Raw genomic sequence first — 57671 nt, 5'->3', positions numbered from 1 at the left:
CCGGTTTTCCTAAAGTAACAGGGTCGTTGCCTTGCCCGTGCCCCCCAAGTGTGTGCCGCTCCCGTGCATGCGGTGGTTTGCCCACCATCTCGCATACCTGCAACCGACCGGTTCATAGGAGACCGATTGGGCGAACCATCGGGCCCGCCGCCCCAGCGGTCGCGATCCGCGTGTTGATCTCGCATCATCCACCGCGCCCCATTTTTCTAACGTAGTGAGGTCGTTTTGAGTGCCAATCCATTTTCCGCCGAAGACCTGAAAAAACTCGAAGCTCAAGGGCGTTCGCTCGACGCCATCCACCAGCAGATCGCCATGTTTGAGCGCGGTATCCCTTTCCTCCAACTGGATCGTGCCTGTACCGTCCAAGACGGTATCGAGCGACTTGCCGAACGTGATCATGAACCGTACATCAAACATTTCGAAAAAGCTCAGGCCGCCGGGCGCGTCACCAAATTTGTGCCTGCCTCCGGTGCCGCCTCACGCATGTTCAAAGCGCTTCACGCCGCGGCCGCGACCCTTTCCGAGAAAGGCGAATGCGACGACGCTTTCCTGGCCAAATTTATCGAGGGTTTGGCGGACTTTGCCTTTTATGACGAACTGAAGCAACGCCTCGCCGACCGTGCTGTGGTTCTGGAACAGCCGCCCGCCGCGTCGCAACGCGGTGCGGTTCTGGCCGAACTCTTGGACGGCGACAAAATGGCTTACGCCTCCTTGCCCAAGGGGTTGTTGAGCTTCCATCGCTACGAAAGCGGTGTTCGTACCGCGGCCGAGGAACATTTCGTTGAAGCGCGTGCCTATGCCGCTGATTCGGATGGACGCGGTCGTTTGCATTTCACCGTATCGCCCGAACACAAAGCCGCCTTCGAAGCCTTGGTTGCTGAAAACCGCGAGACCTATGAAACCGAAGGTTTCTTCTTGGATATTAGCTACAGTTTCCAAAAGCCGGAAACCGACACCATCGCCGTGGATCCCGACAACAAGCCGTTCCGCGACAAAAACAACGAATTGTTGTTTCGCCCCGGCGGTCACGGCGCTTTGATTGAGAACCTCAACGATCTCGACGGCGACTTGATTTTCATTAAAAACATCGACAACGTGGTGCCGGACCGCCTCAAAGACACCACCGTTACCTACAAAAAACTGATCGCCGGTTACTTGCTCGAGATTCAGGAAGCCTTGTTTCAGTATTTGGTTGATTTGGACAACGGCCCGGTCGACGCCGCCAAACGCGCCCTGTTCACCCAATTTGCCGCCGAGAAGCTGGGCTGTCAGGTGCCTGATTCCGTGGGTAGCCTGGATGAGGAAGCAACCCGCGTTTATTTCCAGCGTTTGTTCAACCGGCCGTTACGTGTGTGCGGCATGGTGAAAAACGAAGGCGAGCCCGGCGGCGGTCCCTTCTGGGTCAGTGCCAAAGACGGCAGCCAGAGTGTGCAGATTGTGGAAAGTTCGCAGATCGACGCCGGCGATGCCACCCAAATGAAGATTCTCAAGGGCAGCACCCACTTCAACCCGGTTGACCTCGTGTGTGCGGTTCGTGATTATCGCGGCAACAAATTCGATCTCACCGAATTTGTGGATCCCGATGCATGTTTCATCTCCGACAAATCAAAAGACGGAAAACCGCTGAAAGCACTGGAGTTGCCAGGGCTTTGGAATGGTGCCATGGCGAATTGGAACACCGTTTTTGTGGAAGTTCCCTTGATTACCTTCAATCCCGTGAAAACCGTTAACGACCTTCTGCGAGAAACCCACCAACCCGCATAGAACCCAAACAGCGGGATCGCGCCCTTGGGCTGGTTTGATCCCGCTGTTTCCGGTCGATCCGCTGTTTGGTGGGGTCGGCCGGTTCGTCGGTTCGTTTGCCTTACTGAAAAGGGGTTCTCCCGCACGGCAGCCTTTGAACCCAAGACGGGCTGGGTTGTCCGCGCTACAATAGGCGGCCGGCCCCTTATGGGCCGATTCTTGGGTAGGATGGAGCCCCCGTGTTTCCTGTAACAACGCCCATGCCGCGGCAAGAAACCGCCGAGGCTTGGCTCAAACATATGAACAACGCCTTGGGGCATAGCCGTCCCCGCCGGTTCCCTTTTTTCCAGCGGCTCAACAATTATTTGGAGCCGCCTGCCTGGCTGAAGCTAAGGCCGCAAGATCCTTTGCATGGGATTTACCAGTTTCAAAAAGAACTGTATCGCGCCGGCGAATTGGTTTGGGGTTTTGTGCTTCAAGGCCATGAGGACCTGTTCGAGCCGGAGCGCGATAACCACGCGGCCCTGTTGCTCCACGGCGGGGTCGGGGCCTCCGTCGGCATCCATACCTTGGCCGAGTGCGCGAAACGGCTCGGCCGTTGGCTGGACCAAACCGGTCCCGGCAGCGACCACGGTGCGCTGCGGCGGGTGTTGCTCGATCCCCACGGCCGGGTGTTCAGCCGTCCCGTCCCGAACCTCACGAATGCCGGTGAGCCGGGTCCTCCTGTCTATTGTTCTTCATTGTTGGTACACCGCGAACACCTACCCATCGGTTGGTTGCCTTTTGCCTGGCTGCCTTTGTTGGTTTTGCCGCACCAACCCTACATCGCGGCCGTTTTGCCCTATTGGTACTGGCCCCAACCCTTTCAGGAACGCTGGCGCGAACGGGCGATGGACGGCCTTAAATTGGACCCTGTTTAAAAGCGAACCCGCTCGCGCCAACCTTGCCAGTTGCCTTTGGTGTCGGTGAACTTGCCCGCGATTTGACCGCCGCAATAACCGCACTTACCGCCGTCGTGGATTTTGTAGCGGCCGAGGCGGAACCAGTTGCGTTCAATCACCATTTCACCGCAGTGGGGACAGTAGGTGCTGCTCGCCTCGGCGTTGTGGACGTTGCCCACGTAGACGTAATGCAGCCCTTTCTCTTTGGCGATGGACCGTGCGCGCAACAAGGTTTCCGGCGGGGTGCGGCCCAGTTCGGTCATGCGGAAGTCCGGGTGGAACGCGGTGAAGTGGAGTGGGACCCCCGGGCCGAGCTGTTCGGCAATCCAATCGGTGAGTTGATGCAGCTCTTCGTCGCTGTCGTTTTGGCCGGGAATTAGCAGTGTGGTGATTTCGAACCATACCTCGGTTTCGTGTTTGAGGTATTTGAGGGTTTCCAGGACCGGTTCGATCGCACCGAAGCAAATCTTTTCATAAAAATGGGTGCTAAAGGCTTTGAGGTCGATATTGGCCGCATCCACGTGGCGGAAGAAATCGCCCCGCGCTTTTTGGGTGATGTAACCCGCGCTGACCACCACGGTTTTGACGCCCAACGCCCGACAGGCGAGTGCGGTATCCGCCGCGTATTCCGCAAAAATCACCGGATCGTTGTAGGTAAAGGCTACCGAACGACAGCCGCGTGTTTTGGCTGCCTCGGCAATGGCTTGGGGGGTGGCCGAATCGGCCAAACGGTCCATGGATCGCGATTTGCTGATGTCCCAGTTTTGACAGAATTTGCAGCCCAAATTACAGCCGGCCGTGCCAAATGAAAGGACCGAGGTACCGGGATAAAAATGGTTTAGGGGTTTCTTTTCAATGGGATCCGCGCAGAAGCCGCTGCTGCGCCCGTAGGTGGTGAGCACCAAACGCCCCCCTTGGTTTTGGCGCACGTAACAAAAGCCGCGTTGGCCCTCGCGCATGTGGCAAAATCGCGGGCACAGTTCACAGCGAATGCGGCCGTTGTCCGCCGTTTGCCAGTAACGGGCCGGGAATGGGGTTTCCACCGCCGCGTCATTCATGGGCCGGCTCGAAGAATTTTTCCACCTCGAAGCGACTTATTTCAATGGGTTCAGCCTCGCCGATGCCTGCCTTGCGTCGTGTGATCGACAGTTGCTGATCCACCGAATCAACCCCGTCCAAACCCGGCAACAAGACCCCGCGTCGGCGCCCGTTGCGAATGATCACACCATAGCGTTGTGGGTCCAGCTCGGAGAGTCCGTTTACGGGTTCGGGTTCTTTCAGCACGCTAACATCGAGCGTTAGCGAGGCTAGTTCGTTGAGGGAAACGGGGGGGAAGCGCGGATCGCGCGTGCCGGCCGCAATCGCGTTTTCGACAATTTCATCGTGTAAATCAAAGTAGCGCGGTTGAATCGTGCCGATGCAGCCGCGTAGATCGCCTTCACGGGTGTGTAAGCTGACAAAACACCCCGCGCGGGCGCCCGCGTTTTGGTCCGGTTCGTAGGTATCGCCGTCGCTGAGATAGGTGTGCAGTGCTTGGCGGGCGAGTTGGCAGTAATCAGTCATGGGCACCTCCGGCGACGGCCGCGTTGCCGCCGCAAAACTTCATGACCGTGTAGCCGACGCCGAAGGGGCCTTCATAACTGTAGAAGTGCGCGTTGTTCGTATCGAAGTCGGTTGCATGCCAAGCTATGGCACAGGACGCGACCACGTCTTGTTTGGCGTCGCGTTGGAGGGTCGGGCTGATGTCGAGGGCCGCTTGGTAATTGGTGGCGCGAACCGCGTCCACAAATCGTTCGTCGAATTCCGCGCCCGCCGGATCGTAACCGGCCGGGGCCGAGGGGATTAGGCAGTGGCTCATGTCGCCGCTGGCGATTAGCGCCGTGCGTTCGCCCGGTAAACAGGTTTTTTTTATCGCCTCGCCGATTTCTTCCAGTTGGGCGCCACCGCCAAAGGGCAAGCCGAGCACCACCGTGGGGCCTTCCCAGCCCGCTTCCTTCAGGAAATAAAGGGGGACCAAGGCGCCGTGGTCCAGGGGTTCCAGCGCAAGGTCGAAAATCTCGTGGTAATGCTCGCGAAACCGTTTGAGCCACGCCGTGTCGTTGTTGCAGTTGATTTGGGTTGCCGCGGCACCAAAGCGTGAGAAGTTCCCATCCAGACGGTTGTCCAGCCAGGAAGAGATCCCGAAGGACGGGCGCAGGGTGTGGGGAGAAATCACCACCACGCGTTGGGGATCGGCGGCCATACAATCGCGGCTCCATGCTTTCATGGCATCGACGGTTGCGGCGACCTGGCTGAGCCGCGTTTTGCCGACCGTTGGAACAATCACCGGTGGGTGAGGGGCTAAACCGGCCCATACAATCGTCATGAGTACCTCGCTGGTAGAAGCTGAGAGGGCGTGGTTGTTGCAAGTGCGATTGTCTTTTACTCTAGGGAATAAATCACCAAAAAGGAAGCGGCGATGCCGCTTTTACACGGTTCCCCAAGGGTTTCCCCTGGTTTAGCGGGCTGATTCCAATGTTTGGGGTTCGATTCGGAACCGCGGCAAGCTTTCCGGGTAGTTTTGTTGCACGAAGGTGATCAAGCTTTCGCGCACCAAACAGCGCAAATCCCAGGCCTGCGATGCATCCGCGGCGCTTACCAAAATACGCACCTCCATCGTGTGGGGGCCGCTGTTAACGACCTGCAATACCGCGGTTTCGCCGTCCCATAACGCCTCGTTTTCCAGTACGCGACTTAACGCGTCGCGCAGTGCCTCCAGTGGGACTGAATAATCGAGGTGAAGCATGACCGAACCGATGATTTCGGATGAGACGCGCGTCCAGTTTTGAAAGGGTTTCTCCAAAAAATGGGTCACCGGGAGGACCATGCGGCGCTTATCCCAAATTTGGACAACGACATAGGTAAGGGTGATTTCTTCGATGCGGCCCCACTCGCCTTCCACGATAACGACATCGTCAATGCGAATGGGTTGGGTGATCGCCATTTGAATGCCCGCGACCAAGGTCGCAATGGATTTTTGAGCCGCAATCCCGAGAATGATGCCCGCGACCCCGGCTGAGGCCAGCAAGGTTGTGCCTAATTGACGCACTTTTTCAAAGCTCATCAGTCCGACCCCGCAACCCAGAATCACCAGCAGGAGGATGAGGATTTTGCGCATTATGTTCACCTGGGTGTGAACGCGCCGTGCCGCCAGGTTGTTTTTTTCGGAGAGCGGGTGCTTTTGCAGAAGAAGGGCTTCGCCCATGATGATCAGGCGAATCGAAAGCCAAGTTACACTGTAGATCAGTGCCAGGTTAAGCAGGCGCAACCAAGGGTCCTGATAGGGGCTCGGCAGTTGCAAGCCGGGCGCGACGATATGGATCGCGGATAAGGGGAGAACCAGTTTAAAGGGGCCGCGAATTTCGTGCAGTCGGCCGGGCCAGGAGTTGGGTTCTTTCGCCGCCAAGTGGCGCAACAGTCGGCGGAGGAGTTGGTAGGCGACGAGCGCGATCACGGCGGCGAGGGCCAGCAGGCCCACGGTGTGGACAAGTGGATCGGGATGATGCCAAAGTGGTGTTGGGGAAATCATAGGGATAGTTTAAAAAAGGATTGGCCCTCACGCAAGTGACCCGGATCCATGGCTTCGGAAGCGAGCCAACCGGGCCTGTCTCAATCGCGGCGGCTGATCAGTACAATGGCCATGCCGATCAACAGCGCCGCGTGGATCCATAAGGTGGAATTGACCGCCAGCATCACGCTGCCGGACATCAGACAAAATCCACCAAAAATCGAGGCGCCCAGGCCTTTGAGCGGGTGGTGGGATTGTTGCGGCGTTACCTCTTCCAAAACTTTTAGCGATTGTGAAATGAGCATCGGGGTCTTGGCCAGCGCCTCCAGGATTTCGGGTGATTCACGCAAGCCTTTTTTGAGGAGGCTTAGCGGATGGAATTGGTTAAAAAACACCTTGGTGATTTCCTTCCGCGAGACCTCGGCCACGTTAAAACCCGGAACCAGCATGTTGCCCACGCCCTCGAACGTCACCAGCGCTTTGGTCATCAACACCATTTCCATTGGAAAGTACATGCGGTATTTCGCACCCATGGTCACCGAATTCATGATCAAGTGGCCGATGGAAAAGTCGTGGAAATTGGCGGATCGATGCCAGCGACGGGCGGCATCTTCCACCGCGCGTTGGAAATCGCGTGGTTGGCCGCCCGGTGCCGGCCGCGCCACCGTGGTAAGGTAGCGGGCCGCGCTTACCGCGTCCCCGATTACCAAACTGTAGTAGTAGTACATCATTTTCTGGCGCAGCCCGTCCTCGAAGCGACCAACCATGCCCAAGTCAATGAAACCACACTTGTTACCTGGCAAAATCATCAGATTGCCGGGGTGCAGGTCGGCGTGGAAAAAACCGTCCTGGTACAGCATGCGGACGATTGCCGCGGCGCCCCGGTGGACCAGGTGTTCCCGATCTTCCTTGGTTAGCGTCTTGGCCGCGTCCGAGTCCGGTTTCACCCCGTTAAAAAACTCCATGCACAGCACCGTTTCGCTGCTGTAGTCGCGGTAAATACGCGGGAACAGAATGTCGTCCATGTCGTTGAAGTTGGCCGCGAAAGTTTCGGCGTTGTCCGCCTCCAGGCGTAAATCGGCCTCGCGAAGCGTGTAATCCGTAAATTCTTGCAGGACCAAACGCGGTTGGAATTGGGGCAGAAGCAGCTGCAAAACCCGGCCCAGCAACGCGATCAACACCGCGTCTGTTTCCAAAGTCTTGCGTATGCCCGGTTTAACCACCTTAAGAATCACCTCCTCGCCGTCCAAAGTACGGGCGCGGTGGATTTGCGCGATGGAGGCTGAGCCCAGCGGCTCCGGTGAGATCCATGAGAACATTTCGTGGATCGGTCGGTTTAGCCCCTCGACAATCAGCTCTTGGTAGCGCTCAAAATTGACCACGGGTAGGCGATCCAACAAGTTCTTTAACTCACCGGTAATCGCCTTGGGCAGAATGTCCTCGCGAAGGCTGAGCACTTGGCCGAGTTTGATGTAGGTCGGGCCCAGCATTTCCAAACGGCGGCGTAATTGCACCGGAAAACGCAGGTTCAACAATTCCTTGTTGGAGAAATAGGTGGCGAAAAGCAGCAAAATGCGGAACATCGGGTAGGCCATGCCGCGACGTTGTGAGAGGGGACCGTGGTTGAGCCGCGCCGCCAGGGCGCCCAATGACAGGCCTAGCAAATGGCGCGAGGTGGTGACGAAACGGCGCAGCAAACCGGGAACCGCGCGTTCTTCGAACGGTTCGAATGAGACAGTCAGGCTGGATTGTCTGGTTTGCTCGGCAAGAGGTGCCGTTTGTTGGCCTTGCATCGGCCGTCCTTCGGAAGAGTGAATGGCGTCGGATCGCGCCAGAACGCCTGGTGCAGCGTTTTGGTCGTCTCGTTGAATGGTGGTCGGATCTGTACCCCGCGGTTGGCCACGCCCGCTATAGGCGGTTTAAACGCGTGGTGTGGATAGGGTTAATCGGGGTAGCGAGACCCGCAAAGAGAAAGGGGCTCCGCACCGCGACGGTGATCCAGAGCCCCATTATATAGGTTCAACCTAAAGGTGTTATGGCCAAATCGGCCGGCGCCCGCGGGTTAACCCGCCCCCAGGGTGGGGGCGCGGCCTGTTCCGGCGCCGGTTCGTTACCGGGTTTAGCGGTTGCGGCCGTAGGTTTCGTGACTGGATACCCAGTCCAAGGAAGAAATGGCCGAGCCCAGCGAGATTTCGCCGGCGAGCGTGACCGCCGCGATGATTTCGGCCAATTTCTTGACCTTACCGCGACCGAAACAGCCCATGCTGTCGAGACATTCTTTTTGGGTTGCCAGGCCGGTGCCGCCGCCGTAGGTGGCCACAATCAGCGAGGGGATGGTGATGGAGATGTAGAGATCTTTCTCCGGGGTCAACTCGTTGTAGATGATCGCGGCACTGGATTCTGCAACGTTGGCAACGTCCTGGCCGGTGGCGATAAACATGGCGGTGATGCCGTTGGGTGAGTGTGCGCCGTTGTTGTTGGCGCCGGACAGCATGGAGCCGACATTCGAGATGCAGGAATGGTAGTACAGACCCTCGGGATCAACGCGCATTTGCTGGATCAACACATCGCGTTTGATGACCGCCTCGGCGACAACCCGCTTACCACGGGTGCGCATGATGTTGACCTGCGAGTGCTTTTTGTCCGTGGCCAGGTTGGATTCCAGGTAGAACTTTTTGATGCCTTTGGCGTGGTCCAAAATCCAAGAACAGGCGGCGAAGGTTGCGCGACCAACCATGTTCTGACCGGCGGCGTCACCCGTTTCGTAGTTGAAGCGCAGGTAGGCAAAGCGACCTGCCAGGTAAGTGTCGATGTACAGAAGTTTGGCAACACGTGAGGTGGACTCGGCCGATTCGGTGATCGATTCCATGTTCTCGTCAACCCACACCTTAAACTCGCGGGAGGCGCGCGCGTCTTCGAAAATGAAAACCGGTGCGCGTTGCATGCAGTCGGCGACAACCGTGGTTTTCACACCGCCGGAAAGGTTGATGACCTTAATGCCGCGGTTGTAGGAAGCGACCAGGGTACCTTCCGTTGTGGCCAGCGGTACGATGAATTCCCCTTGTGCGTGTTCGCCGTTAATTTTGACCGGGCCTGCGAAACCGATAGGGATTTGGGCGACGCCGGTGAAGTTTTCGATGTTGCCGCGCAGATCCTCGGGGTTAAAGCTGTACTGGGACACGTGTTCCAGGTTGCAATCGCTGTAATCTTCAACGAACTTGCGGCGTTCGGCGATGGCCTTGGGCGCGTAGTCGTTTTCCTTGTCGTAAGGAACCGTGACGCGGTCGGTGGGGCGGTCGGCAATACTGTCCTCGACGGTGAAAGAAAGCGAACCGTAGGAAGAATCGAAGTTCAGGGAGATTTTGTGTTTGCCAGTCGTGAGTTTCATGCCGCCCATGCGTACATGCAGCACTTTGCCGATGGGGAAATCAATTGGGGTTTCGGGGGTGACCTTGGGGGCCATAATCCGAGTGGAGTCCTCGAGCTGGAGCGTGACCGTTTCAAGTTCGACGTCTTTGTCATCGATTTTGATGGAAATGAGGTTGTTCAAAACCGCATCGGCCAAGCGGTTTTTAATACTGAAACGACAACCCTCGGCGTCGTTTTTCAAAGAGGCGTAGGTATACATCCTCTTGAGGAGCATTGAGGGAATTTTCATGACGATACACTCCTGTCAAGTGACTTGCCGCTGCCTGCTACAGGCAAGAGGACAAGATGTTTTGGAAGGTTTGAAAATGGAAAGCTTGGAAAAAGAGCATAGCTCTATGAGGGCGGGATGTCAATTTAAGGTAGACCCGTGAGGACAGGGCTAAAGAAAAACCTACTCTAGCTCAAAAGAAGAGAAAAAACAGTTAAAAGATGAATGAGCGCTCAGAAAACGCGTTTTTACAGTGAAAGCTCAGGAATTAGGTGACTTAATTCGACGATTACTCACCTTTGTCACCGGCTTCGGGGTTGGAAACCGCGTCGCTCCCGTCGCTTTTTGGGGGCGGTCCCTGCGCACAAATGTCGGCCAAGCTTTGGTGCAGATCGCTGTTCGTGAGCGCCGCGTCGAGTTGGTTGTTCAGGGTTTTTACGGACGCATCAAAGGGGGGCGGCGCGCCGGCTAGGTTGGTGTTGTGAACACTGAGTAATGCCTTGGAGACCGCGTCGATTTGGATGTGTTGCGGGTGGCGTTTGAGAAGGTAGTGTTCGCCTGGCTCGCCGGTTGGTGCCAGTAAGTCGAGGTCGACCAGGTTGTCGGCCACACCGCGTAGAAAGGGCTGATCGAGGTTGGTGTTTTTAGCAAGGGTGTGGAGTGAAAGCGTTTCCTCTTCGCCGAGCAGGGCCTTACCCGCGTGGATGAGCATCGCCCAGGCGGCCATCAGATGGAGGCGCGGCCCGGTTGGGCTTTGGCGACGTTCCCGCACGAAATGAGCCTCGGTTTGGATCGCTTGAGAAACCAGGGCGCCGAGTAAAACAATCTGCCAGCTAATATAAAGCCAGGCTAGGAAAATTGGTACCGAGGCCAAGGTTCCGTATATGACGTTGTAGTTGGTGACGCCCGGCTGAACCCAAATGTAGACCCGCAGCCAGCTTTGCCACAAGAGCGCGCCGGCCAAGCCGCCGAGCACGCTTGCTTTGAATTGAACGCGGATGTTGGGCAGGCACTGGTAAAGGAAGGCAAAGGCGGCCCAGGTGAACAAGAAGGGGACGACGCGCAGCAGCCCTAAGGTAGCCAGGGTGTCGCCGAATTTGTACTGGGCCGTGACCGTGATGGCCGCGACCAACAGGATGGGCACCACCACGATCACGCTGATGTAATTGGTGATTTTGCGGCTCCAGGAGCGCTGTTCGCGTACCGCCCAAATTTGGTTGAAGGCGGTTTCGATACGGGACAGCATTTGGATCACCATGGTGAGCAAGACGAGGCCGCCGATGCCGCCGAGTTGGGCAAAATCGGTTTTGGTGACCAAGTCGATGAGGCGGTTGGTGAATTCCTGGAACTGTAGCGGCATATCGGCCAGGTAACCGTCGGCCTGTTGCAGCAGGGCCTTGCCGATGCCGAGTCCTTTCAAGACTGAAAGGCTCAGCGCCAAAAGCGGCACCAGCGACATCAGTGAGGTAAAGGTGAGCGCGGCCCCGAGCAGGTTGACTTGCTGCCCACGAAAGCCGTGTATCACAATGTAAAGGACCCGCAACCCACGCACGCCCTCCGCCTTGAGGAGGGGGAGCTTATTGGTTTCGATGCGCCACAGGGCGTCGTGCCAATAGGTTTCGAGGCGCAGCTTCCACAAAAGGATGTCGTCTGAGTTAACGGTCATAACCGGTAGCCTTGGTTAAAGGATGCCCGTTCATGATAACCGATCCCGGTTGAGGAACCCATGAATTGGTGTTTAGGAATGGGTGAACGGTAAATGGCGGGGTGTTGCCATTGACCCGGCGCATCCGTGTGCACGTGGAAACGCCGGATCAGGGGGCACTCTAGAAGGACCACTCCAACAGTGCACTGCCCCAGGTGTAACCCGCGCCAAAGGTGGCGAGCAGCAACAGGTCACCTTTTTTGAGACGACCGGTTTTGACCGCTTCGTCCATGCAACTGGGCAGGGTCGCCGAGGTGGTGTTGGCGCGGCGGTCGATGTTCAACATGATTTTTTCTTCCGGTAGGTTGAGCCGGTTGGCGGCGGCCTCAATAATACGAATGTTGGCTTGGTGCGGGATGAACAAGGCCAAATCGTCGTTGGTTTTGCCGTGTTTTTCCATCAAGGACACACTGACACCCGCCATTTCGCGAACCGCGGATTTGAACACCTCACGGCCGTTTTGGTGGACGTAATGCTCGCCGTTGGCCACCGTCTCGGCGCTGGCAGGTTTGCGACTGCCGCCCGCCGGCATGTACAGGTTCTCCGCGCCGGCGCCGTCGATGTGGAGTTCGGCGTCAATCCATCCGCCCGATTCAACTTCTTCCAGCAAGGCGACACCGGCCCCGTCGCCAAACAAAACGGCGGTGGTGCGGTCTTCCATGTTGATGATGCGCGACATGACGTCGACGCCCACGACCAGGCAGCGTTGCGAGCGGCCGGCGGCAACCAGGGCCTGGCCGGTGGAAAGCGCGTATAAAAAGCTGCTACATGCCGCGGAAAGGTCAAAACCCCAAGCATTTGTGGCACCTAACCCGGATTGGATACGGCAAGCGGTAGCGGGGAACATGTTGTCGGGTGTGACGGTGGCGACCAGAATGCAATCGATATCTTCCGGGGTCAGGCCGCGTTTCTCAAGAACCTCGCGGCAGGCGGGGATCGCCAGATCCGAGGCGCCTAAGCCCGGCTCCGCGTGGTGACGTTGGCTGATGCCCGTCCGTGAGCGGATCCATTCATCATTGGTATCCATTACTTTTGCAAGATCATCATTGGTGATGATGTTGGGCGGGAAATAACTTGCTACCGCGGTAATCCCAACCTTTTTACCCGTCATGCTGCTCTCCTGAATTTTTGGGGGTTTTTTAAAAACGTCGAGACCGATTGACGACGCGGTTTGGTCGGCCCAGTGATATGGGATGGTGGACGCGACCGTTTTTGGAACGCGTTCGATCTCGGCTTCAGCGTGCGTCGCGCGCCGCATTGCCAACCTGACTTTGTGTTGAAAGCCCGCTTGGCAATGCGAGGTGCGATGCCCGTGGAAAAATGCTTCCACCGCGGGACCACATGGTTTCTCCCGCCTGGCGGTACGTACCGGAATGTGCAGTTACCGCTCTAAATAAGCGCCCATCTTAACCGAAGCGGGCACCTCGGTATAGTTTTTCTTTTGGCTCTCTTGGGCGGGTTTCAGGGGGAATCCTTCGGCCTTTGGTAAACTTGAACCGGCGCTTGTTCGTCCGTCGGGAAATAAAAAACGACCTCGCCGGGTCGCGCGAATCCATACTCGGCGCGACTGACCGCTTCAATCTTGCGCGGATTGTTTTTCAGCGCCTGAATTTCCCGCTGGAGTCGGTGGTTTTCGGAGACCAAGCGACCGCGTTCTTCCGCCAAACGCTGATGCTCGTTTTTGACCTGCATGTTCATAAGCAGGCCGGAATCGCCGAACAAGGTGCTCGCCACGAAAGACAGGAACAGCAAAAGACTGAGCACCACGATGATGCGGCGCCGACGCATGCGTTTTTCGATGTAGCGAGAGGTAGAAGCGCTGATAGGACACCTTCCGTAAGCCGCGGTACGCCCGTGACGCCGTCGCCGGGTTTGTTTGATCGCCCTGCTGTCGGGCGTGATGCGGCTGCAAGCATTGTATTATAACCGGCTGCCGGCGCGGTGGGGCAAGCGCGGTTGGTGAGAAAAGAGGCAAAAGTGGTGAAACATGACGCTGTGATTAAAAGGTGGTGGTAAGTAAAGTTGGATGTGAAATTTTTCTATGTATGGATAAAAGCTAATTCGGGTTGTGTTTTGGTGTGTGTGAGTTGTGACGCGATCTTGCTAAATCACGCAAAGGGTATTTTTACGGATTGTTTGCTTTACGTGAAGGGGGCCTTTCCCAGATATTAATATAGAGAAATGTAACGGAAGCCGCCGCGAGCCGATCATTGTATTGCAGGACCTCAAACGGGTTATCTGTCGGAACGGCTTGGGTGCCGACGCAACAAACATCTCACTTTTGGTGGCTTCATCAAAAGAGCCTGGACGGGATCCGGCGTGCCCGCGCTGATCAACCTTTTTTAACCTAAGAAGCGCTGACGCGGTGATTTCAGCTAAACCTCTGGGCTGCAACGGCCTGTAAAAATGCTCAACGCACCCGGCGGGTGCGCGTCGTGCGCGACCCCGGCCCGCTTTTTTCAAACCATTTCGCTCCAGATCTTTAGCCAAAATCCTACGCTTCACGCCTCTTAGGTTTAACGCAATGAAGGGAGTCGCCTTTTTTGCCGGGCGCCAAACCGTCCTTTTTGGTTTGCTTACCAGGAGAAATCCTCATTGAACGCTCATCGGTCCACATCTTCCATTGACGCTTGCTCGCATTCTTTCGCGAATCCTGTGCTATTTTATGTGACTGGGTGCCTGCCCGCTCGCGGGTTGGTAATGGTTCTTTCATCAATCGATTCAAGCTTCAAAGGAGCCTTGCGATATGCTGGTTAAGCTACTCCTTTTAAGCGCTTTTGCATCCTTCCCCACGGCCTATGCCTTATTTCCGGCTCCTGAATCTGAAATCCCGCGTGTCGGGCAGGAAGGGGTCGAGAAGCCTGTTGTTACCCGTAAGGTTTATCCCAAATATCCCGAAGCCGCGCGCGGCCTTGGCATCCAAGGTTGGGTTACGCTCCAAGGGATTTTTCGTGCCGACGGGCGCATCGAAGGGCTCGAAGTGATCCGCACCCTCGGGCGCGGGCGTTATGGTTTCGAGGAGGCTGCAATTCGTGCTGTCAAACGGTGGAGATTCAAACCTGGCCAAGTTAATGGGAAACCGTCCGATGTGATTGTGACCCTGAGAATTAACTTTCGTCTTAAAGATACATAAATGAGTTGAATTTTTTCACTGAATAGAAAAGGCGGCCGCTCCAGCGTGCCGCCTTTTCTAGTTTGGCGTGGTTGGGAGCGCGCCCCGCGTCCACCATGGGCGGATTTTAACCGGGCTCGTCTTCCGTGATGCCCGTCGTAAACATACGCAGGCCCAAGTCGCGGGCCAGGGTGGCCAGTAAGGTTTTTCCCCGTTCACTGGTTCCGTGTTTGTCGATCAGGGGGGCGTATACCGCCACACCCATGCGCCCCGGCGCAACCGCCAGAATCGCACCGGAAACGCCGCTTTTGGCCGGGAGACCCACGTCGTAGGCAAACCAACCCGAGCCGTCGTGCAAACCGCAGGTGCTCATCACCGTAAGCACCGGCGGGACATGGCGCGGGTCCACAATTTGCCTGCCGGTGAACGGGTTGCGGCCCGCTGCCGCGAGGGTTGCCGCCATGCGGGCCAAGGTTGCCGTGTTGGTCCGAATGCTGTTTTGGAGGAAGTATAGCTCCAGGGTCGCTTCGATGTTGTCGATCAAGTCGAACTTTTTGAGAAGGCAGGCGATGGCGCGGTTGCGTTCGCCTGCCGTACGCTCCGCCGCGAGCGCGATCAGGTCGATATCGCATTCACCCCGACCGGCCATGGCGTTTAGGTTGTCGAGCAACCGTTGCAGCCGTTTGGCGGCGTCGTCGCAGGCCAGCATGTTGGCGATGCAGAGCGCACCCGCGTTGGCGAGTGGGTTGTAGGGCAAATTGGTTTTGGGGTCCAGTTGTACCGCATGAAAAGGGTTGCCGCTGGGTTCGACACCGATTTTTTGGTGGACCGCGGCCATGCCGAACCGATCCAAGGCGGTTAGGTAGGTGAACGGGGTGGCGGCAGCCTGTAGGAGGAAGGTTGTGTCTTGGGTGCCGAGGTGGACCTCGCGACCGTCAACGGTGCAAAGCGAAACCACCAATGCGTTGGGGTCGGCGGCCATTAAATCCGGGGTGAAATCGGAGATTTGACCGCGGCGGTTGCACAGGGCGAGGTTGGCGGCGCGTTTAAGGGCCCATTCTAGGGCGAGCGGGGCGGGACGGGGTTGGGTGACCGGTGCGGGTGGCGGCGCATGGTCGAAAACGTGGAAACGGCATTTTTGTGAAAGTGATTTTAACAATGACAAACCGCGTACGCTGTTGCCGTTTTCGTCCAGCCGCGGTGCATACACCGCGATGCCCATCTTGCCCGGCACGACCGCAAAGATGCCACCGCTGACGCCGCTTTTGGCGGGCACGCCCACATCAAACCAGAAACGACCTGAGTAGTCGTACAAACCGCAGGTGGCCTGGACCGTGAGCGTATCGCGTAGGTAGCGGCCCGGTAACACGCGACGACCCGTGAGCGGGTGCCGGCCGCCGTTGGCGAGGGTTGCCGCCATCACCGACAAATCGCGACAATTGAGTTGCAGGGAACAGGCTTTGAAATAGAAATCCAGGGCCGCCTCAACGCTGCCCCCGAGCATGCCGAAATGGTTCATCAGGTGGGCCAGCGCGCGGTTACCAAATGCCGTGTCCCGTTCATTGAGATAAACCCGCGTATTAAATTGAATCGGTGTGCGTCCTAAATAGCGCCCGAACAGATGATCGAGCCGTCGCACTTGGTCGCGCTCGGATCCTTGCGCGAACAGGCTTGCGATGGCAATGGCCCCCGCATTGATCATTGGATTGTGGGGGCGTTTGCTACCGGACTGCACATCGATGAGCGCGTCAAAGGGTTTTCCGGTCGGCTCCACCGCAACGTGCTGGTGGACCGTCTCAATACCGAAGGTGGCCAAGGCCTCGGCGTAAAGAAAGGGTTTGCTCATGGATTGGAGGGTAAACGGGTTGTCTTCGCCGACCCGAATAATTTCACCGGAAGTCGTGCAAATACAGGCGCTAAAGCGCTCTGGGTCAACTTCCGCGAGGGCCGGGATATAACCCGCGTTTTTGCCGTGTTTCAAAGGTTCGGCCTGGGCAAACGCCCATTCGAGATGTTCTTGGAGTTCCTGCAGCAAGGTCCAGCCTCCGCCTCAAAATCACCGCCGTGGGTGCTCCATCATATATGAAAGCGAGGCGGGCTGTCGCGGTTGGTTTAAAGCGCGGCCCCACCGCTTCGGCCTGAACCCGCCATTATCACAAGGCGTTCTGCTACCTAGCCTCATGCGAAAGGCGGGCTGGACCAAATCTTAAAAAACTTTTCGTCAAGTTGAAGAATCGCACAAATGGGTTTTTCCCAAACTGTTCCGCGCTTATCACCTTCGAGTCGGCGCCTACTTTTGCTAAACTTCCTGAATCGTTGTCCCGGCTTGAACGCGTAGATGTTGGAACCTCGCTTGTCCTCGCAGGGTTAACCCGCATTTCTCACAAGGATTCGTCACGAGAAGTTGAAAGCCTTATGCCTACGAAGATGGCGACCAAGCCACGGTGCAGGGGTCCGACCTTTCGGGGTAGCAGCTGAGGCGAAGGCGGCTCGACCAAGTAATGCGGATGGCCGCCCCGCGGAAGGCAGCCCCTCGTAATCGCATGGGTTGCCCCGTAGCAGCATTCCTTGTGAGAAATGCGGGTGAATCCCTCACGTCGGGAAACAGCGTTCTTGTTGTTTCACAAGATGTTGCGCTTTTGACATGCGACCTCGCCAAGAAACGCCGCCGCATGTGGTCCAAGGCGCGATGCTTGGTTGAACCGAACCTGGCCGGGAAAAGCATGCATTGTTTTGGTTGTGGGATAAAGCTGTTTTTACGCTTTGGCGGTTGAAACGGCCCGTTCCTCGATGGACTTTTTCTCATTTCAAAACAAGGTCCCGCTTGGTTCTCGCCCGATCTCTGTTAACCTTGTTTTGAGCATCACTCGGAATCAATCGCTTAGGTGTTGAATGGAACCCGAAAGTCGGATTACTCCCTTTCTTTACATCGCGTTTCTCTTTCTGGCGATCGCCTCTGTTATCGGCGTGCCCGTTGTGAATGAGATGCTGATCGGCTGGGCCGAGGCGGGTTCCTGGATGGCGAACAGCGTGGCCTATATCGGGGCCAGCGTGGGTTTGGTTCTCAACATTCTGGTGCTTTCCGCTTTTATCATTCTGCTGGATCGCACCATCGGCATCGGCCGCGGCTTTTTGTGGGGCCTGCGCATGTGTTGGCAGCACGTGCCGCGCGGCCTGCAGTTCGGCGTGGCGGTGGTTGGTGCCGTCGCCGTCTGTATTGACGTCAACCAGTTGATTCTTTACTTGCTTAGCGACGGGGACGCCGTCACCGCCGGTGAAGGTTACCTGGCGATTGCTTCCGCGATTTCCCGCTATACGTTCCAGACCGACGCCACGACCGCCAACGTCTTTTTTCTCGTGGTGCTGAGCATTGCCATCATGCTCGGTTATTACCGTGCCCCGGTGTGGCAACGAATTCGCTGCGCACCTTCGGCCGCGGAAAAAACCATTTCGGGAACCATGGCCGCCCAGGGCGACGCCCGTGCGCGAAAAAAAATCGCCAGGGCCGAGCAACTGGTTGAAGAAGGGCGCCTCGGCAAAGCCGCCAAAATTTTAGAGAGCTTGGGCGAAGAATACTGCTACCGCGCCGGCAAGTTGTATGTGCAGCGGGGACACCACGGCCGCGCCGCCGCTGCCTTTTTGCGCGGTGGTGATTATTACGCGCGCATCGGCAACTACTTACGCGCGGGCAACGCTTATTATTTTGGGAACCACTGGGAAAAGGCCGTTGAAGCTTTTTCACGAATGAAACCCTCCTCCGGCTTTCTCGAGGATCGCGAACGGGTGAGCCAATGGGGGCAGCGCTGGGGGGAATCGCTGTTTCACCTGGGTCGGTTTGAAGAATCAGCCGAGATTTACCTACGCTTTGAAATGTTCCAAAAAGCCGGGGAGTCCTTTGAAAAGGCCGGCATGGTCAAAGAAGCCGCCGCCGCTTTTGATCGAGCCGGCTCCTTTACCGGCACCACCAAGGTGTCTGAGGAACACGGCGAAACCCAAAAAGTATGGATCGAAAAAGCCAAGGCTGCCGGGCAGCAAGGCGAATGGGCGCAAGCCGGGGCCTATTATGAGAAACTCGGCGATTTCGAAGCGGCGGCACTTGCTTTTCTAAAAGGGAACTTGAAACGCAAGGCGGCCCACTGCTTTTTTACCAACCGAAGGTTTGACAAGGCTTTGGAACTGTTTCTGGAGGTCGGCGAGGAAGAAAAAGCACTGCAGTGCTATCAGGAACTCGGCCAATACCAGCGGGCCGCCATGCTGGCCGCCGAGCTGGGTTTGCAGGATCGCCAAGCCGAATTGTTCCGCAAGGGCGGCGACTACGTGCGCGCCGCCAGGGCTTATTTAATGATTGGCGAGTTGTCGCAGGCCATTGATTGTCTGCGTCTCGTGAACCGGCAGCGTGTGGATGAGATTCGTGAGTGTGTTCAAATTATTAGCATCCTCACTGAACAGAAACGGCTTGAAGACGCCTTGGAATGCGGCATGGCCATGATTCGCGGCCATGAAACCGAAAAAAACCTCTTGCCCATGGTGCATCGGGTTATTGATGTGTTGCTTCGCTTGGACGATGTGAAGCGGGCCGCCGAGCTGGCGTTCCGTTTGGCCGATCAAAATCCCAATGACGACAGCGCCGTCCAACTGGCCAAAAACATTGGACAGCGCGTGGGTATTACCTACCGCGTTAAAAATGCGTCCATTGCTTCTTCCCTGAGTCATTTGGTGGAAACCCCCATGTTGCCGGATCCGCGCATGAAGGCCGTGCCCCAAAACCGGCGCAATCCCGCGGCCCAGACCCCGCTTCCCGCGGTCGATCCTTTCCCCGTTCCGACCCCGGTCGCGCCGCCCGTCGTGCCCGTTCCTCAAGCTGTCGCGCCCCCGGGCCGAGCCAAGCGTGTGGCAAATCCGTTTTTGCCCGAGTCGGAGCAGGGAGAAGTCACGCTTACCTTGGATGACGAGTCCATTTACGATTTAACCCGCGACGGCCCCTTGCGGCGTTACCGCATCATAAAAGAGCTGGGTAAGGGCGGGATGGGCCGGGTTTACAAGGCACTGGACACCCGCTTGGACCGCAAGGTTGCCCTGAAGATGTTGCACCCGGAACTGAATCACGAACCCAAGGTTCTTTTGTTCTTTAAGCGTGAGGTGCGCTCGATTGCCTCGCTGAACCACCCCAACATCGTGCAGCTTTATGACGCGGGGATGGAGAAGGGCTGCTTTTACATGGTGATGGAGTACGTAAAAGGTGCCACGCTGGACAAGCTTGCTTTGCGCCAGCCCGATAATTTGCTCAAAAGCATGGTTGCCATCTGGCACCAAGCGTGTACCGGCCTTAAATATGCGCACGAGGCGGGTATTATCCACCGTGATATCAAACCGACCAACATTATGGTCAACAAATCGCGAACCGTGAAAATTCTTGATTTTGGCTTGGCCAAGCAGGTTTCCGACACCAACCAAACGCAACAGCTTTGGGGCACACCGACCTTTATGGCGCCGGAACTGTTTCTAGGTGATCGGGCGACCTTCCAAACCGATATTTATTCGATGGGCGCCACCTTCTATGTGTTGGCTACCGGCCGTGAACCCTTCGGGCAGGACAACGCCTCCGCCAAATTCGCCGGCAACGGTTTGCCCGAGCCGCCCCACAAACTGGAACCCAAAATTCCCGTTGCTTTGTCCAACACCATTCTGCGCTGTTTCTACCTCAACCCCAGGGATCGGTTTGAATCGGTTGATGCCTTGATCGCACAACTGCGGCAGATCGGTGGCAAGGGCCGTTAACCCGTACACAAGGTTTTCAGGTTCGTTCGCGTTGGGGGTGAAATTGCGAGGCCGGCCTCAGCTTAGTGGGCGTGTTTCCTGCCGATGAAGTTGAATTCGGCAACCAGCCCGGCAAAGAAGTTGCGCGCACCGCGGCGGACAAAGGAATACAGGTAAAGCGCCAGCAAACAGGGGAATGCCGCGATTTGGTACCAGGTCCAATGGGCGTGCTCGTGGCCCCCCGCCGTTGCGGTGAAATTTGGTAGCAACAGGTTGGCGGAATAGGCCGCGATGAGCGTAAACCCAAGCGTGAACAAACCGAATAACAGGGCGGTGCGGCGTCCGTGTAATTCCGACAAGACGCCGAAGGTGGTGATATTGGTCGCCGGGCCCGTGAGCAAAAACGCCAGGGCCGCCCCGGGTGAGACCCCGTTCAGCAGGAACACCGCGATAAGTGGCGTGGCGCCCGCGGCGCAAACGTAAATCGGCATCCCCAGTAACGCGAACAGGGGGATCTCCGCCCAGGTAGGGATCGACCGAAGCATGCCGGTCGACATTAGCGGGTCGGCCACGGCGGCGATGGTGAGACCGATGAGAATCCAGGGACCGGTGTTATCCACGAGATCGACCAAGCCTTCTCGCAACCCTTTGCGCATTTTCTCGGAGAAGGACGGTTTCGTTTTGTTGCCGGAGCAGCAACTTTTTTTCTCTTCCTGGACTTGTTTGTTTTGGGCCAAGCTTCCCACCGCGACCCCAACCAGTAGGGCGACCAGCGCCGCCGCGATCAGGCGGGCCAGCGTCATTTCAGCGCCCAGCAGGGGCAAGGACAGCAGTAATGCATCAAGGCCCAATTCCGGGGTGGCGATGAGGAATGCCATCGCCGCGGTGGGTGGGGCACCCTTGCGAATCAAGGTGTGGTAAAGCGGTACTACGCCGCAGGAACAAATTGGCAGCGGCAGGCCGACCATCATGCCGCGCATGGATTGGCCCACGCGCGACCCGCCCTTGAGCCAGTTGATGTAGCTGTCCGGCATGAAGCCCGCAATGATACCCGCGAGCACGTAGGCAATGAGGAGCGCGGGTGCGCTTTCACGGGCCAAATCCACGAAGGTGGTGCTCATTTGTACAAGCCATGGGTTCGTTTCTTCCGTGATGTGATGGGTAACCATATAAACGAGCAGGGCGAGACCGGCGAGGTTGCCGAAACCTTCGAACCAGAGATTGCGGCGTTGGGCCGTGGGACAACAGCTTTCTTCACCGTGGGGCTGATGGAAAACCACGTGCAATAGGCTGCCGGCGACAAAAGCTTGGAACCAGGCCATGCCTTGGGTTGACAAGGCGGCGACCACTTGGGGCGCCGCGAAAAAGCCGATTAAGGTGCCGACCGCAATCAGACCCAGCGCGGCCAGGGCCCAGGCCAAACCTTGTTTGGGGCGGACAAACCACCAGATGGTTAAGCCGATGGGAAACCGGTGCAGCAGCACACCGAGCGCCATGCTCCAGGCGCTGACGCCGTGGTCGTGACCACCGCCGTGATGGTGGTCCTCCGGCAGGGCCAGAATGGCGCCGTCGGTCACGGCGTGTATGGCTAAGCCTAGGAAACCTAGGGCCAGCGCGATGAGGTGTGTTTCTCGGGTGTGCCCGTGGAAAAGCCGCTCCGAGAGGGAGGGCAACATCAGACCAACGAACAGAAACAGAAGTGACCACCAACCGCCGTCGGCCAGGGTTTCCGGCAAAATGACCGCGAGAACCAGACCGGCGATGCTGATGAAAATGAACCCGTCCAGCAGGGAAAGCCAGGATTTACGTTGCGACAGAAGGCCGTAAAGGATCGGCCCGAGGAAAAGGGTGGCGATGCCGGCGATTAAAAGTGTCAAAGGCGTTTCCTCCCGGTGATGCTGGTCGGATTGGGCGGCGGTGCCGCGCCATTGGGCCCCTATTATCCAGGGTTTTGACAGAAGCGTGAAGCAGGGGCGGTGTGATTTTGCCAAAAATTTAACCGAGCTTCATGTCTGGACTTACCTGCTTTAGCGAAGGTCCTGAGGCGGTGCGGGTCGGCGTTGGCCGGCTTGAGAATGCGGGTTGACAGGGAAGGTGGGCTTCTATAAATTGGAATTGATTTTGATACTTGATCTCAATTAATGGAGTGACCATTCCTCATGCTTTCTTTTTTGTCACGGGTTCCCACCGGCTTACGTCTTGCACCGCTTCTGTTGTTGGCTACCTGTTCCCGTCCCACCGCCGAGTCCCAAGCCCCGGTGCCGCCCGCTGTTGACGCCCACGCGGTGCTTAAGCAACAACTGGTTGCCAATTATGCCGCTTTGGTTCACACCAATTACCAGGACGCCCTGCAGGCCGCGCTGAATTTGCAAGAAGCCGTTAAAGCTTTTTTGGCAAACCCCTCGGAAGAAAAACTTTCGGTTGCCAAAGAACGCTGGTTGGCGAGCCGGGTTCCTTACCTCCAAAGCGAGGCTTATCGCTTCTATGACGGTCCCATCGACGATGTGAACGGGCCCGAGGGGTTGCTTAACGCGTGGCCCATGGATGAGCGTTACGTGGATTATGTGGTTGGATTTCCCTCTAGCGGCATTATCGCCGACACCACGCGGTACCCCGAACTCACCAAAAAACTGCTGCGCGCGCTAAATGAAAAAGACGGCGAAGCCAACATCGCTACCGGATTCCACGCGGTTGAGTTCCTGTTGTGGGGCCAGGATTTAAGCGAGACGGGTCCTGGCGCGCGTCCTTATACGGATTTTGTGCGCGGCCGAGCCGATTTTGCCGAGCGCCGTGCTTTGTACCTTTCTCTAACGGTCGCCATGCTGGTGGAAGACCTCCAGTATTTGGTGGATGCTTGGGCGCCGGATGCCGCCGATAACTACCGTGCCGGCTTTGTCGCCAGTGATCGGGCGTTGGATCACATCCTTGAGGGGGTCGGGCGTTTGTGCGGGGCGGAACTGGCCGGCGAGCGGATGGCGGTGCCGATGGCGACCCGTGAGCAAGAAGATGAGCAAAGTTGTTTTAGCGACAATACCCATATGGACGTTTTGATGAACGCCCGCGCCTTGAACAATGTGTATCGCGGTCGCTACGAGACCCTTGCCGGCAAAGCGCACGACGGTCCAGGTCTCGAAGACTTAATGGGTGTGGTGAATGCCGACTTAAACCGACGCGTTTTGGCGCAATTGGAATCTGTGATGCAAAGCTGTGCGGCGATTCCGGTTCCCTTTGATCGTGCTGTCCAAGAGGATGCCTCACGACCCGCCGTGCAAACCGCGATTGATGATCTGCGTACCCTGACCCGGTTGTTTGTCGAGGTGGCCGGCGCGTTGGACATTACCCTAAATTTGGAGGCGTAAGTCCTTGATGTTTGACCCTTCTCTCTCCATTCGCAAACCTTGGGTTCTACTGTGTTTCAGCTTGTTCGCGATGGTTTTGTCCCATTGTTCCCTGTTACCGACCCCATCCGACCCGCGTTTTACCGCGCTTGAACCGGGTGAAGAACTGGCCGGCGGGGCGACCACTGTATTTGACACCGGTCCCAATGCTTTTGCCTTTTCCGCGCGCAACATGTCCGCCGCGCGACGCACCGACTTTTTGGTGGGCAACTCGTTTTTCGAACAAAACTGGGTGATTGCGCCGGCCTCTACCCAAGGCCGAGACGGTCTTGGTCCGCTGTTTAACGCGCGTTCGTGTTCGTCCTGCCATCTACATGACGGGCGCGGCCGGCCGCCGCGTAACCAGGAGGGGATGGTCTCCATGCTGTTGCGGCTTAGTATTCCCGGCCAAGACCCCCATGGTGGACCCCTGCCGCATCCGACTTATGGTGACCAGCTTAACGAACGCTCGGTACCCGGGGTCCCTGGCGAAGCCGAGACGCGATTGAGCTATACCGAAGTGCCGGGAACTTATGCTGATGGAACGCCTTACCGCCTGCGTCGGCCCCAGATTGAAATTCATAACTGGGCCTATCAAGCACCCAGCCAAGCCTTGGCCGTTTCGCCGCGGGTGGCGCCCGCGATGATTGGTTTGGGGCTTTTGGAGAGCATTTCCGAGGCCGATCTGCTGACGAATGTCGACGAAGCGGATGCGGATGGCGACGGCGTTTCCGGTCGCGCCAACTTCGTGTGGGACGCGGCCGCGGGCGCCCATCGTTTGGGGCGTTTCGGTTGGAAAGCCAACCAGCCTAACCTGCGTCAACAAACCGCCGGCGCCTTTTTGGGCGACATCGGGATTACCTCGGAGCTGTTCTCAGCGGAAAATTGCGGCGAGGGTCAGGACGATTGCGCAAAGGCTCCCAACGGCGGTCAACCTGAACTCAGCGAAAGCATGCTTGATCAGGTGACCTTCTATTCGCAAACCCTTGCCGTGCCGGCCAGGCGGGATGCTGATGCGGCCAACGTGTTGGCCGGAAAAAAGTTGTTCTATGAAGCAAAATGCACGGCTTGTCACGTGCCTAGCTACACGACCCCCGTTCGCGAGGATTTTCCCGAGTTGTCGAACCAAAAAATTTGGCCCTATACCGACCTTTTATTGCACGACATGGGCGAGGCGTTGGCTGATCATCGCGCGGATTATCGCGCCGATGGCCGCGAATGGCGCACGCCGCCTTTGTGGGGCATTGGCTTGTTAGAAACAGTCAGCGGCCACATGGAACTGTTGCACGATGGACGCGCGCGCGGGGTGGCCGAGGCCGTGTTGTGGCACGGCGGCGAGGCAGCGGCGGCGCGTGAGCGATTTCGTGCCATGAGCGCGACGGAACGCGCCAACCTGGTCGCTTTTGTCAAATCCTTGTGACCGAAACCGCGGGTGACCCAGAATAAAAAAAAGCGGTCAAGCTTGTGCCTGGCCGCTTTTTGATAACGCCGTGGGGTTTTATACCGGAGGCGTCTCTTCCTCCGGGGTGTTTTCTTTTTTGGGTTCACTTTTGGGTTTTGGTTCGAAGCGGAAGCTCAGTTCTTCGTTCTCGAAGTCCACGACCGCGGTGCCGCCGTCTTTGAGTTCGCCGAACAGTAACTCGCTCGCCAAACGTTGTTTGATGTGCTGGTCGATGACGCGGCCCAAGGGGCGGGCGCCGAAGGCTTTGTCGTAACCCAAGATGCCCAATTGGGCGCGGGCCGCCTCGGTCAGCTTCAACTCAACGCCTTTGTCGAGCAGTTGATGATCCAGTTCGCTTACAAACTTATCCACCACGCGTTCCATAATTTCCGGGGTGAGGTGGTTGAAGTGGATGATGGCGTCGAGACGGTTGCGGAACTCCGGCGTGAACAGTTTTTCCAGTGCTTGTTTGCCCTTGGACTTGGTGCCGGACTCATTGCCGCCGAAGCCGATGGAACCCGCCGCCATTTCGCCGGCGCCCGCGTTGCTGGTCATGATGATGATCGCGTTGCGGAAGTCGGCTTTTTTACCGTTGTGGTCGGTTAAGGAGGCGTGGTCCATCACCTGCAACAAAATGTTGTAGATGTCGGGGTGGGCTTTTTCAATTTCGTCCAAGAGAATCACCGAATAAGGCGCTTTGTTGACCGCGTCTGTCAGCAGGCCCGCCTGGTCGAAACCGACGTAACCCGGGGGCGCGCCGATCAAGCGGGAAACCGAGTGTTTCTCCATGTATTCACTCATATCAAACCGCACGAAATTAACCGCGAGAATGTGGGCCAGTTGTTTGGCGACTTCTGTTTTCCCGACGCCTGTTGGGCCGGTGAACAAGAAACTGCCCACCGGTTTGTCGCCGGTACGCAGGCCGGAGCGGCTCATGACAATGGCGCGGGTCAGCACGTCGATGGCTTCGTTTTGGCCGTAAACCATGAGTTTCAAGTCGCGTTCGAGGTTTTGCAGGCGCTCGCCCTCCGTGGTGGTGACTGTTTTGGGTGGGATCTTGGCCATTTCGGCGATAACCGTTTCAATGTCGGGAACCTCAATTCGGTTGCGGCGCTCTTCGGTCGGCAACAGTTGTTGGGCCGCGCCGACCTCGTCGACCACATCGATGGCTTTATCGGGTAAGTGGCGGTGGTTGATGTGTTTGGCCGCCAAGTCGGCCGCCGCGCGCAGGGCCTCATTGGTGTAGGTCACCTCGTGGTGTTTTTCGTATTTGGGTTTCAGGCCCAGCAGGATTTGGTAGGTTTCGCCGGCGGTGGGTTCGTTTACATCGATTTTTTGGAAACGACGGGCGAGGGCGCGGTCTTTTTCGAAGCTGGCGCGGTAATCCTCGTGGGTGGTTGAGCCAATGCACTTGAGTTCGCCACTGGCCAGGGCCGGTTTGAGGATGTTGGACGCATCCATGCTGCCGCCGCTGGTGGCACCGGCACCGACAATCGTGTGGATTTCATCGATGAACAGAACCGAGTGGGGGATGGCCTGGAGTTCTTTGACCACCGCCTTCAAGCGTGCTTCAAACTCGCCGCGGAACTTGGTGTTGGCCAGCAAGGCGCCCATGTCGAGGGCGAAGATGCGGGCTTCCTTGAGGACGTCGGGCACCTCACCCTTGTGGATAAGCAGTGCCAATCCCTCGGCCAATGCCGTTTTGCCGACACCGGGATCGCCGATGTACAAGGGGTTGTTTTTCTTGCGGCGGCACAATACCTGAATGGTGCGTTTCACCTCTTTGTCACGGCCGATCAGTGGATCGATTTTGCCGTCCGCTGCCTGGACGACCAGGTCAACTGTAAAGTTTTCAAGAGGTTTTCCCTTGGCGCCGCCTTCTTGGGGTTCCTCGCCGACTTCTTCTAATTCGTAGGAGGCGTTTTCGACCTTGGAAACGCCGTGAGAGATGTAGCTGACCACATCAAATCGGCTAATGTTCTGTTTTTCGAGGAAGTGAACCGCCTGGGAGTCTTCCTCACGGAACATGCTGACCAGCACATTGCCGCTGTTCATTTCACCGCGACCGGAGGACTGAACATGCAGGGCGGCCCGTTGCAGCACGCGCTGAATCGTCAAGGTTTGTTGGGGGTCTTGGTCGATGTTGTCGGGCAGGCTCTCGATGTCGTTAATGAGGTAGTTCTCCAAATCGGCGCGCAACCGCTCTAGGTTGGCGCCGCAGTGGGTGAGAATTTCTTTGGCCATGGGGGTTTGGATCATGGCGTAGAGCAAATGTTCCAGTGTGAAAAATTCGTGATTGCGGCGTTTGGCTTCACTGTAAGCCATGTGGATCGCGCGCTCCAAATCTTTGCTAATCATAGGGGGATCCCTCCGGTGGGTCTGTTGCCGGATACGACGGGTCGCGACCGATAAGGGGTGTGTCACGTGATGTTTGCGTGCCGGGGTCGCGGTCGGTTTGTACGGCCTTATTCTTCTTCCATCACACAGCGCAGCGGGTACTCATTGGCCTTGGACGTTTCGGTGACGATGGCCACCTTGGTCTCGGCAATTTCGTGGGAATACACGCCGGCGACACCGCTGCCGGTGTTGTGGATTGCGAGCATGAGGCCTTTGGCCTGGGCCGGGGTTTTGTGAAAAATGGTTTCAAGCACAAAAACCACGAATTCCATGGTGGTGTAGTCGTCATTGAGAAGAATGACCTTGTACTTTTTGGGAACCTTCACTTTTTTTTTGGTTTCGGGGATGACTTCTACGTGTTCGTCGAAGTGAGCCATTGTGCTGTCGTCCCTCCTAACGCGTCGTTTTTCTTGCTTCCCTCAATATATATTAGGTTGGGGGAATGGCAAAGGGGCCGCGCGGCCTTGGGGCTGTTGTTGTGGGTCGAGGCGTGGGGAAAATCACCCTCGGAACCGGTTGTTACGACGGCTGGTGTTGCTCACTCATGGCCCGGATCGCCTTGGGCGCAAGCCGTTTCCTGTGCTACACTCATCGCCGGACCAAAGACGTTTTGGTCGGCGCGAGACGGCCGGCACCGGTTAAATCGGGTGAAGGGACGGCCGAGCCGGTTCTACTTTTGTAGTGGACGGGTTAAGGTGTGCGCCGGCGGCGGCTGATCGAATAGCCTGCCGGTACTAAAAATGTTGAAACTTGGCGATGACAGCTTGCCTTGCCTGTGCTATGATGCGCAGGTTGTGGAAAAATTGGCGGTTGTTACCGTACTGTGAGAGTTGCCCGCCACGTTTCATGAAGAGTCGAAGCTGCCTTTATTTGCGCTTCCTCCATTCCACCGTTTTTTCCAAGGTATCCTGTTTAGGACCAAAAGATTACCCTTTTAAGTGACATTAGGAGCACAAATGGCTAAGAAGTCAAAAATTGCCAGAAACATTCACCGTCAAAAGATGGTGGAGAAGTATCGCGAACGCCGCATTCAGTTGCTCAAAATCATCAACAATCCTGAAGCTGGTGATGAAGAGCGCGAAGAAGCGATGCGTAAATTCCGTAACATTCCCCGTGATGCCTCACCTACGCGCGTTCGTTTGCGTTGTGAGGTGACCGGTCGTCCCCGCGGTAACTACCGCAAATTCCGTCTCTGCCGTAACAAGTTCCGTGAACTCGGTCTTGCCGGTTTGATCCCCGGTGTTACCAAGTCTAGTTGGTAATGCGCTGCCTCGGTTAAGTCGAGGCTGGTTAATTGTTTACCCTTGAATTGAATAAGGAACCGATGAAATGAAAGTTGTTAATTCCATCAAAACCGTGAAAAACCGCCATAAAGACTGTAAAGTCGTTCGCCGCCGCGGGGTTACTTTTATCATCAACAAGACCAACCCCAAGTTTAAAGCGCGCCAAGGCAAGCCTGGTAAGAAAAAGTTCTACTAGGGACCACGGTCGTCATAGATAAAAAAGCGCCGCGCTTCGAAAGAAGTTGCGGCGCTTTTTTTATGTGTTGATGTGAGTTGTGCTGCGAAGTTGTGTCCATAAACAACAAAAGCCACCCCGTGGGGTGGCTTTTGTTGTGTGGGCTTGAAGTGGAGCCAAGGGGGCTCGAACCCCTGACCTTTGCACTGCCAGTGCAACGCTCTCCCAGCTGAGCTATGGCCCCTCAAGCAACAGGCGTAAGGATACTTGATTACCCCTTCCTGTACAAGGAAAAAAATAAAAAAAATGAATTTTGTTCTAAGTTGCTTGGGCGAATAGGGTTGGGTGTTATGTGGCGTGGTGTGGTTGGTGCGCGGGCAGGTGGATGATGGCTGGATGGTTGGCGCGGGGAATGGTGGATGATGGCTGGATGGTTGCCGCGGGGAATGGTGGATGATGGCTGGATGGTTGCCGATCCGGCGTGTGCTGAAGGTACACGCACACCGCTATGCGGGGACCCTTCTTTATTTAATCTGTGAGGCGGAGCCGAACTACCTCAAGCTGTCCTGGAAGGACTATCTATGACAGCCTGGGGTAAAGGAGCAACGCGACTGCCACCCTAGGGCGCCCCAATCCACCGCTCCCCAAGTCCTGAAGGGACTGGCGCAGGAACACCGCCCAATCCACCGCTCCCCAAGTCTTGAAGGGACTGGCGCAGGAACACCGCCCAATCCACCGCTCCCCAAGTCCTGAAGGGACTGGCGCAGGAACACCGCCCAATCCACCGCTCCCCAAGTCCTGAAGGGACTGGCGCTGGAACACTGGCGCTGGAATATTTCTGCCGGCACCTTCAGCGCCAGCCTTTCGGGTTCCCCAAAGACCCCCTTCTGCCGGCACCTTCAGTGCCTGCCTTTCGGGTTCCGCGGTGATCCAGGGTAGGCCCCTTTTTCAAAGGGCCCGACCCTTCGCTGCCATAGTTAGTCCTTTCAGGACAGCGGGTTGAGGTCCGCCTTCGGCGAACATTCAAAAAAATGGTGGGCCCCCATCAGGGTGTGTTCGTCCTTTCAGGACGAACCGGATCAAGCCCCGGTCCCCATTTGTCCGCGACCCCCACCGTCATCTTCACACGCAAAAGATCCCCGTCTTCACTCACGGCCACCCGCCATCTTCGCTTGGGGGCTGATCTGGTGTGTGTTGATGGTACACGCGCGACCGAAAACACGGCCGGCATGGTGGGGCGACAGCGCCGCCGGCTTGGGGTTTCCGCGCCGCGCGCCGGTGGTCAGAGGATCATTACATTATATATATGGGGTGAACCACTACAGCCAGGATTTGGCGATGGTCGCCGCGCGGCTGTCGGGGTAGCGGGTAATCACGCGGTTGTAATCCTCGCGTGCCTCACTGATTTGGCCGAGCCGCTCACGCGACTTGCCCAGTTTTAGCAGGGCGTCGGGTACCTTGTGCGATTTGGGGAAGCGGTCGAGGAGCCGTTGAAACGCGAGGATGGCCTGGTTAAAATTGCCGCGATCATATTCGACCTCGCCCCACCAGTAAAAGGCGTTTGCCGCCAGTTTGTGGGTTCGGTGGTTTTCGGCGATGTTTTGGTAAATGGCTTTGGCTTCGCTGTAGCGGCGCTGGTTGTAGTGGTCATAGGCTTCGCGGTATTTGTCTGCCACGTTGTAAACGCCCATTTCGACCAGGGGTGCCGTTTCTTCCGGGGTTTGAGTCGCGCTCTTTTCTTTGGTTTGCGCCGGCTCGGGTTGGGTCGCTGAGCCGTCCGCGACCCTGGTTTCTTCGCTTGGTTCAGGCAACGTTTCCACCACTGGCGGCGGGGGCGATTCCGGTTCGTCGTATGCCGTGGCCTCCGGTTTGGTGTTCGCGGCGGTGTCTGTTCGAGCTTGGGTGGTCTGGTGTTCCGCGCTGGGGATTGCCTCGAGGCGGGCGATTTTGTGCTCCGCTTCCTTAATTTTGAGCTCCAACAGGATGATGCGTTCTTGGAGTTGGAGAATGGACGGATCGATTTGGGCCTTGCGTTCGAAACAGCCAAGGCTGGAGGCGGCCAGGCAGAGGGATCCGGTCGTCAATAGCAGGCGACGAAAAGGACGGGTGAGGTGGGGTGGGGCGGGTGTCATGGTGAACTCGGTCGCGGTTCCCGATTAGGCTTCATCGGGGTTAATGGTAATTTTGAGGTCCTTGATGCGTTTGGATAAGGTGTTGCGGTGCATGCCGAGGGCCTTGGCCGAATGGCCGATGTTACCGTTGTGTTGCATTAAGATCTGCTGGATGTAGGTCGACTCCAGTTCTTTCTTGGCAAACTGCAAGTCGATGTTGTTATTAATAAGTTCGGCAACTAGTTCTGAAAGTTTATGATGCAAAATAATACCCGCACATTGGATTGACGATTCGCGTGACCTTTGTGGTGCGGACGCAAGTGGTCGGAGCCACATTCGGCCTGACCGCGCCGCGGGGAAACAAGGCTTGGAAGGGGGACGAAACCTCCCCCTAAAATAACATCTTTCGTTTTTGGGCAACAAGGTTTGATTGGCGCGGGCGGTCGCGGCGGCCCGATTCGCTGGGGATGCATCATTGTTTCGTCGCCGGCTTTCAATAGGCTTGCTTCCCGTGTAACGTCTTTGTTTGCTGTTGTTCGCCGCGAGGCATGTGCCGGCTGGGACCTTGCCTTCGCGCTTTTCCCACACGAAGTGGTTGCATGAGGGCGGGCGCTGTGCGAATTTATGGGCGTGTGTCTCTCGTTTTTGAAGGGTCGGTGGACCAGGGTTGGGTATTGCCGGGTTGGGAAGGTCAAAATTCCCGGCGATCCATAACGGCCGTTTGGTGTTCACGGAGAAGTGCCGGCTTCTTGGATTTGGCCCTTTTGATTGATTGGCGTTTATAGCTCACCGGGTGTCTCGGTTTTTTTGCCGCGGCGGGTGGGCTGATCGTGTCCGGCGCTTGGCGCCGCGCGTTTTTCTCGCTTCCTACCACGCCTGACGCAAGCGAAGTTTGCGTTTAGCACTTTTTTCGCGGAACCCGCGAGGAAAGCGTTGAAGTGCATCGATACAGGTCACAGTAAGTCAAAATATGAGGAGCAACTATGGCCGGGGTAACGCCTTACAAATGGAAACGCAAAACCAAAATCGTCTGTACCTTGGGACCGGCGGTTAATAACCGGGAAAAACTCAAAGAGTTGATGTTGGCGGGCATGGATTTGGCCCGCATCAATTGTTCCCATGGGGAACCCGAGGACCGTGCCGCGCTCGCCGCGCTGGTGCGCGAAGTCTCAGCGGAACTGGGGCTTTTTCTGCCGATTATGTTCGATCTACAGGGGCCCAAGATTCGTTTGGGTCGCCTCGATGAGCCGATTCAGCTTGTTGCGGGGCAAACGCTGCGCATCACCACCGGCTCCGGGGTTGGCAGCCCTGACCTGCTATTCACCACCTACGAGTATTTTGCCGAGGACGTTAAGCCTGGCGAAATGGTATTGATCGACGACGGGAAAATCGGCCTGCGGGTGGAATCGATTGATGACAAGTTGGTCACCGCCACCGTGGTTGTGCCCGGCCTGCTCAAGCAGCGCAAGGGGATCAACCTGCCCGACACCAAAATTACCGCGCCGTCACTCAGTGAAAAAGATTTGGCCGATCTGAAAATGGCCGTCGACCTTCAGGTTGATTTTGTGGCGGTTTCGTTTGTACGCCATGCCCAGGACATGATCCATGTGCGCGAATCAGCCGATGGTTTTGGCAAAAACCACCTGTTTTTGATTGCCAAGATTGAACGTCCCGAGGCCATCGAAGAATTAATTCCGATTATCGGTCACTCCGACGGGGTGATGGTGGCCCGCGGTGATTTGGGTGTTGAAATTGGTTCCGAACGGGTGCCCTTGCTACAAAAAGAAATCATTATGCGCGCCAACATGTCCGGCAAGTTTGTCATTACCGCGACTCAGATGTTGGAAAGCATGATCGAAATTCCGGTGCCGACGCGGGCCGAGGCATCCGATGTGGCCAACGCCATTTTGGATGGCACCGACGCCTGTATGTTGTCGGCGGAAACCGCCGCGGGTGCCTACCCGATTGAAGCCGTTGAGATGATGTCAAAAATCGCCTCGGAGGCCGAGAGCCACGCGGTTTACCGCTACCAGGCGCCGACCATGCCCAAGGGCAGCATTCACCACATTCCCGACGGGGTCAGCACCGCCGCGTTTCATACCGCCGGTCTGATGGGTGCGCGTCTGTTGGTTGCCTTTACCAACTCGGGTTACTCGGCGCTCAAACTATCCAAAAAACATCCCGACACCTTTATCGTCGGCGCCACCATTCACGAGCACATCGCGCGACGCATGCGCGCTTTCTGGGGCATTATCCCGATCCTGCTCAAAAAACCGGCCACCATTGAAGAGATGTTCGGCGAAGTGGAAGCCCGCATTACCGAACTGGGTTTGGTGCGTTCCGGTGATGTCGCCATCCTCACCGCCGGCTATCCGTTGTGGACCTCCGGCAGCACCAACTTGCTACGGGTCATCGAAATCGGCAGTGACCGACGTTAGCGAGGCTTGGGATTTCGCGTTATGGCTGCTTCCCGAGGGGGAAGCGGCCATGTCGTTGCAGGGCGAAATCCACCGACTTGCCGCGCGTTTTGATGCGCCGCGCTTCACGCCCCACGTCACCGCTTACGGCGGTAAGGCCGTGGTGGACGAGGCGCTTGAGGCGGTGGTCCGGCGTCTGGTCGCGGCGTGTGTGCCCTTGACGCTGCCTGTCACCGGCTTAACCCACGGTGATTTTTTGTTCCAAACCTTGTTTCTGTCGCTGGGTGCAACGCCGGCTTTGGCGGACTGGTTTACCGAAATCACCGACGCCTTGGGGAACCCGAAAAACTACCGGCTCAACCCCCATCTTAGTTTGATTTACGCGCCGCTTACCGACGCCGACAAGCAGGCTCTATCTTTCGAAAAGCAAGGGTGGTACGAGGCGGAAGTACCCGCCTCGCTGGTGTTTGATCGGCTCGCCTTGGTCACGCCGGGTCCCCGTGGCTGGCACCCATTCGATCATTGGCGCCAAGTCCTCGAGGTGCCCTTGGGCTAATCCACACCGGCGACCGCGGCACGCGCGCGATCCCAACTTTCGCGCAGTTTTTTGAGTTTCTTCTTGCCCAGTGGGCCGAGCTGCGTTACCGCCGCCATCATCCGGTTGCGGCAAACATCACTGCCGATGATCGCCATGCTGTCGAACAGGGGGGGTACCACCGTTTTGCCCGTCACCGCCAAACGTACCGCGTGGGTGGTTTCGCGCATCGACCAACCGTGGATGTCCCCCACGATGCGGAACGCTTGTTCAATCGCTTCGCGATCAAACTGAACCAGCGTTTCCAGTTCCCAGATGAATTTTTGCAGGAAGTCACGGGTATCTTCCGCCTCTTTGCCCTTGGGTGGAATGGTTTCCTTGTCGACGGTGATCTGGCTGAGGAAAAAGATGTCGCAGTACTTGGTGAAATCGCCGAGGGTGGTCAAACGTTTGGTCATCATCGGCATTAACTGTTGCAGAAAGGTTTCGTTAAAGCGCCAGCCCATCAACCGAGCGACCAGTTCCTCGGCGGGTAAGGCCTGGAGGTGTTGCCCGTTGACCCAGGTGAGCTTGTCCATATCGAAAATGGGACCGCCCAGGCTGATGCGTTTGATGTCGAAATCGGCGACCATTTTTTCAAGGGCGAAAATTTCGCTGCCGTCGGGTTGGCTGTAGGCCATGTTGCCGAGGAAGTTAACCAAGGCCTCGGGAATGATGCCCATGTCGCGGTAATAAAGGATGGAGGTGGGGTTTTTACGCTTGGACAGCTTGGAGCCGTCGGCGTTGCGCAGCAGCGGCAGGTGAATGACCTGGGTGGGTTCCCAGCCGAAGTATTGGTAAAGGAGAACGTGCTTGGGCAGGCTGGGCAACCATTCCTCGCCGCGCAAGACGTGGGTGATCTTCATCAAGTGATCGTCGACCACGTTGGCCAGGTGGTAGGTGGGGAAGCCGTCGGATTTGAGCAGAATTTGGTGGTCGATGGTGGCGAGGTCAAAGGTGATATCACCGCGCAAGGTATCGTTCACCACCAATTGCCCCTCGCGGGGAACCTGCATGCGGACCGTGAAGGGCGTGCCCGCGTCTTCTTGGGCTTTGATTTCCTCGGCGGAGAGGGTGGCGCAGTGGCCGTCGTAACCCATGTTGCCGCCGGCTTGGCGTTGCGCCTCGCGCAGCGCGTTGAGGCGTTCTTCCGTGCAGAAGCACTTGTAAGCATGACCGTTGTCAATCAGGGTTTGCGCGTGCTCGCGGTAGATGTCGGTCCGTTCGCTTTGGCGGTAGGGACCGTAGTCGCCGCCGACATCGGGACCCTCGTCCCACTGCAGACCGGTCCAGCGCAAGGCGTCGAGGATCATGGTCTCGTATTCGGGTTTGGAGCGGCTTTGGTCGGTGTCCTCGATACGCAAAATGAAGCTGCCGCCGCCGGCTTTGGCGAAACAATAATTATACAGGGCGATGTAGGCGGTGCCGACGTGGGGGGAGCCGGTGGGGGAGGGCGCAATGCGGACGCGGATGGGTGAATCGGACATGGGACTTCGCCTCCTGAGCGAAACCCGACCAAAATCGCTGAAGTCGGGTGAACGTGAAAAATCGGAACCGGATTGGGTGCTCGCGCGTTGCGGCACCGTGAGGAAAGGGTGAGGAAATAACACGGTTTGCTAGCTTCCCCCTTCGTCCAGGATTACAAGAGGAGGGGGGCCGGAACGAAGTGGGTCGCGGCGGCGCAAACCAAGTTGGATCGGGATAACCTCGGCTAATTTGGGAAAGTAAAGCGTGAAAAACGCCGTTCGCCAAATGAGTCGGCAAGCGACGGGTGGAAGTGAAACCGGCCCGTATCGCGGGGTGACCCGCGCCGATTATACCCGAGCAGGGCGGTGGTGGCATGGGCTAAGTGCCGGCCCGCATTTCTCACAAGGAATTCTGCTACGAAACCGAAAGCCATGCGATTACTCCGCATACTCGGTCACGCCGACTTCGCCTCGGCTGCTACGCCGCGAGGTCGGCCCCGCGCGAGGTCGATCCCGCGAAAGGTCGGCCTGCGCCGGCGCTCGGTGGTCGTCTTCGTACGCATAAGGCTTTCAGCTTCTCGCGACGAATCCTTGTGAGACATACGGGCTAGCTCGTTTAAAGTGAGGGGGTTTCACCTGGTGCGGTTTGTCCGCCGAGGGCCGGCGGGGTGTGGCCTTTTGGGGGCGGCTCTGTTTTCACGGGGCTCGATGGTTTCGTAGCCCGGCCCCGCGTCGTCAAAAATGGGTCTCTTCGCACCCGTCGCGCCGCCTGTTTGTTGGGTCGCTTTCACACCAGGTGTTTTTTTTTAAGTAAAAACTCCCTTTGTGTTAACTTCCTTTTCACGAAAGCCAAAACCCCTGCTAGACTGTAGGCCTAGATCGCGGTCGGTTCCTTTTCTTGTTGAAAATTCGATTTGTATTAAAGCTCCAACGGTTTCCATCCGTATGAAGACTTAAACACGGCCTTCCGCACCGGCACTGTTTTTGAAAGAATCCGCAGAGCGGTTATTCGCACAATCCTGGTTCATCCCGCGACACCGACTCGCTTACCCAATCATCAGCCACCGTTTGCTGTTTTTTGAACCAACTCGTGAATCCACCGTTAAACCAGGTAGTCAATCTTGATCGACGTTGGTTGGTCGAGGTGTCCTCATCTTTTGGAGGTTAGGATATGCCAAGGTTGATTTTTATAAGGCCAGGGGAGACCGATTACTTCCTGCGCGAAACCTTTTTGGGGCGAATGGACGTGGACCTCAATGAAAATGGTTTCTACCAGGCTTCGGCCCTGGGTCATGCTCTGGACAAGTACAGCATTTCTTTTTTGGCGTTGAGTCCGCTTAAGCGTGCCGTGTCCACCGCGTTGCCGCTGGCTGAGGTGCACCATCTGTCGCCGCACCCGGTCGCGGGTTTCCATGCGATGGATTACGGTGAATGGGAAGATCGGCGGATCAGTTACATTCGCCATGGAGATCGACGCCGTTACGAGGCATGGTTGACCGACCCGAATTTCCCCACGCCCGGTGGCGAATCCTTGCGTGAAGTGTATGCCCGTGCCTACAACGATCTGGCGCACATTGTGCAACAGACCAACAGCGACGAAACCATCGCCTTTGTGCTTCAAGACGCGGTTCTGCGTGTTTTGTGTTGCGCCGTGCTTGATTTACCGCTCGACGCCGCCAAACGTTTTTCGATGGCACACGGGAGTTTTGCGGTTTTTGAACGCATCTACGAAGACGGTCCTTATCAAATGACGTCGTGGAACCAGACCCACCATTTCGAGTCCGGTGTGGGTGCGGCTGTTGCCGACGACCTATACGAGTGCTAAACCTTTCTTTGCAACCTGCCGCTGGTTCATAAGCGGTCCGTAGCGGCCCAAGTCGCCTTTTGAACTTGGGCCACCAATTAGTTCGCGTTCCGTGATTGCGACGGGTGGGATGGGTTCTCCGTTTGGGTCCTCTTAACGCGAGCGCCCCTTGCGATTTACTATTTCCTCGCGGGAACCGCGAGGAATGAGCCGGTGGTTTCGGTTACCGCCGCGGTGGCCGCCCGGGTCCCGAAACCACGCTGTTTCTTGAACCCGGAACGGCCGTGATGCGAATTACCCACAATTTGAAGGGATGTTTCACCCGTTTTCATCACGAGCGCAGCGCGGTATTAAGCGGACTTGCGATTTTCACGTTTTTGATCGAAAAGGTTGATGGGCAGCGCATCCGCGCCTTCCTCCAGGGTGAGCGTGCGAATGGGGAACGGAATTTCGATGCCGGCCTCGGCGAATGCTTTTCGGATGGCGATGATCCCTTGGCTTTTCGCCTCGGGGAAGGACACCGGGCCCGGGAACTGAATCCAGAAGCGAACCTCCATGTCGATACTGCTGTCGTTAAATTGGGTAAACACCCCCTCGGGTGCGCCCAAACCCTCGTCGATGAAGTCCAAGGCGCTCACGGCTTCCACCGCGAGGTTCGAAGCTTGTCGCAAGTCACTGTCATAGGCGATGCCGACCGGGATATCGACGCGACGAATTCCGTTCAGCGAATAATTGATCAATGGTTTTTGAAAAACTTCGTTGTTGGGCAGAATGCAAATTCGGCCGTTAAAATCCTCGAGTAGGGTATTGCGTAGGCTGAGTTTTTTGACGGTACCTAGCAGGCCGCCTGTTTCCACGACATCCCCTTGGCGAAAGGGTTGGCGAATCCCCAAAAAAATCCCGGCGATCAGGTTGGTTACCAAGTCCTGAAATGCCAAACCCAGGGCCAAACCCACCAGACCGGCACCGGCAAGGAGCGAGGTGACCGCTTTTTGCAGGCCGAGGACACCCATGGCGACAAACAAACCGACACAAATAAAGACGATCTGGGCCAGCTTAACCAAGAGATCGACGATGGTTTGGTTGTGGTTGAAGGGTTGCGTCACCCGTTTCACGACCAAGGCGACCCCTTTGGCCACCAAAAAGAACATCATCAAAATCAGCACCGCAACCATAAAGTTCGGAAAATGGGCCACGGCCGTATCCAGCCATTGGCTGAATTTCGAATTGAGTGCTTCTATTGCACTTGTAAACATAAAAACCCCCTCAAAAAGATGGGCACGCGTACGTGCCCATGAATTCATCGATTGATGTGCGAACGAGCCCACATTTCTCACAAGGCGTTCTGCCGCGGGGCAACCCATGCGATTACGCGGGGGCGGCCCTCCGCTTTACTCAGTCGAGCTATACGCGACGTAGCGCTGCTACGCCGATAGGTCGGACCCCGATAGGTCGGACCCCGATAGGTCGGACCCCGATAGGTCGGACCCCGATAGGTCGGACCCCGATAGGTCGGACCCCGATAGGTCGGACCCCGATAGGTCGGACCCGCTCCGTTTGCGCTTGGTCGTCATCTCCGTACGCACAAGGTTTTCAGCTTCTCGCGACGAATTCTCGTGAAAAATGCGGGCTAGGTGGTTCCCGATAAATTATTTAATTTCGAGGGCGTCGGTATGGACTTTGCGAACCCCGATCGTGTCGGTGGCGATTTGGTGGGCCAATTCTTTTTCGCCCATGGTGGCGACTTCACCTTTTAAGGTAACGATCCCTTTATCAACTTCGATGTCGATATCGGTTGCATCGACGCCGCGGGTAAAGGCGTATTGGCTGTTGATTTTGGTACCAATCCAGGCGTCATCGAGTTTGTTCATCATCTGTTCGATACGACGGTCTTTTTCTTCCCGATCCGCTTCGTTAATGTTCAGGTGGCTGGTTACCGTTTGGACACCCTTGGTGTTCCGGGCGATACTTTTGGCGATTTTTAATTCTTGCTTGTCGGAGACCTTACCGGCAAGGCTGACGTGACCGTCTTCTACTTCGACATCAATTTTGAAACCGGAGACGTGTTTGTTGGCGATTAACCGTGAAGAAACGGCAACCCCAATCGCGGTATCGTTAACAAATTCAACCGCTTCAGCGACCATGGTCGTATCCTTTTGTTTGGATCGGCCGGTGTCCGGCTTGTTGGTGATGGTCAGGTAATTTTCGACATCGCGTACACCCTCGGTGCCTTCCGCGATGGAGCCGGCCAGATTTTTCTCGGCGCGGTTATCGACCTCGCCGTGTAAAGAAACCGTACCGTCCGAGACATCAATATCAATGGTCAATGGATTTAAGCTTTCGCTAAGTGCATAACCGGCCCATAACTTAGATGCAATAAGTGTGTCTTCCAGGGTGGTGTTGTCTGATTCGGCTTCAGCGGGCGTCGTAGCGACAAGACCAAGGGCCATAAGGACCATAAATAATCGAAACTTCAAGGGAAATCCTCCTAACAGATTGAGTGATGTTGTATGGTGGTTACTGGGTTTATGAGTGGGCGTGAGACCGATGGAAAATAGAACGGTAAAATGCCTTACCGAAGGTTGGGTGCGACGCACTCATCTTCGAAAGCAGGCGGTCTACTTGGTGTTCCGCCTCGTCCTTCTTAAGGCCGTAGCGTTTGCGGATGCGGCCCACGAATTCCTCGCGTTTGCCGCGCGCCGTTTTGAAATCATCGTCGGTCAGCTTGCCCCATTTAGCGCGGGCTTTGCCCTTAAAGATTTCCCAGTTGCCTTGTGCAATTGTCCAATTCATAAAAACCTCCTTTAAGCTATGTTGTAAAGAGATATAGGTGAGAATGCGGAAGGTTTTAGCCTTGCGATATTAGGCGTTCATGCTCGCGAGCAGGTTGTCTACCTGTTGTTCCGCTTCATCTTTTTTTATACCGTATTGTTTGCGAATGCGACCCACAAATTCCTCGCGTTTACCGCGAGCCGTCTCGAGATCGTCGTCGGTGAGTTTGCCCCACTTGGCGCGGGCTTTACCTTTAAAAATTTCCCAGTTACCTTGTGCAGTATCCCAATTCATAAAAAACTCCTTTATTCATTCTATGTAAGCGATTGAACCTAAAGTGTGCAATTCGGGTGGATGCAATTGTGCAAGTGCATCGCCAAGAATCGCCCAATTTAGGTCAAAGGGTTAAGCGCGTGGATGGATGCGTCGTCGGCATGCGTGCGGGCCGGCAGGGCGGATTACCCTTGGGTCGCACGGAGTTGCCCGACAAGGCCGGTGATTCTTTGAAACCTGAGCGGGTTAACCTTGGGTGTGAGCATCAAGGTCGAACCGCGGCGGTTCTGAGGAGAGCGCACGCAACGAGGGGTGCGGGCCTGTTGGGGTGGCGTCAGCGGTGCTTGAAAGCGACGCCCGTACGGTTTAATTCACCGTGAAATGCAACCGGGATTGCGCGCGCTGTCTTTGGAGAAACAGCCTGTTGTCTCAATTCATGATGGATGCATGAACGGATCATTTGTTTCAGGCTGTGGCCTCCTTCGTTGTTCTGCCTCCCTGGTAGCAGGTCGCGTGCCAAAAGTAGATATGTCTTGTAAGTTGTTTGAAATAATGGGTTTGGTTTTTTTTGGCGTTTGTGAGGCCCGCTTGACTCAGATCGGGTTTTGTAGATTCTTCCGAATCTTTGTGTCAAATTTTCAGCGAATTCCGCCCGGTTCCCGCCATGGGTCATCCGGGCACCGGTTACCCCCGACCTTGCGATGCAGGCATAACCGTGCAGCCTTGTGTTATGGTGGCGGGCGATCTTGCATCTCGGAGACCCGTCCCATGACTCGTCCTACCCAGCGTGAATTCTTAAAGTTAGCGATTCCCAATATTTTGACCAATTTAACCGTGCCCCTGGCCGGCTTGATCGACATGGCGTTGTTGGGTCATTTGGAGGCGGTTACCCCCTTGGCCGGGGTCGCACTGGGCACCCTCATTTTTGATTATTGCTATTGGTCGCTTGGTTTTTTGCGCATGAGTACCACCGCCCTCACGGCCCACGCTTACGGCGCCGACGATTTGACCGGCTCGGCCCAGGTCCTGGCCCGTTCGCTGGCGACCGCGCTGGTTTTGGGCGGTTGTTTGGTGCTGCTCCAGGTGCCCTTGGGATGGGGCGGGTTTGCACTCATGCAGGGCGAGGCCGCCGTCGAGGCGGCCGGGCTCAGTTATTTCCACGCGCGCATCTGGTCGGCGCCCGCCACCTTGACCGGTTATGTGTTGGTCGGCTGGTTGCTGGGCCGTCACCAGGTCGGCGCCGTTTTGCTGTTTTCCTCCGTGTTGTACGGTGCCAATATCGGGCTCGACGTCCTTTTTATATTCGGTCTGAAGTGGGGTGCCTTCGGCGCGGGGCTGGCGACGATGTGTGCCGAGTACCTGGCCGTGGCGGTGGGTTTGTTGTTGGTTTGGCGCCGCCTCGGGGATCACCCACCGTTCCAATTAGGCTGGTTGCGTCGCCTGGAAGATTTTCGACCCTTAATGGCGCTCCAGGGCGATATCTTCGTTCGTAGTTTCTGTCTGATTAGCGCCTTTTTCCTGTTCACCAACCTTTCCTCTTCCTTTGGGCAGGTTCTGTTGGCCGCCAACACCGTGCTTTTCCGCTTGCTAAACACCGCGGCTTATTTCATCGATGGTTTGGCCTACGCACTCGAGAGTTTGGCCGGTAAATACCAGGGGGCGGGGGACCGGCCCGCGGTGAAACGCGCCTTGCTTAGCGCTTTGGCCTGGAACATTGGCGCGATTGTGCTGTTTATCGCCGTGCTCTTGGGTGCCGGCGATTGGGTGTTGGCCGCGTTAACCCATCACGAGGCCGTGATTGAAACCGGGCGGCGCTACATGCCCTACGTCATCGGCATGTTGTGTTTGTCGGGGTTCGCCTACATTCTCGACGGTTTTTTTATCGGGCTTGCCAAGGGGCGTATTTTGCGCAACGGCATGCTGATCTCTTTGGTTCTAGGGTTTTTGCCGTTCCTGCCGATGATTGTTTTCGGCCGAAACGAGGAAGCACTTTGGTGGGCGATGTCGGGGTTTATGGCGTTGCGCGCCTTGACCCTCGCCTGGGCCTGCCGTCGTTGGTGGTGGGCCGACGAGAAATAGTCGGCCGATTTCCGAGCTAGGGCTCAGGAAACCCCGCGTCTCGCCGATAACAATTTAAACGGCCGGGGCCTTTCGCCCGTCGATGGTGATGGTTTATACACCCCGGAGGGTTTCCGTGGAGAAAGACGGTGAATCTGGTGGAGATGTTGCCGAAACCCCCTTAGAATGAAGCCCTAGCATGAGGAGGCCGGGAAATGAACGGTTTGAAAACAGCAGTTTTGCTTTGTTGCTTTTTGGTACCGCTGCACGCGGACGTCATTGTATTGCGAAACGGCAAACAAATGATTATTCACGGAAGTTACGAGGTCAAAGGCCAGTACGTCGTTTTCCAGACTGAGAAGAAGGAAACCCTGCAGCTTCCTCTCAAACTTGTTGACATCGAGAAATCCAAGCTGGCGACGGCCGAGTTACACGCCAAGTTGGAAGCCGAGGAAAAGGCCCGAAAAGAAGCCGAGCAATTGGCACTCAACCCGCCCAAGAAGGGGTTGACCATGGCTGAGATCGCTGAAATCGTTCAGAAGAACCGTACCGGCGACAACCCGATGAAAGAAAACGTGACCATCGGCAGCGACACCTTGCAAAATTATTCGGATGACAACCCACGTCCTACCCAGTCCGAGGCCGAATTTGCCGGACCGCGCGGCGATACCACTTTAAACGCGAACGTGCGTCAACAAAAAGCCGGTGAGTTTGCCGGCGCCATGGCCGAACTGGAGAAAAAAGAGAACTTGCTGCGTCAACGGGCAGAGTCATTGCGTAGCAACATTGCCGCTTACGATTCCACCGCCTTTGCCGACGGCCCCACCAACCTTTACGAGCAAGGTGAGCGGGCGCGTGCCGAGTTGCAAAAGGTTGAAGCCGAGCTGGAAGAAGTCGCCAAACAGAAGCGTGAGGTAGACACCCAAGCCCGCAAGGCCGGCGTCAAAAACTACAAACGCATCAACAAAAAGATGGGTGATAAGAATTAAACCTAAGAAGCGGCGTCGTCTGCTGCTGACCGCTCATTGTTTTCCTGGGCCGATGCTTGCTATTTTGCGGGGATCGGCCTTTTTTGGTAGCTATTTACACCTTGGCTCCGTACAATGTGGGTGCCCGCATTTCTCATCCGCGTTCGCTTGGCGGCGATGGATTGAAGAATGTTGATGAGAAATGTGGGCGTCGACGGACCGGTTCCGTTGTGACGTTGTTGAAAAAGGATCGATACGATCATGATTGTTGTTTACCGCACCGGTCGGGCACGAACCTGAAGTGCGCCGGTTTTAGGTTGCCTATGAAACCATCATCCAAGCAGCACTTGGTGAAGGCGACCGCGACCTCGGATGATTCAAGCCGCGAGGCACGTCTCAATCAGGATTCGCCACCATGGGCACCTGCTTTTGCCTCGAACGGTTTTCCCACGCCAAAGACCAACCGTATGTTGGTCTTTTTCCAGCCGACCCGGAACGAAACGGGTCGGGTTCACACCCCGAAAAACGATGTTATTTGGTGGCGTCACCCCAAAGCGGTGATGCGTTTTTTCGGTAGGTTAATGTTTAGAAAGCCCATGCACGTCACCGCCGCGTTGCATGAATTTCAGAGAACAGCGCGATTTTCTAACCAACGCGCTCACGCCGCCTTGTTGTGCGGCCCGAATAATTAGGTACATTGTCATATGAAAATAGAATTTGAAACACAGATCCTTCAGTATCTCGGACGTCAAGAAGATCCGATTAAGCTGAAAAACATTTTGAAAGCATTGGGCTTACCGCCCAACGACCGCCAGTTTATCCGCCAAATCCTCAGGGAAATGATGAAAGAGGGCAAGGTGGTTAAAAACGGCTCCTTCTATTGGGTTCCCAATGGAAAAGAAAGTGCTCGTGCCGTTAAACGCGAGAAAACCCGCGCGCGCGACGAAACCGTTGGGCGCTTGTCCATTGCCAACGCCGGTTACGGTTTTGTCGCCGTCGAGAAGGGCCGCGACTGGATGATTCAGGAGGAAGACCTCAACGGTGCCCTGCACGGCGACATTGTGCGGGCGCGCAAGCGGCGCGGCGATGCCTACGGCCGGGTGCGCGCCGAGATTATCGGCGTTGAAAGTTACGGGGTTTCCGTTTTGGTGGGCATCTATCAGCCGATTGCCGGGAAAATCGTGTTTACCCCGTTCAGTGATTACAACCTCGACCCCGACCGATTGGTGGGCGAACCCGAGAAGGTGACGCCTGGATTAATCGCCACCTTTAAGCGTGACGAACGGGGTTTGTTTGAATTCGACAGCGTGCTCGGTTCCTACGAGGACCCGGTCGTCGACGAGGCGATTGTGTTGGCGGAAAACGAGATTCCCGGCAGCTTTGATCCCCGCGTCATGGAGCAGGTTGCAGATTTTAACCCCGCCTACGAATTTGAGCTGGGTGATCGGCGCGATTTTCGTGACGAAATGGTGTTTACCGTCGACGGTGCCACCGCGCGTGACTTTGACGACGCCCTGCACTTCAAACAACTCGGGCAAGGTGACATTGAGGTCGGCATTCACATCGCGGATGTGTCGCATTTCGTTGAAGAGGACAGTCCGCTCGACCTGTGGGCGCGGGCACGGGGCAACAGTACCTACCTGCCGCACAAGGCGATTCCCATGTTGCCGCAAATTCTGTCGAACGAGTTGTGTTCGCTGAAACCCAACGTGCCGCGTTATACCTTGTCTTGCGTGGTGCGGCTTGATCAAGACGGCGTGGTTAAGGATTGGGAACTCTGCAAAGGCTTAATTTGCAGCAGTTATCGCCTGACTTACGAGATTGTTGATGCGGTTTCCGTCCAGGGTGACGCCAACATGCGCGCCGGCTATGAAGAGGTGGTGCCCAGCTTGGACCTGGCGATTTCGCTGTCGCAAAAGATGCGCCGCGAGCGCATTAAACGCGGCGGCTTCAACCTCGACATGGGCGAGGTTCGCATGGAATTGGGCAAGGATCTGTTGATGAAACGGGTTCAGGAAAAACACCAAACCGCCGCCAACCACATGATCGAGGCCTTTATGGTTTTGGCCAACGAGTGTGTCGCCGAGGAGATGAGTGGTTTGGGGATTACCGTGCCCTACCGCATTCACGACCAACCGGACGAGGAGCGGCTCGAGCGTTTGGCCGCGTTGCTTTCGGCCCACGGCGTTGACGTGCCGCATTTTCTGGCCGATGATCCGGCGCGGGCCATCAATACCGTGTTGGCGCAATTGAAAAGCCATGAAAACGCCCAAGTCATGCAGACCCAGGTGCTCAAGGCGATGAAAATGGCGGAATACAACATCGAGAACCGCGGCCACTTCGGCCTCGCCTCTGAATATTACGCCCATTTCACCAGTCCGATTCGACGTTATGCCGATCTGATCATTCACCGCCGCCTGACCGCCGTTTTGGCCGGTGGCAGGGAACGGGTGTTGCCCGAGCATTTCGACGATGAACAGCTGGAGGCCGTTTGCAAGCAGATCTCCAAGCGCGAACGTGCCTCGGCACGTGCCGAACAGACCTTTGTGCAGCTTAAAATGTTGCGTTACCTCAAGGAACATGTCGGCGACGAAATGGAAGGCGTGATCGACGACGTCAAATCCTTTGGTTTGTTTGTGCGGCTCAACGACCTACCTGTCTCCGGCCTGGTCCATGTCGAGACCTTACCCGGCGGCGAATATGAATTCGTGCCCGAAATTCTGGCGCTGGTCGGCGCGCGCAATGGACGGCAGTTTAAGGCCGGCGATCCGCTTAAGGTTCGTTTACTGCGCGTGGATTACATCACCCGCAAAATCGATTTTGAGCCGAGCATGTCCCGTTGGGAAAAGCTTGAAATGGGACCTTCCGCGACCCGTGTCTCCAACCGGCCGCGCCGTTCCGCCAAGTCGGCTGAGCGCGCGCCGCGCGGTAGCCGCGACGGCGGCAGAGGCCAAGACGGTGCGCGTGAGGAAGGTCGCGGTCCGCGCAAAAAGGGGCCGTCCCGCAAGAGCTCGCCCGGGAAACTGTGGGCCAAAAGCAACAAGGGCAAAAAGGGTGGTCGCAAGGGCGGTAAAGGGAAACAGAAATGACCATACAGGCCCCTGTCGCCGCACCTGAACAGGCGACCTGTTTGGTGTGTGGTGGGCCCGGTGAGCACGAGGGACGGTTCGGCGACACCTTTTATCGGGTGACCGAGGCCGAGGTCGATCTTTACCGCTGTCGTCGCTGCCGGTCCGACTTTGTTTGGCCGCTGCCCTCGCGGGCCGAGATCAACGATTTCTACCCGTCGGGATACTGGCAAGAGCAAACCGGTGAATCAAGCCTGATGGCACGTGCCCAACAGGTTTACATTCAAGCCATGCTCAAAGCCGATTTAATGGGTTGGATCGCCCGCCTGAACCTCGCGCCCGGCGCCAAACTCATTGACTTGGGTTGTAGCCGCGGCGATTGGCTCGCGCTCATCGCCGCGGCCGGTTACCAAGTTGAAGGTTTGGAGAGTGATCCCCGCGCGGTCGCGTTTGCGCGCTACACCTTTGGGCTCAAGGTTAGCCAGGGGGATGTGGACGATTGGTCACCGGATCGCGAGGGCTTTGACGCCGTTTGTTTGTTCCACCTGTTGGAACACGTGCGTTCCCCGCGTGGTCTGTTGACCAAAATCCACGGCGCGCTCAAACCCGGCGGCAGCATCTTGTTGCGCGTCCCCAACCGCCATAGCTGGCAAGGCCGCCTGTTCGGCAAACACTGGAAAGGCCTGGAGATTCCGCGCCACCTGTGTTTGTTCGAACCCAAGGCTTTGTTGCGGTTGTTGGAAGAAGTGGGGTTCACCTTGGACCGGTGGTCGACCTGGTCCTTGCGTGACGGCCCACCGGCGGCGTCTTCTTCGCTGTTCCGCCAAGGCGAACCCACCTGGCGGTTGATCAACCGTCGCGGCGGCGGCCTCCCTGTGTTGCTCTACTTGGCGCTTACCTGGGCCGCGGCGCCGTGGGAAGCCTTGGCCGCGTTGTGCGGTGCCGGGAGCATGACCACCATTCACGCGCGCAAGGGTTGAAGCGTCGTGGGCTGGTCTCTGGCTGTTGAGACAGGTGGGTGTCGATCATTATTATTGCGCGGCGGGCGGTGCGCTTTGGTATGATGCGTCGGCGATGCATGATTGGCTCAGTTATTGCTCCTTTCTTTCTCGTTTTATTGTTTGTTGAAGGACACAATTCTATGTACAAAGGACTATCGGTCACCGTGGTGATCCCTTGCCTCAACGAAGAGGACGGCATTCGCGCCGTGCTCGGCGCGGCCCCTGAATGGGTTGACGAGGTCATTGTGGTGGACAACGGATCGACCGACCGAACCGCCGACGTCGCCCGCGAATTGGGTGCATTCGTCGTTAGCGAAGATTTGCGTGGTTACGGCCGCGCCTACATGCGTGGTTTCAAACACGCCAAAACCGATATTATCTGCACCCTCGACGGCGACCACAGCTACCCGATCCACGATTTGGGTAGATTGCTCGACGTGTTTCTCGATTACGAGGTTGATTTCCTGAGCGCCTGCCGTTTCCCCATCCTCAACCAGGAATCCATGAGTTTCAAACACTGGATCGGCAACAAAATTCTTTCCTTTGCCATGGCGCTTTTGTTCCGCTTCCCGATTGAGGACAGTCAGTCCGGTATGTGGGTCTTCCGCCGCAACATCCTCGAGAAAATTAACCTCACCTCACCCGGGATGGCGTTTAGCGAGGAGATCAAAATCGAGGTCATTCGCAATCCAGAGGTGCGTTTCAAAGAGGAGCACATCAAGTATTCCGCGCGCAAAGGCGAAATCAAATTGCAGCCTTACCGTGACGGAATTCGCAACCTGCTTTTCCTCGCCCGCAAACGGTTTTTGGGGTAAACGCCGGTGCGTGTTTCCGTGATTGTGGTCAACTGGAACGGCTTGCATCTGTTGCCGTCCTGTCTCGCCGCGCTGCAACGCCAAACCCGGCCCGCCGATGAAATCATTGTGGTCGACAATGCCAGTGAAGACGGTTCCCAGGCATGGCTACAACAGCAGGAAATTCCTGGCTTGAGAGCGGTCTTTCTGGCTGAGAATACTGGATTTAGCGGCGGGAACAATGCGGGATATCGCGTCGCGAGCGGCGACGTGGTGGTGCTGCTCAACAACGACGCGGAGCCCGAGCCGACTTGGCTGGCGGAGGCCTTGCCTTTGTTTGAAGACGCGCGCGTCGGCATGGTCGCCTGTAAAATTCTGCGCGCGGATCGCACCCATATCGACAAGGTCGGCCATCTGATTTACCGCGACGGCCAAAACCGCGGTCGCGGGACCGGCCAGGTCGACCGCGGCCAATACGATGGGAGCGACGAGGCCTTGTGGCCCGACGGTTGTGCCGCCTTTTATCGGCGCAGCGCGTTGGAATACTGCCGTACCGCCGAGGGTTTGTTTGACGACGACTTTTTCCTCTACGCCGAGGATGCCGAATTGGGCATGCGTTTGCGCTGGGCCGGTTACCAGTGCCGCTACCAACCGCGTGCCGTGGTGATTCACCAACACTCCGCCACCCTGGGCAAATTCAGCGCTCGCAAGCTGTATTTCATAGAGCGCAACCGATTGTGGCTGGCCGTGAAAACCTTTCCGCTTGATTGGTTGCTGCTGGTGCCCTGGTTCAGCTTGCTCCGCCACCTTGCCAACGCCTGGGCCGTGCTGCGCGGTAAAGGCGCCGCGGGTGGTGCCGCGGGCGATATCGGCACCGCGGCCATGTTGGGTGCGCTGGTCAAAGCCCACTGGCACGCTCTGCTGAAACTGCCGCGTATGTGGTCCAAACGCAGACATTTGGTGCGAAAATTGGGCAGTCGCGAGATGAAATGTGTGCTGCGTCACTATCGCATTTCTTTACGTGAATTGACGCTACAGGATTAGCCTGAACACGGTTAAGGTGTGGCCGGACCTGCGCTTCCGCGGCCATTTCTGTTTTTCCTTCGCGCACCATCGTTAAGCGAAGGGTGGTCAAGGGTGTTAAAACCTAAGAAGCGCGATAACTCGCGGCGATTTTAGCTAAACCTCTGGGCTGCAACGGTCTGTGAAAATGCTCACCGCACCCATTGGGTGGGCGTCGTGCGCAACCCCGGCCCGCTTTTCCCAGACCATTTCGCTCCAGATCTTTAGCCAAAATCCCTCACGCTTATCGCGCTTCTTAGGTAAAAACGCGGGTTTTTTCAGAGGAATCCCTTCTGTTTGGCGACCTTTAGCCGGCCGCTTAACCCGCGCTCGGCCTTTGCTTTAAGGATCAACCCTTATAAATGCGGGTTAGCGGTTGTTCCTACCTAGGGGCAATGCTAGAATCGCCTAGTCCACCATGCAAAAACTGACGCTCTTTTTACCAACATGTACTTTGATTATCTTGACTTGGAGGGCATTCACCCCATGATTCGAGCACTTACTTTTGCCTTAATTCTCGGTTTCGTTTTGTCGCCGGCACACGCAAGCGACAATCTGGAGGACATCAACTTTCCATTGAACTCCTCCGTTGTTGTGGATGGCTTTCAAGGCCTAGACCTCCTTGCCGCGGTCATGAAAAAACACAACAACCTCGATCTGGAAGTCGTGGGTTACACCGACTCCATCGGAACCACCGCTTACAACAAACGGCTTAGCCTGCAACGTGCCAACGCCGTTAAAAGTTACTTGGAAGGCAAAGGCGTCACCGGCGCCAAGATTGCGACCAGCGGCGAAGGCGTTGATTCAACGCACAACAACCAAAACCGCGAAGGTCGCTTCCAGAACCGTCGGGTCAGCCTTTTCCTATTTGAAACCACCAACGGTACGCGTCGCAAAGTCAGCTACGAGCGTCTGCTGTTTTTGTTCTTTGGCAAAGCTGAATTTGCCGAGGCGCAAGCCGAATCCACCAGTGGCGGCATGGCCTTGGGCAAACAGGACGAGATCCTGAAAAAGTTGTCCGACCTCGAAAAAGAGGTTCAGGCGCTGAAAGACAGCTTTAATCTGCCTGACTCCGGCAACGGCACCGCCGCGCCGGTTGCCATCGGTCACGGTGGTGTTTCCGGCAAATGGAACGCCCCGGACAACGTGTCCGGTGTGAGCTTCGGTTTGGGCATGGACAACGACAACAAGTTCACCGGTCGCCTCGAAGGTTTGTACTTCAAACCCGTCTCTGAACACTTTGCCGTTCAGTTACAAGGTGATGTGAACTATTACGACAACCGCGAAGAAGAGGGTCAATTCGACGCCGCCTTCGTTTACCAACAGGGTTACTTCAAAATCGCCGCCGCCGGTTCTTACAAATACGCCAGCATCGACGGCTTTGATACCGCGCGTATGGGTCAAGGTGCTTTGATTGCCGATATCCAGTTAGAGCGCGGTAAGGTCGGTTTGTTTGCCACCAGCGCGTTTGCCGACGGCGACGTGCTTGCGACCACCCAAATCTTCAACACCAATCCCGCCGGCGTGGCCACCCAAACCGCATTTGCCAATGAATGGTACGTGAACGTGCCCAACCAATACGGCATGCACTTTGGTTTTTCCATGACCGACACCGTGGATTTCAGCGGTCACTTCGGTGCCATTGACGGTGAATCCGACGCCAGTTTGTCCGCGAGCCTGAAACTCGACGTTTTGATCCGCGACAACTTCTCTTGGTACCTGTCTGCCGACATGAACGAATCGCACCTCATCAACGACGACGATTCCTTCCGTTACTTGGCCGGTATCAAAATGGGTTCCTGGGCCTCTAACCGCTACCGCGCGACGCCCGGCCTCTCACCGGTTGATATTCCTCGCGTTCGTTACGAAATCCTGGCCCGTCGCATTCGCAACGGCAACACCGCGCCGATTGCCGAAGCCGGTGCTTCCCGCACCGAGGTTCCCGCCGGCACGGTTGTCCTGGACGGTTCGCAATCCTACGATCCCGAGGCCGATGCGCTCACCTACCAGTGGGTCCAAACTTCCGGTCCCTCGGTCGAAATCCAAAACGCGGAAAGTGCCCGCGCTCAGTTCACCGGTGTTGCCGGCGAAACCTACGCCTTCCAGTTGACCGTTCGTGACAACTTCGGCGGCTCTTCGTCCGACCTGGTTCGCATCCAAATGGAAGCGGCCCCCATCCCGGTTCCCACCGTTTCCTTCTTCCGCGCCACCCCCGACACCATCGACCTCGGCGGCATTTCCAACTTGTCTTGGAACGTGACCGACGCTGATTCAGTGGAAATCTCCGGCATTGGCGTGGTTGACGACAGCGGTGTGTTGTTCTTGAGCCCCGAGGCCACCACCACCTACACCTTGACCGCAACCAACGTGACCGGTTCCGTTACCGCGGAAGTGACCGTGACCGTGCGTCAATTGCCGACGCCGACCATTGGTTTCTTCACCGCGACCCCGGACGACATCAAGCAGGGTGAATTCACGACCTTGTCTTGGTCGACCCAAAACGCCGAAACCGTCACCATCAGCAACTTGGGTCAAGTGGCTGCAACCGCCACCGTCATCCTGACGCCTGAAGCAACCGTCACCTACACCTTGACCGCGACCAACAGCGCCGGCTCAGCCACCGCGGAAGTCACGGTTAACGTGGGTCCCCCCAACCAACCGCCCATCGCGGCGGCCGGCGCCGACCAATCCTTCTTTGGTCAGCGGGTGGTTACCCTCGACGGTTCTCGTTCGTTTGATCCCGACGGCGACGCGCTCACCTACCAGTGGACCCAGCTTTCCGGCCTGCCGGTTGAGTTGACCGGTGGCGACACCGCAACGCCTACCTTCACGGCCACGCGCGGCAGCTACGAGTTCCGCTTGATCGTTCGCGACACCAGCGGTAGCTTGGCCACCGACGATGTCCGCATCACCGTGGTTGAGTTCAAACGATAAGCCACCGGCGCCGCAACCATTGCGGCGCTTCCTACAACCTAAGAAACCGAGCACCCTCCGTCAGTTTTTGGCGGGGGGTTTCTTTTTGGTGTGCCCGGCAGGGCATACCAAAAAGAAGAATTAGATCCCTTGCCTGTCAGCGGGAGGGGTTCGCCGAACGGATTTGGGGCACGTTGCGAGGCGAGTGCTGAAGGAAATGGAATGGTCGAGGTTTTTTGACGGGCGTTACGGCCTCAGGTGAGAACCCGCCTTGGCCCGAGTCCGCTTTCGGTTGAGCGGGGTGAATTCGGGTCAGGTTGTTCCGTTCCCAATCGACGCGGTCGTTTTACCGGATGAGATGACCCTGTTTAGGACCCACCCGAGGACGCGACGAAAGGAATCGCATCTTCAGATTGAATTGCGGCGAGGATTTCCGGTATTTGGGTTGAGAAGGATGTGCCGTCGTCCCGGTTACGCCGCCTCGTTGGCGCGCCCGTAATTTGATCGGATTTGCGTGAGGAACTGTTCCACCGTGGCTTTTAATGCTTCCGATGTTTGAGCCGTGGTGGCGGCGATGTCCAGCACCGTGCTGGAGGTATGCCCGGCAACCGTTGCGCCTTCCTTGACCTCTTGAATAATCGCCGACACTTGCTGCACACCTTTGCTCGCCTCAAAAATGCTTCGATTGATACTTTCTGACGTCGTGTGTTGTGCTTCGACCGCACAGGAAACACTTGTGACCGACTCATCGATGCCCTTCATGACCGCATCGATTTGGCCGATGACTTCCAAGGAACCGGCGTAGGCCGATTGGATTTCGTCAACTTTTTTGCTGATATCGGCTGTTTTTTCAGCCGTCTCCGCTGCAAGGTTTTTGACTTCTTCGGCCACAACGGCAAAGCCCGCACCTGCTTTGCCCGCGCGTGCCGCCTCAATGGTCGCATTGAGCGCCAATAAGTTGGTTTGCTCGGCGATTTTTTGAATCGATACGACAAAATCATCAATGCTCCGAATACGTTCATTTAAATTGATGAAGGTGGTATTCGCCTTTTCCACATAAGTCATCCCATCCTTTGATTTGGACTGGGCCGTTATGATTTGGTCGCTGATGGCGTCACTGGACGACACCATCTCTTTCATTTCCTGTGAGACGAGGGTCACACTGGTGCTCGATTGTTCGGAGGCGGAAGCCACGGTGACACTTGCATCGGTTGTTTCCCGTGCAACATCTTTCATATCGGCCGAGGATTGTTTCATTTTGGTCGAAGAGGAGACCAGGCTGTCAATGAGATGGGAGATTTGAGAATCGAATCTGTCGGCAAGTTCCATGATCGCGCGCTGGTGCGCTTCTTTGGCGATGGCTTCGCGCTGTGTGTGGTCTTTCCGGGTCTTAGCCAAAGCCTGTTCCTGTTGTTTCATTTCAATGGCATTGTCTTTAAACACGTTTACGGCACGGGCCATATCACCGATTTCATCAGATCGGTCCAAGTCTGGAACCTGGAATTCTAGATTGCCTTTTGCCAAATTCGTCATCGTGTCCGTCATATTGGCTACCGGCTCGGCAATGATTTTGCCGATTTTTGTAGCTAGAAAAATGCCGATACCTATAATTAAGAGAACCTTTAAAATAATGGTGAAAAAAGATTGGGTAAATTGCGCCGATGCCTCTTGACCAAGTCTATCTTGGAACTGTTTGTTCTCTAATTTTAGTACCTCTAGTTCGTCGGCAAGTTGCGGGCCTACGACATCAAGGACCGTGCTGACAATTTGATTTCTTTTCTGGGATAATTCCACAACCTCCTTAAAGGTGGTTTCATACCCACGTGCCATTTCAATAAGCTCGTTGGATAGTGCTCTTCGTTTTGGGTTCTGAAGTTCTCGTTTCATCTCTGACGCAAGCCTGGCGAATTCCTGCAATTCTTTTTCCGCGCGCGTTGCGTTGTCGGGGATGTTATCCACCAAGAAACGGTTTGCATACAGGCGTGCAAGCAACAAACTCCTTAGGTTTAAGCCGGCAAGATAAGAGGCGGTGGAGTCCTTATCTTCAAAGGCACTTTTCATGATCGCCGTTATATTTTTCTCAGCCCGCGGACCCAGATCATTTAATTGACCGATGAGTTTTTCCCGGTCCCGTGATAGATTGGCGACTTCTGTGAACGAGTTATCATAAGATGCTATCGTCGATTTCGCTTTAGATATGGTTTTTACGGCATCGCCGCGCAAGAATAATTTTTCAGTTTCGCTGATCATGTCCGCGGTTTTTTTTATGCGTTCGTGGACTTCGTCTTCTGCTGAATCCTTCTGGCTAATCAGGAAATCCTTAGCATTTAAACGAGCCGTGAGAAGATTCGCTTGTACACGCCCCATTTGATTGGTCTGTAGCGCATAGGAGCGGTATAACTCAAAAACATTATTCGCTTTGTAAAGATCATAGACCGAGAAGATGGAAACAATTACAGTTAGTATCAAGATTGAGCCAAAGCCGATAATCATTTTTGTGCGTATTTTAGCGTGGTCTGTAAAATTTCTAACCCAGAGATATATTTTCATCCTCATGTTTTCCTCGATTTTGTATCTTCTTTAGTGCGGCGAATTTTCGATAGCATTTTGGGGCTCTTGTTTTCCACGCACCGATGCAGCGGTATTAATTAAGGTCTTGTTCATTCGGCTGCTGCTCTCTTACTCGGTTCTGATATTGTAAATCTTAAAAAAGGGGACCGTTTAACGGGTGGGATGCTGATCAGCACCTGGGATCCGCCCGTGGCGGTTTAGTTTCCCCGCGGAACCCACGTTTGAAGGCCGTCGTTGGGTGCCACAATAAAAAGGCCCCGAATCGCATGGATTCGAGGCCTTTTTGTAATTTTATCGGTCTTGGTTGCGGTTTACTTCCTGACCACGAAGTTAATCAGGCGGCCGGGGACGAAGATTTCTTTGATGATTTGGGCGCCGTCCAGATAACCCGCGATTTTATCCAGGGCCTTGGCCTGGGCCAGGGCTGAGTCCTTGTCCGTATCGGCCGCCATTTCCAAGGTATCGCGTTTCTTGCCGTTCACTTGGACCACCATTTGGATCAGTTCCTCTTTGGTGAGTTCCTCCTCAAAGGTGGGCCAGGTTTCCGCCGTGATTGGGGTGTCGTGGCCGAGTCGGTCCCACAGCTCTTCGCAGATGTGTGGGGCAAACGGATTGAGCAGGATCAGCAGGCGGTTGATGATGTCGCGGGGTTTTTGCTTGGCTTTGGTGAGGCTGTTGACCAATACCATCATCTTGGAAATGGCCGTGTTGAAGCGGATGCCTTCGATGTCTCCCGTGACCCCTTTGATGGTTTTGTGGGCCTCTTTGATGAGTTGTTGGTCATTGCCCCAGCCATCGACCAGTGCCGCGTTCAGGTTGTCGTTTTCGGTGTCGAGCACGAGACGCCAGGTGCGTTCGAGGAAGCGGCGCACGCCTTCGATGCTTTGGGTGTTCCAGGGTTTGGACTGCTCCAGTGGGCCCATGAACATTTCGTACAGGCGGAACGAATCGGCGCCGTACTGCGCAACGATGACGTCGGGGCTGACGACGTTGCCCTTGGACTTGGCCATTTTCTCGATTTGGGCCTCGAGTTCCTCGCCGGTTTCGCGGTTTACGAAGGTGCCGGGTTTGGTTTCGTCGACCAAATCGGCGTGGACATACCCGTCCTTGCCGCGGTAGCTCTGCGCCGTGATCAGGCCTTGGTTAACCAATTTGGTGAAGGGTTCCTTGGTGGAAACGAGGCCCGCGTCATAGAGGACCTTGTGCCAGAAACGTGCGTAAAGCAGGTGGAGGACCGCGTGTTCGGCGCCGCCGATGTAGAGATCAACCGGCATCCAGTACTTTTCTTTTTCGAGGTCCCAGGCTTTGTCGCCGTTTTTGGGGTCGATATAACGCAGGTAATACCAGCAGGAGCCGGCCCACTGCGGCATGGTGTTCGTCTCGTACCGCCAGGATTTGCCGTCTTCTTTGAAGTTGACCCAGTCGGTCGCTTTATTGAGCGTGGGCTGGGGATCGTCGCCTTGGGGCGGGCTGTAGTCCTCGACCTCGGGCAATAACAACGGCAGTTGGTCCTCGGGAAGGGCGTGATGGTTGCCTTCCTCATCGAAGCGGATGGGGAAGGGTTCGCCCCAGTAGCGTTGGCGGCTGAACAGCCAATCCCGTAACTTGTAGTTGATGGCGGCTTTGCCCGTGCCGCGTTCTTCCAGCCAGTTGATCATTTTTTCCTTGGCGTCGGCCACATTGAGCCCGTTGAGGAAGTCCGAGTTCACGATCAGACCGTCGCCGATGTAGGCTTCCTTGGTCACGTCGCCGCCGCTGACCACCTCGACGATGGGGATCTCGAACCTGTCGGCGAATTCCCAGTCGCGGGTATCGTGGCCGGGAACGGCCATGATGGCGCCGGTCCCGTAGGACATCAGCACGTAATCGGCGATCCAGATGGGGATTTCCTTGCCGGTGGCGGGGTTGATTGCATTGGCGCCGATGGGCACGCCGGTTTTGTCCTTGGCCTTTTCGGTACGGTCCAGGTCGGACTTACGCGCGGCTTGGTCGCGGTAGGCCTTGACCGCGTCCTTGTGTTCGTCGGGTGTTAAGAGATCGACGAGCGGGTGCTCCGGCGCGAGAACCATGTAGGTTGCGCCGAAGAGCGTGTCGGGTCGGGTGGTAAATACGCGAATGGTTTCGTCGCGGCCGGGCAGGCTGAATACGATGTCGCAACCGCGCGAACGGCCAATCCATTCCACTTGCTTTTTCTTAACGCCCGCGGGCCAGTCAACCAGCTCCAGGTCCTCGATGAGGCGGTCGGCGTATTTGGTGATCGCCAGCACCCACTGGCTCATTGGTTGACGGATGACCGGGTGGTCGCCGCGTTCACTTTTGCCGTCGATGACTTCTTCGTTGGCGAGTACCGTGCCCAGGGCCGGGCACCAATTCACCGGAACCTCGGCGATGTAGGCCAACCCTTTTTTGTAGAGTTGCAAAAAGATCCACTGGGTCCATTTGTAATAGTCGGGATCGGTGGTGTTGACCTCGCGTTCCCAGTCGTAACTGAAGCCGAGCGATTTGAGCTGGCGCTTGAAGTTGGCCACATTTTGGGCCGTGGTAATCGCGGGATGGGTCCCCGTTTTGATCGCAAACTGTTCCGCCGGAAGGCCGAAGGCGTCCCAACCCATGGGATGCAACACGTTAAAACCATTGGCGCGTTTGTAACGGGCCACGATGTCGGTGGCCGTGTAACCCTCGGGGTGGCCGACGTGTAGGCCCG

41 protein-coding genes, 1 tRNA gene and 1 pseudogene (1 of these 43 only partly in view) are annotated in these 57671 nt (G+C 56.4%); 19 read left to right on the top strand and 24 right to left on the bottom strand.

The genetic code is table 11. The features are described 5' to 3' along the window. Window positions 1-225: 225 nt before the first annotated feature. Window positions 226-1764 carry a DUF4301 family protein gene (locus tag J3U88_RS20915; protein WP_207860924.1) on the top strand — a complete coding sequence of 513 codons (1539 nt, stop codon included), beginning with the start codon at window positions 226-228 and terminating at the stop codon, window positions 1762-1764. A gap of 218 nt (window positions 1765-1982) precedes the next feature. Next, on the top strand, window positions 1983-2663 hold the full coding sequence (locus J3U88_RS20910) for a hypothetical protein (RefSeq protein WP_207860923.1): 681 nt from the start codon (window positions 1983-1985) through the stop codon (window positions 2661-2663). Here the strand turns inward: J3U88_RS20910 and amrS are convergent. The 9 genes from amrS to J3U88_RS20865 all read right to left on the bottom strand — a co-directional run bounded on the left by amrS (window position 2660) and on the right by J3U88_RS20865 (window position 13361). Further along, window positions 2660-3742: an AmmeMemoRadiSam system radical SAM enzyme gene (amrS, locus tag J3U88_RS20905; protein ID WP_207860922.1), complete on the bottom strand. Its 1083-nt coding sequence runs from the start codon at window positions 3740-3742 to the stop codon at window positions 2660-2662. The two genes, J3U88_RS20910 and amrS, sit on opposite strands and share 4 nt — an antisense overlap. Beyond that, window positions 3735-4247, bottom strand: coding sequence for an AmmeMemoRadiSam system protein A (gene amrA / locus J3U88_RS20900; RefSeq protein ID WP_207860921.1), 513 nt, complete (start codon window positions 4245-4247; stop codon window positions 3735-3737). Before amrA ends, amrS begins: the two co-directional genes overlap by 8 nt. After that, window positions 4240-5049, bottom strand: a complete 810-nt coding sequence (locus J3U88_RS20895; RefSeq protein ID WP_207860920.1) for a class III extradiol dioxygenase subunit B-like domain-containing protein — start codon at window positions 5047-5049, stop codon at window positions 4240-4242. Before J3U88_RS20895 ends, amrA begins: the two co-directional genes overlap by 8 nt. A gap of 132 nt (window positions 5050-5181) precedes the next feature. Beyond that, on the bottom strand, window positions 5182-6252 hold the full coding sequence (locus J3U88_RS20890; protein ID WP_207860919.1) for a mechanosensitive ion channel family protein: 1071 nt from the start codon (window positions 6250-6252) through the stop codon (window positions 5182-5184). An 80-nt stretch (window positions 6253-6332) separates the two neighbouring features. Continuing rightward, window positions 6333-8024 (bottom strand): ABC1 kinase family protein, encoded by a 1692-nt coding sequence (locus J3U88_RS20885; protein WP_207860918.1) that lies wholly within the window; start codon window positions 8022-8024, stop codon window positions 6333-6335. A 326-nt stretch (window positions 8025-8350) separates the two neighbouring features. Beyond that, window positions 8351-9889: a hydroxymethylglutaryl-CoA reductase gene (locus J3U88_RS20880; RefSeq protein ID WP_207860917.1), complete on the bottom strand. Its 1539-nt coding sequence runs from the start codon at window positions 9887-9889 to the stop codon at window positions 8351-8353. 268 nt (window positions 9890-10157) lie between these two features. Next, window positions 10158-11534, bottom strand: a complete 1377-nt coding sequence (locus J3U88_RS20875; protein WP_207860916.1) for a YihY/virulence factor BrkB family protein — start codon at window positions 11532-11534, stop codon at window positions 10158-10160. A 160-nt stretch (window positions 11535-11694) separates the two neighbouring features. Continuing rightward, complete coding sequence (locus J3U88_RS20870; RefSeq protein WP_207860915.1) at window positions 11695-12684, bottom strand: beta-ketoacyl-ACP synthase III; 990 nt, start codon at window positions 12682-12684, stop codon at window positions 11695-11697. Window positions 12685-13034: 350 nt separating this feature from the next. After that, the gene (locus tag J3U88_RS20865; RefSeq protein WP_207860914.1) at window positions 13035-13361 is read right to left on the bottom strand and encodes an FtsB family cell division protein; all 327 of its coding nucleotides are present in this window, start codon (window positions 13359-13361) and stop codon (window positions 13035-13037) included. Between the two features lie 958 nt (window positions 13362-14319). Between J3U88_RS20865 and J3U88_RS20860 the strand changes: the two genes are divergently transcribed. Further along, window positions 14320-14706 carry an energy transducer TonB gene (locus J3U88_RS20860; RefSeq protein WP_207860913.1) on the top strand — a complete coding sequence of 129 codons (387 nt, stop codon included), beginning with the start codon at window positions 14320-14322 and terminating at the stop codon, window positions 14704-14706. A 106-nt stretch (window positions 14707-14812) separates the two neighbouring features. Here J3U88_RS20860 and glsA read toward each other — a convergent pair whose 3' ends face one another. Continuing rightward, entirely contained in the window at window positions 14813-16720 is a 1908-nt protein-coding gene (gene glsA / locus J3U88_RS20855; protein ID WP_207860912.1) for a glutaminase A, read from the bottom strand. Window positions 16721-17670: 950 nt separating this feature from the next. Between glsA and J3U88_RS20850 the strand changes: the two genes are divergently transcribed. Further along, a complete protein-coding gene (locus J3U88_RS20850; protein WP_243436066.1) occupies window positions 17671-20463 on the top strand; it encodes a serine/threonine-protein kinase in 2793 nt (930 codons plus the stop codon). A 62-nt stretch (window positions 20464-20525) separates the two neighbouring features. Here the strand turns inward: J3U88_RS20850 and J3U88_RS20845 are convergent, their stop codons facing one another. After that, window positions 20526-22319 (bottom strand): permease, encoded by a 1794-nt coding sequence (locus J3U88_RS20845; protein WP_207860910.1) that lies wholly within the window; start codon window positions 22317-22319, stop codon window positions 20526-20528. 282 nt (window positions 22320-22601) lie between these two features. Between J3U88_RS20845 and J3U88_RS20840 the strand changes: the two genes are divergently transcribed. Then, complete coding sequence (locus tag J3U88_RS20840; RefSeq protein ID WP_207860909.1) at window positions 22602-23801, top strand: imelysin family protein; 1200 nt, start codon at window positions 22602-22604, stop codon at window positions 23799-23801. Window positions 23802-23871: 70 nt separating this feature from the next. Then, on the top strand, window positions 23872-25239 hold the full coding sequence (locus tag J3U88_RS20835; protein WP_423842074.1) for a di-heme oxidoreductase family protein: 1368 nt from the start codon (window positions 23872-23874) through the stop codon (window positions 25237-25239). Between the two features lie 78 nt (window positions 25240-25317). On the opposite strand, the gene clpA is transcribed toward J3U88_RS20835, so the two are convergent. Further along, on the bottom strand, window positions 25318-27618 hold the full coding sequence (gene clpA / locus J3U88_RS20830) for an ATP-dependent Clp protease ATP-binding subunit ClpA (RefSeq protein ID WP_207860907.1): 2301 nt from the start codon (window positions 27616-27618) through the stop codon (window positions 25318-25320). 107 nt (window positions 27619-27725) lie between these two features. Next, window positions 27726-28034: an ATP-dependent Clp protease adapter ClpS gene (gene clpS, locus J3U88_RS20825; RefSeq protein WP_207860906.1), complete on the bottom strand. Its 309-nt coding sequence runs from the start codon at window positions 28032-28034 to the stop codon at window positions 27726-27728. 579 nt (window positions 28035-28613) lie between these two features. On the opposite strand from clpS, the gene rpsN reads away from it, so the two are divergent. Further along, the gene (gene rpsN, locus J3U88_RS20820) at window positions 28614-28919 is read left to right on the top strand and encodes a 30S ribosomal protein S14 (protein WP_207860905.1); all 306 of its coding nucleotides are present in this window, start codon (window positions 28614-28616) and stop codon (window positions 28917-28919) included. Window positions 28920-28986: 67 nt separating this feature from the next. Beyond that, window positions 28987-29136: a type B 50S ribosomal protein L36 gene (gene ykgO, locus J3U88_RS20815; RefSeq protein WP_207860904.1), complete on the top strand. Its 150-nt coding sequence runs from the start codon at window positions 28987-28989 to the stop codon at window positions 29134-29136. A 150-nt stretch (window positions 29137-29286) separates the two neighbouring features. On the opposite strand, the gene J3U88_RS20810 is transcribed toward ykgO, so the two are convergent. The 3 genes from J3U88_RS20810 to J3U88_RS20800 all read right to left on the bottom strand — a co-directional run bounded on the left by J3U88_RS20810 (window position 29287) and on the right by J3U88_RS20800 (window position 31490). Next, window positions 29287-29359, bottom strand: a tRNA-Ala gene (locus tag J3U88_RS20810). A gap of 1075 nt (window positions 29360-30434) precedes the next feature. Then, the gene (gene ybgF / locus J3U88_RS20805) at window positions 30435-31247 is read right to left on the bottom strand and encodes a tol-pal system protein YbgF (RefSeq protein ID WP_207860903.1); all 813 of its coding nucleotides are present in this window, start codon (window positions 31245-31247) and stop codon (window positions 30435-30437) included. 24 nt (window positions 31248-31271) lie between these two features. After that, window positions 31272-31490, bottom strand: coding sequence for a helix-turn-helix domain-containing protein (locus tag J3U88_RS20800; RefSeq protein ID WP_207860902.1), 219 nt, complete (start codon window positions 31488-31490; stop codon window positions 31272-31274). A gap of 719 nt (window positions 31491-32209) precedes the next feature. Between J3U88_RS20800 and pyk the strand changes: the two genes are divergently transcribed. Together pyk and J3U88_RS20790 are read left to right on the top strand one after the other, a co-directional pair. Then, window positions 32210-33664, top strand: coding sequence for a pyruvate kinase (pyk, locus tag J3U88_RS20795; protein ID WP_207860901.1), 1455 nt, complete (start codon window positions 32210-32212; stop codon window positions 33662-33664). Further along, a complete protein-coding gene (locus tag J3U88_RS20790; protein ID WP_207860900.1) occupies window positions 33651-34199 on the top strand; it encodes a hypothetical protein in 549 nt (182 codons plus the stop codon). Before pyk ends, J3U88_RS20790 begins: the two co-directional genes overlap by 14 nt. On the opposite strand, the gene gltX is transcribed toward J3U88_RS20790, so the two are convergent. Continuing rightward, window positions 34196-35704: a glutamate--tRNA ligase gene (gene gltX / locus J3U88_RS20785; protein WP_207860899.1), complete on the bottom strand. Its 1509-nt coding sequence runs from the start codon at window positions 35702-35704 to the stop codon at window positions 34196-34198. The genes J3U88_RS20790 and gltX overlap by 4 nt on opposite strands. 1150 nt (window positions 35705-36854) lie before the next feature. On the opposite strand from gltX, the gene J3U88_RS20780 reads away from it, so the two are divergent. Continuing rightward, the gene (locus J3U88_RS20780; protein ID WP_207860898.1) at window positions 36855-37508 is read left to right on the top strand and encodes a histidine phosphatase family protein; all 654 of its coding nucleotides are present in this window, start codon (window positions 36855-36857) and stop codon (window positions 37506-37508) included. A 329-nt stretch (window positions 37509-37837) separates the two neighbouring features. On the opposite strand, the gene J3U88_RS20775 is transcribed toward J3U88_RS20780, so the two are convergent. From J3U88_RS20775 to J3U88_RS20755, 5 genes and pseudogenes are all read right to left on the bottom strand, one after another. Beyond that, complete coding sequence (locus J3U88_RS20775) at window positions 37838-38743, bottom strand: mechanosensitive ion channel family protein (RefSeq protein ID WP_207860897.1); 906 nt, start codon at window positions 38741-38743, stop codon at window positions 37838-37840. Window positions 38744-38911: 168 nt separating this feature from the next. Continuing rightward, the gene (locus tag J3U88_RS35375) at window positions 38912-39061 is read right to left on the bottom strand and encodes a pentapeptide repeat-containing protein (RefSeq protein WP_207860896.1); all 150 of its coding nucleotides are present in this window, start codon (window positions 39059-39061) and stop codon (window positions 38912-38914) included. Window positions 39062-39136: 75 nt separating this feature from the next. Further along, window positions 39137-39964, bottom strand: coding sequence for a BON domain-containing protein (locus tag J3U88_RS20765; RefSeq protein ID WP_207860895.1), 828 nt, complete (start codon window positions 39962-39964; stop codon window positions 39137-39139). Between the two features lie 121 nt (window positions 39965-40085). After that, window positions 40086-40280 (bottom strand): annotated as a pseudogene (locus J3U88_RS20760) (CsbD family protein); the annotation flags it as partial. 69 nt (window positions 40281-40349) lie between these two features. Continuing rightward, window positions 40350-40553 (bottom strand): CsbD family protein, encoded by a 204-nt coding sequence (locus J3U88_RS20755; RefSeq protein ID WP_207860893.1) that lies wholly within the window; start codon window positions 40551-40553, stop codon window positions 40350-40352. Window positions 40554-41300: 747 nt separating this feature from the next. On the opposite strand from J3U88_RS20755, the gene J3U88_RS20750 reads away from it, so the two are divergent. From J3U88_RS20750 to J3U88_RS20715, 8 genes are all read left to right on the top strand, one after another. Continuing rightward, a complete protein-coding gene (locus tag J3U88_RS20750; RefSeq protein WP_207860892.1) occupies window positions 41301-42611 on the top strand; it encodes an MATE family efflux transporter in 1311 nt (436 codons plus the stop codon). 194 nt (window positions 42612-42805) lie between these two features. Next, the gene (locus tag J3U88_RS20745; protein WP_207860891.1) at window positions 42806-43579 is read left to right on the top strand and encodes a hypothetical protein; all 774 of its coding nucleotides are present in this window, start codon (window positions 42806-42808) and stop codon (window positions 43577-43579) included. Between the two features lie 83 nt (window positions 43580-43662). Further along, on the top strand, window positions 43663-44250 hold the full coding sequence (locus J3U88_RS20740; protein ID WP_207860890.1) for a hypothetical protein: 588 nt from the start codon (window positions 43663-43665) through the stop codon (window positions 44248-44250). Between the two features lie 12 nt (window positions 44251-44262). Further along, window positions 44263-46647, top strand: a complete 2385-nt coding sequence (locus J3U88_RS20735; protein WP_207860889.1) for a ribonuclease R family protein — start codon at window positions 44263-44265, stop codon at window positions 46645-46647. After that, window positions 46644-47606: a class I SAM-dependent methyltransferase gene (locus J3U88_RS20730; RefSeq protein WP_207860888.1), complete on the top strand. Its 963-nt coding sequence runs from the start codon at window positions 46644-46646 to the stop codon at window positions 47604-47606. The genes J3U88_RS20735 and J3U88_RS20730 overlap by 4 nt, the downstream gene beginning before the upstream one ends. Before the next feature lie 161 nt (window positions 47607-47767). Beyond that, complete coding sequence (locus J3U88_RS20725; RefSeq protein ID WP_207860887.1) at window positions 47768-48442, top strand: glycosyltransferase family 2 protein; 675 nt, start codon at window positions 47768-47770, stop codon at window positions 48440-48442. 6 nt (window positions 48443-48448) lie between these two features. Continuing rightward, a complete protein-coding gene (locus J3U88_RS20720) occupies window positions 48449-49465 on the top strand; it encodes a glycosyltransferase (protein ID WP_207860886.1) in 1017 nt (338 codons plus the stop codon). 504 nt (window positions 49466-49969) lie between these two features. Next, complete coding sequence (locus J3U88_RS20715) at window positions 49970-52417, top strand: OmpA family protein (RefSeq protein ID WP_207860885.1); 2448 nt, start codon at window positions 49970-49972, stop codon at window positions 52415-52417. Window positions 52418-52867: 450 nt separating this feature from the next. Here the strand turns inward: J3U88_RS20715 and J3U88_RS20710 are convergent, their stop codons facing one another. Both J3U88_RS20710 and leuS read right to left on the bottom strand, forming a co-directional pair. Then, window positions 52868-54946, bottom strand: a complete 2079-nt coding sequence (locus tag J3U88_RS20710) for a HAMP domain-containing methyl-accepting chemotaxis protein (RefSeq protein WP_207860884.1) — start codon at window positions 54944-54946, stop codon at window positions 52868-52870. Window positions 54947-55278: 332 nt separating this feature from the next. Next, window positions 55279-57671 carry the 3' portion of a leucine--tRNA ligase gene (gene leuS, locus J3U88_RS20705; protein WP_207860883.1) on the bottom strand. The gene runs 136 nt beyond the window's last position, so only the last 2393 of its 2529 coding nucleotides appear in the window; the start codon falls outside the window, past its right edge; the stop codon is at window positions 55279-55281.

It is taken from the genome of Acanthopleuribacter pedis (assembly GCF_017377855.1).
GTDB classification, from domain to species: domain Bacteria; phylum Acidobacteriota; class Holophagae; order Acanthopleuribacterales; family Acanthopleuribacteraceae; genus Acanthopleuribacter; species Acanthopleuribacter pedis.
This window is presented reverse-complemented; position numbering and strand designations above follow the sequence as displayed.

What these genes read in the sequence shown, in the direction of transcription:
- amrS (WP_207860922.1), bottom strand. Translation starts at nt 3,742, where the DNA reads ATGAATGACGCGGCGGTGGAAACCCCATTCCCGGCCCGTTACTGGCAA.
- amrA (WP_207860921.1), bottom strand. Translation starts at nt 4,247, where the DNA reads ATGACTGATTACTGCCAACTCGCCCGCCAAGCACTGCACACCTATCTC.
- J3U88_RS20895 (WP_207860920.1), bottom strand. Translation starts at nt 5,049, where the DNA reads ATGACGATTGTATGGGCCGGTTTAGCCCCTCACCCACCGGTGATTGTT.
- J3U88_RS20890 (WP_207860919.1), bottom strand. Translation starts at nt 6,252, where the DNA reads ATGATTTCCCCAACACCACTTTGGCATCATCCCGATCCACTTGTCCAC.
- J3U88_RS20885 (WP_207860918.1), bottom strand. Translation starts at nt 8,024, where the DNA reads ATGCAAGGCCAACAAACGGCACCTCTTGCCGAGCAAACCAGACAATCC.
- J3U88_RS20880 (WP_207860917.1), bottom strand. Translation starts at nt 9,889, where the DNA reads ATGAAAATTCCCTCAATGCTCCTCAAGAGGATGTATACCTACGCCTCT.
- J3U88_RS20875 (WP_207860916.1), bottom strand. Translation starts at nt 11,534, where the DNA reads ATGACCGTTAACTCAGACGACATCCTTTTGTGGAAGCTGCGCCTCGAA.
- J3U88_RS20870 (WP_207860915.1), bottom strand. Translation starts at nt 12,684, where the DNA reads ATGACGGGTAAAAAGGTTGGGATTACCGCGGTAGCAAGTTATTTCCCG.
- J3U88_RS20865 (WP_207860914.1), bottom strand. Translation starts at nt 13,361, where the DNA reads ATGCGTCGGCGCCGCATCATCGTGGTGCTCAGTCTTTTGCTGTTCCTG.
- J3U88_RS20860 (WP_207860913.1), top strand. Translation starts at nt 14,320, where the DNA reads ATGCTGGTTAAGCTACTCCTTTTAAGCGCTTTTGCATCCTTCCCCACG.
- J3U88_RS20850 (WP_243436066.1), top strand. Translation starts at nt 17,671, where the DNA reads ATGCTGATCGGCTGGGCCGAGGCGGGTTCCTGGATGGCGAACAGCGTG.
- J3U88_RS20840 (WP_207860909.1), top strand. Translation starts at nt 22,602, where the DNA reads ATGCTTTCTTTTTTGTCACGGGTTCCCACCGGCTTACGTCTTGCACCG.
- J3U88_RS20835 (WP_423842074.1), top strand. Translation starts at nt 23,872, where the DNA reads ATGGTTTTGTCCCATTGTTCCCTGTTACCGACCCCATCCGACCCGCGT.
- clpA (WP_207860907.1), bottom strand. Translation starts at nt 27,618, where the DNA reads ATGATTAGCAAAGATTTGGAGCGCGCGATCCACATGGCTTACAGTGAA.
- clpS (WP_207860906.1), bottom strand. Translation starts at nt 28,034, where the DNA reads ATGGCTCACTTCGACGAACACGTAGAAGTCATCCCCGAAACCAAAAAA.
- rpsN (WP_207860905.1), top strand. Translation starts at nt 28,614, where the DNA reads ATGGCTAAGAAGTCAAAAATTGCCAGAAACATTCACCGTCAAAAGATG.
- ykgO (WP_207860904.1), top strand. Translation starts at nt 28,987, where the DNA reads ATGAAAGTTGTTAATTCCATCAAAACCGTGAAAAACCGCCATAAAGAC.
- ybgF (WP_207860903.1), bottom strand. Translation starts at nt 31,247, where the DNA reads ATGACACCCGCCCCACCCCACCTCACCCGTCCTTTTCGTCGCCTGCTA.
- pyk (WP_207860901.1), top strand. Translation starts at nt 32,210, where the DNA reads ATGGCCGGGGTAACGCCTTACAAATGGAAACGCAAAACCAAAATCGTC.
- gltX (WP_207860899.1), bottom strand. Translation starts at nt 35,704, where the DNA reads ATGTCCGATTCACCCATCCGCGTCCGCATTGCGCCCTCCCCCACCGGC.
- J3U88_RS20780 (WP_207860898.1), top strand. Translation starts at nt 36,855, where the DNA reads ATGCCAAGGTTGATTTTTATAAGGCCAGGGGAGACCGATTACTTCCTG.
- J3U88_RS20775 (WP_207860897.1), bottom strand. Translation starts at nt 38,743, where the DNA reads ATGTTTACAAGTGCAATAGAAGCACTCAATTCGAAATTCAGCCAATGG.
- J3U88_RS35375 (WP_207860896.1), bottom strand. Translation starts at nt 39,061, where the DNA reads ATGACGACCAAGCGCAAACGGAGCGGGTCCGACCTATCGGGGTCCGAC.
- J3U88_RS20755 (WP_207860893.1), bottom strand. Translation starts at nt 40,553, where the DNA reads ATGAATTGGGATACTGCACAAGGTAACTGGGAAATTTTTAAAGGTAAA.
- J3U88_RS20750 (WP_207860892.1), top strand. Translation starts at nt 41,301, where the DNA reads ATGACTCGTCCTACCCAGCGTGAATTCTTAAAGTTAGCGATTCCCAAT.
- J3U88_RS20745 (WP_207860891.1), top strand. Translation starts at nt 42,806, where the DNA reads ATGAACGGTTTGAAAACAGCAGTTTTGCTTTGTTGCTTTTTGGTACCG.
- J3U88_RS20735 (WP_207860889.1), top strand. Translation starts at nt 44,263, where the DNA reads ATGAAAATAGAATTTGAAACACAGATCCTTCAGTATCTCGGACGTCAA.
- J3U88_RS20730 (WP_207860888.1), top strand. Translation starts at nt 46,644, where the DNA reads ATGACCATACAGGCCCCTGTCGCCGCACCTGAACAGGCGACCTGTTTG.
- J3U88_RS20725 (WP_207860887.1), top strand. Translation starts at nt 47,768, where the DNA reads ATGTACAAAGGACTATCGGTCACCGTGGTGATCCCTTGCCTCAACGAA.
- J3U88_RS20715 (WP_207860885.1), top strand. Translation starts at nt 49,970, where the DNA reads ATGATTCGAGCACTTACTTTTGCCTTAATTCTCGGTTTCGTTTTGTCG.
- J3U88_RS20710 (WP_207860884.1), bottom strand. Translation starts at nt 54,946, where the DNA reads ATGAAAATATATCTCTGGGTTAGAAATTTTACAGACCACGCTAAAATA.